This window comes from Chryseobacterium sp. MHB01 (assembly GCF_034651565.1).
GTDB lineage: Bacteria > Bacteroidota > Bacteroidia > Flavobacteriales > Weeksellaceae > Chryseobacterium > Chryseobacterium nepalense.
This window is the reverse complement of sequence record NZ_JAYEDA010000009.1, coordinates 115,343-173,013: the sequence shown is the minus strand read 5'-3', so window position 1 is coordinate 173,013 and position 57,671 is coordinate 115,343. Positions and strand designations below refer to the sequence as shown.

49 protein-coding genes (2 of these 49 running past the window's edge) are annotated in these 57,671 nt (G+C 37.1%); 12 read left to right on the top strand and 37 right to left on the bottom strand.

Annotated features, from left to right (window positions below):
• Nucleotides 1-723, bottom strand: partial view of a DUF3667 domain-containing protein gene (locus tag U9K52_RS15460; RefSeq protein ID WP_322927277.1) — the 5' portion only. 378 nt of this gene lie to the left of the window's left edge; 723 of the gene's 1,101 nt are visible here — the first part of the coding sequence; its start codon is at nt 721-723; the stop codon falls past the left edge of the window.
• Between the two features lie 162 nt (nt 724-885).
• On the bottom strand, nt 886-2,139 hold the full coding sequence (locus tag U9K52_RS15455; RefSeq protein ID WP_322927276.1) for a PKD domain-containing protein: 1,254 nt from the start codon (nt 2,137-2,139) through the stop codon (nt 886-888).
• A 213-nt stretch (nt 2,140-2,352) separates the two neighbouring features.
• Here U9K52_RS15455 and rplM point away from each other — a divergent pair, with 213 nt between their 5' ends.
• The 3 genes from rplM (at nt 2,353) to rpsB (ending at nt 4,170) form a co-directional block, all read left to right on the top strand.
• Nucleotides 2,353-2,808: a 50S ribosomal protein L13 gene (rplM, locus tag U9K52_RS15450; protein WP_027381190.1), complete on the top strand. Its 456-nt coding sequence runs from the start codon at nt 2,353-2,355 to the stop codon at nt 2,806-2,808.
• A gap of 5 nt (nt 2,809-2,813) precedes the next feature.
• Nucleotides 2,814-3,200 carry a 30S ribosomal protein S9 gene (gene rpsI / locus U9K52_RS15445; RefSeq protein WP_072883409.1) on the top strand — a complete coding sequence of 129 codons (387 nt, stop codon included), beginning with the start codon at nt 2,814-2,816 and terminating at the stop codon, nt 3,198-3,200.
• Nucleotides 3,201-3,408: 208 nt separating this feature from the next.
• Complete coding sequence (gene rpsB, locus U9K52_RS15440) at nt 3,409-4,170, top strand: 30S ribosomal protein S2 (RefSeq protein ID WP_029295347.1); 762 nt, start codon at nt 3,409-3,411, stop codon at nt 4,168-4,170.
• A gap of 79 nt (nt 4,171-4,249) precedes the next feature.
• On the opposite strand, the gene U9K52_RS15435 is transcribed toward rpsB, so the two are convergent.
• The 11 genes from U9K52_RS15435 to tsf all read right to left on the bottom strand — a co-directional run bounded on the left by U9K52_RS15435 (nt 4,250) and on the right by tsf (nt 25,396).
• A complete protein-coding gene (locus U9K52_RS15435; RefSeq protein ID WP_322927274.1) occupies nt 4,250-4,702 on the bottom strand; it encodes a DUF6759 domain-containing protein in 453 nt (150 codons plus the stop codon).
• A 33-nt stretch (nt 4,703-4,735) separates the two neighbouring features.
• The gene (locus tag U9K52_RS15430) at nt 4,736-5,374 is read right to left on the bottom strand and encodes a DUF6759 domain-containing protein (RefSeq protein ID WP_322927273.1); all 639 of its coding nucleotides are present in this window, start codon (nt 5,372-5,374) and stop codon (nt 4,736-4,738) included.
• A gap of 137 nt (nt 5,375-5,511) precedes the next feature.
• Complete coding sequence (gene trmB, locus U9K52_RS15425; protein ID WP_263602155.1) at nt 5,512-6,189, bottom strand: tRNA (guanosine(46)-N7)-methyltransferase TrmB; 678 nt, start codon at nt 6,187-6,189, stop codon at nt 5,512-5,514.
• 65 nt (nt 6,190-6,254) lie between these two features.
• Complete coding sequence (locus U9K52_RS15420) at nt 6,255-7,040, bottom strand: DUF6759 domain-containing protein (protein ID WP_248388665.1); 786 nt, start codon at nt 7,038-7,040, stop codon at nt 6,255-6,257.
• 158 nt (nt 7,041-7,198) lie between these two features.
• On the bottom strand, nt 7,199-7,987 hold the full coding sequence (locus U9K52_RS15415) for a hypothetical protein (RefSeq protein WP_248388664.1): 789 nt from the start codon (nt 7,985-7,987) through the stop codon (nt 7,199-7,201).
• Nucleotides 7,988-8,150: 163 nt separating this feature from the next.
• Entirely contained in the window at nt 8,151-11,555 is a 3,405-nt protein-coding gene (locus tag U9K52_RS15410) for a T9SS type B sorting domain-containing protein (protein ID WP_322927271.1), read from the bottom strand.
• A 164-nt stretch (nt 11,556-11,719) separates the two neighbouring features.
• Nucleotides 11,720-14,530, bottom strand: a complete 2,811-nt coding sequence (locus tag U9K52_RS15405; protein WP_322927270.1) for a T9SS type B sorting domain-containing protein — start codon at nt 14,528-14,530, stop codon at nt 11,720-11,722.
• Between the two features lie 171 nt (nt 14,531-14,701).
• Entirely contained in the window at nt 14,702-17,512 is a 2,811-nt protein-coding gene (locus tag U9K52_RS15400) for a T9SS type B sorting domain-containing protein (protein WP_322927269.1), read from the bottom strand.
• A gap of 283 nt (nt 17,513-17,795) precedes the next feature.
• Nucleotides 17,796-20,936, bottom strand: a complete 3,141-nt coding sequence (locus tag U9K52_RS15395) for a gliding motility-associated C-terminal domain-containing protein (RefSeq protein ID WP_263602158.1) — start codon at nt 20,934-20,936, stop codon at nt 17,796-17,798.
• Nucleotides 20,937-21,011: 75 nt separating this feature from the next.
• A complete protein-coding gene (locus U9K52_RS15390) occupies nt 21,012-24,380 on the bottom strand; it encodes a T9SS type B sorting domain-containing protein (protein WP_322927268.1) in 3,369 nt (1,122 codons plus the stop codon).
• 191 nt (nt 24,381-24,571) lie between these two features.
• Entirely contained in the window at nt 24,572-25,396 is an 825-nt protein-coding gene (gene tsf, locus U9K52_RS15385) for a translation elongation factor Ts (protein WP_248388651.1), read from the bottom strand.
• 143 nt (nt 25,397-25,539) lie between these two features.
• Here tsf and U9K52_RS15380 point away from each other — a divergent pair, with 143 nt between their 5' ends.
• A complete protein-coding gene (locus tag U9K52_RS15380) occupies nt 25,540-26,247 on the top strand; it encodes a DUF6759 domain-containing protein (protein WP_322927267.1) in 708 nt (235 codons plus the stop codon).
• A gap of 53 nt (nt 26,248-26,300) precedes the next feature.
• Here U9K52_RS15380 and U9K52_RS15375 read toward each other — a convergent pair whose 3' ends face one another.
• Both U9K52_RS15375 and gltX read right to left on the bottom strand, forming a co-directional pair.
• Nucleotides 26,301-27,257: an acetyl-CoA carboxylase carboxyltransferase subunit alpha gene (locus U9K52_RS15375; protein WP_248388647.1), complete on the bottom strand. Its 957-nt coding sequence runs from the start codon at nt 27,255-27,257 to the stop codon at nt 26,301-26,303.
• Nucleotides 27,258-27,305: 48 nt separating this feature from the next.
• Nucleotides 27,306-28,820 (bottom strand): glutamate--tRNA ligase, encoded by a 1,515-nt coding sequence (gene gltX / locus U9K52_RS15370; RefSeq protein ID WP_322927265.1) that lies wholly within the window; start codon nt 28,818-28,820, stop codon nt 27,306-27,308.
• A 122-nt stretch (nt 28,821-28,942) separates the two neighbouring features.
• Here gltX and U9K52_RS15365 point away from each other — a divergent pair, with 122 nt between their 5' ends.
• On the top strand, nt 28,943-29,287 hold the full coding sequence (locus U9K52_RS15365) for a phosphomannose isomerase type II C-terminal cupin domain (RefSeq protein WP_248388643.1): 345 nt from the start codon (nt 28,943-28,945) through the stop codon (nt 29,285-29,287).
• A 46-nt stretch (nt 29,288-29,333) separates the two neighbouring features.
• Here U9K52_RS15365 and U9K52_RS15360 read toward each other — a convergent pair whose 3' ends face one another.
• Nucleotides 29,334-30,218 (bottom strand): hypothetical protein, encoded by an 885-nt coding sequence (locus tag U9K52_RS15360; protein WP_263602163.1) that lies wholly within the window; start codon nt 30,216-30,218, stop codon nt 29,334-29,336.
• Nucleotides 30,219-30,273: 55 nt separating this feature from the next.
• On the opposite strand from U9K52_RS15360, the gene U9K52_RS15355 reads away from it, so the two are divergent.
• Nucleotides 30,274-32,337: a glycosyltransferase gene (locus U9K52_RS15355; RefSeq protein ID WP_322927263.1), complete on the top strand. Its 2,064-nt coding sequence runs from the start codon at nt 30,274-30,276 to the stop codon at nt 32,335-32,337.
• 8 nt (nt 32,338-32,345) lie between these two features.
• Here the strand turns inward: U9K52_RS15355 and U9K52_RS15350 are convergent, their stop codons facing one another.
• From U9K52_RS15350 to pdxA, 13 genes are all read right to left on the bottom strand, one after another.
• Nucleotides 32,346-33,296: a hypothetical protein gene (locus U9K52_RS15350; protein ID WP_322927262.1), complete on the bottom strand. Its 951-nt coding sequence runs from the start codon at nt 33,294-33,296 to the stop codon at nt 32,346-32,348.
• Between the two features lie 26 nt (nt 33,297-33,322).
• A complete protein-coding gene (locus U9K52_RS15345) occupies nt 33,323-34,363 on the bottom strand; it encodes a glycosyltransferase family 2 protein (protein WP_322927261.1) in 1,041 nt (346 codons plus the stop codon).
• 1 nt (nt 34,364) lies between these two features.
• Nucleotides 34,365-35,555, bottom strand: coding sequence for a glycosyltransferase (locus U9K52_RS15340; RefSeq protein ID WP_322927260.1), 1,191 nt, complete (start codon nt 35,553-35,555; stop codon nt 34,365-34,367).
• Nucleotides 35,556-35,557: 2 nt separating this feature from the next.
• A complete protein-coding gene (locus U9K52_RS15335) occupies nt 35,558-36,547 on the bottom strand; it encodes a hypothetical protein (RefSeq protein ID WP_322927259.1) in 990 nt (329 codons plus the stop codon).
• On the bottom strand, nt 36,548-37,315 hold the full coding sequence (locus tag U9K52_RS15330; RefSeq protein WP_322927258.1) for a glycosyltransferase family 2 protein: 768 nt from the start codon (nt 37,313-37,315) through the stop codon (nt 36,548-36,550).
• A 19-nt stretch (nt 37,316-37,334) separates the two neighbouring features.
• Nucleotides 37,335-38,102: a polysaccharide deacetylase family protein gene (locus U9K52_RS15325; RefSeq protein WP_322927257.1), complete on the bottom strand. Its 768-nt coding sequence runs from the start codon at nt 38,100-38,102 to the stop codon at nt 37,335-37,337.
• Nucleotides 38,099-38,881, bottom strand: a complete 783-nt coding sequence (locus tag U9K52_RS15320; RefSeq protein ID WP_248388625.1) for a glycosyltransferase family 2 protein — start codon at nt 38,879-38,881, stop codon at nt 38,099-38,101. The genes U9K52_RS15325 and U9K52_RS15320 overlap by 4 nt, the downstream gene beginning before the upstream one ends.
• Before the next feature lie 2 nt (nt 38,882-38,883).
• Nucleotides 38,884-40,131: an ornithine--oxo-acid transaminase gene (gene rocD, locus U9K52_RS15315; RefSeq protein ID WP_322927256.1), complete on the bottom strand. Its 1,248-nt coding sequence runs from the start codon at nt 40,129-40,131 to the stop codon at nt 38,884-38,886.
• A gap of 278 nt (nt 40,132-40,409) precedes the next feature.
• Nucleotides 40,410-41,765: an acetyl-CoA carboxylase biotin carboxylase subunit gene (accC, locus tag U9K52_RS15310; protein ID WP_066440746.1), complete on the bottom strand. Its 1,356-nt coding sequence runs from the start codon at nt 41,763-41,765 to the stop codon at nt 40,410-40,412.
• Between the two features lie 104 nt (nt 41,766-41,869).
• A complete protein-coding gene (gene accB, locus U9K52_RS15305; RefSeq protein ID WP_248388621.1) occupies nt 41,870-42,355 on the bottom strand; it encodes an acetyl-CoA carboxylase biotin carboxyl carrier protein in 486 nt (161 codons plus the stop codon).
• Between the two features lie 127 nt (nt 42,356-42,482).
• Nucleotides 42,483-42,686 carry a 50S ribosomal protein L32 gene (rpmF, locus tag U9K52_RS15300; protein ID WP_007843326.1) on the bottom strand — a complete coding sequence of 68 codons (204 nt, stop codon included), beginning with the start codon at nt 42,684-42,686 and terminating at the stop codon, nt 42,483-42,485.
• 59 nt (nt 42,687-42,745) lie between these two features.
• On the bottom strand, nt 42,746-43,267 hold the full coding sequence (locus U9K52_RS15295) for a YceD family protein (protein ID WP_248388619.1): 522 nt from the start codon (nt 43,265-43,267) through the stop codon (nt 42,746-42,748).
• Between the two features lie 84 nt (nt 43,268-43,351).
• Entirely contained in the window at nt 43,352-44,443 is a 1,092-nt protein-coding gene (pdxA, locus tag U9K52_RS15290) for a 4-hydroxythreonine-4-phosphate dehydrogenase PdxA (protein WP_248388618.1), read from the bottom strand.
• Between the two features lie 49 nt (nt 44,444-44,492).
• Here pdxA and U9K52_RS15285 point away from each other — a divergent pair, with 49 nt between their 5' ends.
• The 3 genes from U9K52_RS15285 to U9K52_RS15275 are packed head-to-tail and all read left to right on the top strand — an operon-like array spanning nt 44,493 to nt 47,231.
• Nucleotides 44,493-45,107, top strand: a complete 615-nt coding sequence (locus U9K52_RS15285; protein ID WP_322927254.1) for a riboflavin synthase — start codon at nt 44,493-44,495, stop codon at nt 45,105-45,107.
• The gene (locus tag U9K52_RS15280; RefSeq protein WP_263602174.1) at nt 45,079-46,533 is read left to right on the top strand and encodes a sensor histidine kinase; all 1,455 of its coding nucleotides are present in this window, start codon (nt 45,079-45,081) and stop codon (nt 46,531-46,533) included. The genes U9K52_RS15285 and U9K52_RS15280 overlap by 29 nt, the downstream gene beginning before the upstream one ends.
• Nucleotides 46,533-47,231, top strand: a complete 699-nt coding sequence (locus U9K52_RS15275; protein WP_322927250.1) for a tRNA1(Val) (adenine(37)-N6)-methyltransferase — start codon at nt 46,533-46,535, stop codon at nt 47,229-47,231. The genes U9K52_RS15280 and U9K52_RS15275 overlap by 1 nt, the downstream gene beginning before the upstream one ends.
• Before the next feature lie 35 nt (nt 47,232-47,266).
• Here the strand turns inward: U9K52_RS15275 and U9K52_RS15270 are convergent, their stop codons facing one another.
• On the bottom strand, nt 47,267-47,977 hold the full coding sequence (locus tag U9K52_RS15270) for a cell division ATP-binding protein FtsE (protein ID WP_089998417.1): 711 nt from the start codon (nt 47,975-47,977) through the stop codon (nt 47,267-47,269).
• A gap of 153 nt (nt 47,978-48,130) precedes the next feature.
• Complete coding sequence (rpmH, locus tag U9K52_RS15265) at nt 48,131-48,289, bottom strand: 50S ribosomal protein L34 (protein WP_007843334.1); 159 nt, start codon at nt 48,287-48,289, stop codon at nt 48,131-48,133.
• 236 nt (nt 48,290-48,525) lie between these two features.
• Here rpmH and U9K52_RS15260 point away from each other — a divergent pair, with 236 nt between their 5' ends.
• Nucleotides 48,526-49,533, top strand: a complete 1,008-nt coding sequence (locus tag U9K52_RS15260) for a DHH family phosphoesterase (RefSeq protein WP_263602176.1) — start codon at nt 48,526-48,528, stop codon at nt 49,531-49,533.
• A gap of 151 nt (nt 49,534-49,684) precedes the next feature.
• On the opposite strand, the gene U9K52_RS15255 is transcribed toward U9K52_RS15260, so the two are convergent.
• The 6 genes from U9K52_RS15255 to tilS form a co-directional block, all read right to left on the bottom strand.
• The gene (locus U9K52_RS15255) at nt 49,685-50,482 is read right to left on the bottom strand and encodes a patatin-like phospholipase family protein (protein ID WP_312173805.1); all 798 of its coding nucleotides are present in this window, start codon (nt 50,480-50,482) and stop codon (nt 49,685-49,687) included.
• 1 nt (nt 50,483) lies between these two features.
• Complete coding sequence (locus tag U9K52_RS15250) at nt 50,484-51,266, bottom strand: alpha/beta hydrolase (protein WP_323673806.1); 783 nt, start codon at nt 51,264-51,266, stop codon at nt 50,484-50,486.
• 11 nt (nt 51,267-51,277) lie between these two features.
• Nucleotides 51,278-51,787 carry a hypothetical protein gene (locus U9K52_RS15245; RefSeq protein ID WP_322927247.1) on the bottom strand — a complete coding sequence of 170 codons (510 nt, stop codon included), beginning with the start codon at nt 51,785-51,787 and terminating at the stop codon, nt 51,278-51,280.
• A gap of 61 nt (nt 51,788-51,848) precedes the next feature.
• On the bottom strand, nt 51,849-52,376 hold the full coding sequence (locus U9K52_RS15240) for an ExbD/TolR family protein (protein WP_322927246.1): 528 nt from the start codon (nt 52,374-52,376) through the stop codon (nt 51,849-51,851).
• 212 nt (nt 52,377-52,588) lie between these two features.
• Nucleotides 52,589-54,652, bottom strand: a complete 2,064-nt coding sequence (locus U9K52_RS15235; RefSeq protein WP_322927245.1) for a protein-disulfide reductase DsbD family protein — start codon at nt 54,650-54,652, stop codon at nt 52,589-52,591.
• 1 nt (nt 54,653) lies between these two features.
• A complete protein-coding gene (gene tilS / locus U9K52_RS15230; protein WP_322927244.1) occupies nt 54,654-56,015 on the bottom strand; it encodes a tRNA lysidine(34) synthetase TilS in 1,362 nt (453 codons plus the stop codon).
• A 49-nt stretch (nt 56,016-56,064) separates the two neighbouring features.
• On the opposite strand from tilS, the gene U9K52_RS15225 reads away from it, so the two are divergent.
• The gene (locus U9K52_RS15225) at nt 56,065-56,898 is read left to right on the top strand and encodes an OmpA family protein (protein ID WP_072883444.1); all 834 of its coding nucleotides are present in this window, start codon (nt 56,065-56,067) and stop codon (nt 56,896-56,898) included.
• Nucleotides 56,899-57,282: 384 nt separating this feature from the next.
• Nucleotides 57,283-57,671: the 5' portion of an O-methyltransferase gene (locus U9K52_RS15220; RefSeq protein WP_322927243.1), read on the top strand. Its footprint extends 259 nt past the window's final position; only the first 389 of its 648 coding nucleotides appear in the window; the start codon lies at nt 57,283-57,285; its stop codon lies off the right edge, out of view.

Genomic DNA, 57,671 nt, shown 5'->3' with positions numbered 1-57,671 from the left:
CGCTTTAGGTAATGTATGCACCACTGTTTCACTAAACTTATCAAAAATCTGTTCTTTATTAAGTCCCTGTTCCTGTAAATGAAAGACTTTTTTTGCAAAAGGCCTCATGAAATCAAAAACAGATCGATTGTTGGTGTCTTTTGCGTATAACGAATCAAACTGCTTCATATTTGCAGCACCCAAAATACTTAATTTGCCGTCTTTAGTTTCTCCCAAAGCATCTGTTTCAATATTATTTCCGTTGACTTCTGTTACTTTAAGATCATTAATTGCTCCCTGTGGGATCAACATGTTTTTATTTTCTTTGTTGACGCTGTCCAATATTTTTGCAATTCTTTCCTTATTTGCTTTTTGCCTTTGAATTGTATTTATATTGTATACATTTTTTTCTTCCTGTTGCTCACCTGAAGAAGAAAATAGCGATGGCACAAAAAAAGTAATAAAACTTACAAAAATATACAGTTTTACAGGGGCAACATAGGCCTGTCTTTTTCCGGCAAGATATTCTTTGGTAAGTTTTCCGGGACGAAACAGCAGGTACTTAATTGTTTTCCAGAACTGCCCGTCGTAATGCGTAAAATCTTCAATAAAATGGGTGAAAAGATAATGAAACGGTTGTTTTGTCTCCGTATTTTCCTGTCCGCAGTGAGGGCAGAATCTTTCCTCAACAATGTGTCCGCAGTTCAGGCAGGTTTTATCTTCCCGGATTTTTCCGTGGCTCATAGTTTATTATGTTTATCGCAAATATAAATATTTCGGTAATATTATTTTATATTGATAAGTTTTAAAGCAAATGTTTAAATAAAATTTAATAAATACAAATCAAATAAATAAGCAATTTATTCGGTTGTGTTCTGTTTTATATCTCAATAAAAATTATAATCATTATTCTTTGATGAACTTTTCTGACAACAGCCGATCATCATCTTGATAAGTAATAATATAGTTTCCCTGGCTTAAATTCTGTACAAAAACTTTATATTCATCACCGGTTGATAATATTTTGCAGCTCATTTTTCTTCCACTGGCATCTTTAATTTCCAGGTTTGATATTTTTTTAAATGTTTTAATGACCAGGATGTCTTTTACAGGATTAGGATAAATTTTAAGAACGGATTTTTGAGTTTCTAAGGTGGCCAGCGTAGTAATGCTGATTTTTTCTGTTTTTGTAGTCAGTCTTCCACATGCGTCGGTGGTAAGTTTTACATTGTAATCACCGGTATTTCCATATGTATGGGAAGGGTTTTCCATATTGGAAGTGCTGCCGTCTCCAAAATCCCATTGAAACATGGTAGCGTTACCGGATTGGTTATTAAACTGTACTGTATTTGAATTTAATAACTGGTAATCGAACCTTGAATTTGTGTCATGGAGATTAATATACCAGGTATCCATATGGTCAAAAACAATAGTCTTTACAGCATTTCTTACAATATTTGCCTCTGTTTGCAACAGATTACCGTCATAAGTTGATAAAGTAGGATCTTTTTTAAATATTGTTGTATAAAAAGTGTACGCAGCAATCATAGAACCGAGATAATTGGGATGAGACCCGTCGGCTTCATATAATTCTAGCGTAGGATGTTGCGTGCGGATATATCTCCAAACGCGGCCTACCGGTGATACAAGGCTCTCGGTTTCCAGCGCAGCCTGCATGTAGCGCTCGTAAATCTTGTCATCCATGCCTTCGTAAGTGCAAAGGTAAGAGATTGCGGTACAGTTTGGTGTATCTCCGTTTTTTCGTCCCCATGTCATATAAAAGATGGGATTGCCACAGGCATTTCTGCTCTTTATATTATTGGCAAGCTGAGTAGCAAACGGGAAAAATTCTGTCTGGACAAATGAAGTGGAAAATGCAGGTATCTGACTTTGTTCCTGTAATACCACGTAGTCCCAGTTTCCCTGGTTTATGGTATTTAAAACAGCATTGTTATTGGCGTGATCCTGTAAAGTAGATCCACCCGGAGTATAGCTTTGGTAATTAAGATGATCACCAGTGCTTCCTGCAATTTCGCTAATGAGCTGGGGTAAATTATTTTGGGCAGTGTAACTGTTGCCGATAAAAAAAACATTTTTATTTATTTGGGCACAATAGGGTATAGTAATAAACAGAAAAAGGCATAATAATTTTTTCATCATGTAATCATTTGTTCTGTAAATATATTAAGTTTCATTTAATTTCAAAAAAAATAACTTTAAGAATTTCCACAGTTAACAATCTAATTCGTTAAGAGCCTATAATTTATGGTTAAATGTTAAGTAATTTGGTTATATGTTTTTTGGATAAAAAAATAATTTGTACCTTTGCACACCCTTTTAGGGGAAATTATGTTTAATCTTTAACTAAAACGTGTGAATACATTAAGTTACAAAACTGTTTCAGCGAACAAAGCTACTGCTAATAAAGAATGGGTTGTGGTAGACGCTGAAGGACAGCCGTTAGGAAGACTAGCTTCTACGGTTGCAAAGATTTTGAGAGGTAAGCACAAAACAAATTATACACCTCACGTAGATTGTGGTGATAACGTAATTGTTTTGAACGCTGGGAAAGTAACTCTTTCCGGAAACAAGTGGAACGACAAGACTTATATCTGGCATACAGGTTATCCTGGAGGTCAAAAGTCTATGACTGCGGCTGAACTTCAAAAGAAAGATTCTTTAAAAGTATTGGAAAAATCAGTAAAAGGGATGTTGCCTAAAAACAGACTTGGAGCTGCAATTCTTAAGAACCTTTACTTATATGAAGGAACTGAGCACAAGCATGAAGCTCAACAGCCTAAAACAATTAATGTTAACGAATTTAAATAATTAATATGTCTACAGTTCACAAAATCGGAAGAAGAAAAACTTCTGTAGCAAGAGTTTACGTAAAGCCAGGAACTGGTAACATTACGGTAAACGGTAAAGATGCTAAAGAATACTTCTCTACAGATGTAATGGTTTACAAATTAAACCAACCATTTATCCTTTCTGAAACTGTTGGTCAGTACGACGTTACCGTAAACGTATTCGGTGGTGGAAATACAGGACAGGCAGAGGCTATCAGATTAGGTATTTCAAGAGCTTTATGCGAAATCAATGCTGAGTTCAGATTAGCTTTGAAACCAGCTGGTTTACTTACAAGAGACGCAAGAATGGTGGAAAGAAAGAAGCCAGGTCAGAAAAAAGCAAGAAAGAGATTCCAATTCTCAAAACGTTAAAAAAGCGTATGGCTATTGGCTTATGGCGGATAGCTTTAGAAAAATTTTTAAAAAATTATTTTTTAACCCAAAGCTGGGAAGCCAGTTGCCACAAGCAATAAGCCAACAGCAACTTTGCCCGTTACGTTTAGCATCCAAACGCTTCTCCCATCTAAAGAAGTTGTTGATTGTTTAAAAGACGGAAAGTAAACTAACAAAAACAGAAAACATGGCAAAAGCAAATGTAAAAGACCTTCTAGAGGCTGGCGTACACTTTGGTCACATGACCAGAAAGTGGAACCCAAATATGGCTCCATACATTTTTATGGAGAAAAATGGTATTCACATTGTAGACTTACATAAAACAGCAGTTAAATTGGATGAAGCTTGTAGCGCTTTGGAAAAATTAACTTCTGCAGGTAAAAAAGTTCTTTTCGTAGCTACTAAAAAGCAAGCGAAAGAAGTTGTTGCAAAACACGCTTCTGAACTTAATATGCCTTATATTACAGAAAGATGGCCGGGAGGTATGTTAACGAACTTCGTTACGATCAGAAAGGCTGTTAAAAAAATGAACTCCATCGACAAAATGAAAAAAGATGGTACGTTCGAAACTTTATCTAAAAAAGAAAGATTACAGGTAGACAGACAAAGAGCTAACCTTGAGAAGAACTTAGGTTCTATCGCTGACATGGTGAGACTTCCATCTGCTGTATTTGTAGTTGATATCTTGAGAGAGCATATCGCTGTAACTGAAGCTAAAAAATTAGGTATCCCAGTTTTCGGTATCGTTGATACCAACTCTGATCCTAGAAAAGTAGACTTCGTAATCCCAGGAAACGATGATGCTTCTAAATCTATCGACATGATCCTTAGCGTAGTTTCTGAAGCTATCAAAGAAGGTCAGTCTCAGAGAAAAGCTGATAAAGAAAAATCTAAAGAAGAAGGAGAAGTGGTATCTGCTGATAAAGATGCTGACTTTGACGGAGAATAATTAAGATTTTCTTACCATACAAAACCGCTGAATTCAAAGAATTCAGCGGTTTTTATTTTCAGCCTTAACGTTTTTATTATTAGTTTGAAAGCTTCACTTCATAAGGGCCTGTAATAAATTTTGTTTTCTGGTAAACGGCATCACAGATCATCCCTGAAAGATTGTAATTCTGATTTTTAGGAACCATTACGGCTCCAATTTTATTTGCAGCTATAGGAACTTTTTTAAAGTAATTGTTTCCGCTTATCGTAAGAACCATATTGCATCGGGAGTTATTTTCTACGGTAATAGCTGTTCTGGGATCATTGGAGGAATCATTAAGTAAATGAGTGAGTACTTCCGAGGTTTCAGATTTGTATGTTTTAATCAGAGCCTGATATTCTCTTTCTACCTGTGCCGCAGAAGTTGTGCTGCTTCCGGTAACGGATGGCTTTAAAACAGGTTTTCTTACTGGATAATTTGTATTTCCGCTACTTCCACAACTGTTCACCAGTAAAATGACCGCCGCTGAAACTGAAATGTACTTCTTCATAAAAATAAGGTTTGTAAGTACAAATGTAATCTTTTACTTTTTTTTATTATTTCCTCCGGCAGGTTCAGGGTTACTGATGGTTAAAAATATACTCTTGTTCAGGTCTTTTTGAGAGGAATAGACTACGTCACAGACATTTCCTTTTAATGTATAAAACCCTTTGTTGATTACAATAAAATTTTCACCTTTTGCGGGAACAGCCAGGTTATAAAAATCTTTTCCCTGAATTTTCAGAACCAGGTTACAATCTGATAGATTTTTAAACAATAGAATCACTTCTTTGCTGTTCACGTCTTCATTGAACATTGCATCAAGCAGCTTTACCGTCTTTTCTTTATGTTCTTTTGAAGTGGCGGAAATAAGGCGTTTAAACTCTTCAGCTTCTTCGGAATTAGGATTCTTGAGTGCAGCACTCGGTATTTCGCTGATAACAGGCCTTGCTTCCATGGGTTTGGCGTCCTTTTTTCCTTTAGTCCATTCAGCGTTTTTCAGTGCAATAAGTTTGGGTTTCAGAACACTTTTCTTAGGATCGTCCGGATGTGTTGTGGCCAGATAATTTTCAATTTCTTTGATATCGTTACTTTCTAAAATATTTTGTGAAGGTTTTGCGATACCGGTACTCTTACAGGATAGCAGGATACATAGCACAATGTAAATAATATTTTTTTTCATAACAGTTTTTGTGTTTTAAATACAAGTAAATATAAGGATATAAAATATATATCCTTAAAGCAGACCGTAAAAAATTTCAGCTATAGTCTTAGATTTCGATTGTTTTGTATGTCATTCTTTTCATCATCCTTTTGCTTTTAATTAATTTTAAATTTAATATATGTAATGGTTTTTCCTTTAGCAGAAAAAAGCTCTTCATAATAGGTTCTGATGTCTCTAAGGTGTAGAGTGCCAGGATCATACTCGGGAGCTCCATAAATATCATGATGAGCCGTAATGATTTCATATCCTGCCCCCTGCAAAAAGCCGAGTGTGTAGCCGTGAAGAAATTCGGAGTCTGTTTTTAAATGGATAATGCCACCGGGCTTCAGGAACTTTTTATATCTGTTTAAAAAATCCGGGTGGGTAAGCCTGTGCTTGGTACGCTTGTATTTAATCTGTGGATCCGGGAACGTAATCCATATTTCATCTACTTCATTTTCAGCGAAAAAATAATCTACAAGTTCAATCTGAGTTCTCAGAAATGCAACATTCTGCATGCCGTTTTCGTATGCTTCTTTAGCACCAAACCAGAATCTTGCTCCTTTCACATCAATACCGATGAAGTTTTTTTCAGGAAATGCTTTTGCCAGTCCTACGGTATATTCTCCTTTACCACAGCCTAATTCAAGAACAATGGGATTTTCATTCTTGAAAAATTCTGTTCTCCACTTTCCTTTAAGGTTAAAGCCGTTCAGCGCTTCTTCTCTTGTCGGCTGAACGACATTCGGTAATATTTTGTTTTCCGCGAATCTTGCTAATTTATTCTTACCCATGAAATATTTATAAAATCCTGCAAAAATAGCAAAATTTATAAAAGCTTTCTTTAAATCCCATGAAATTATTTCTTGGCAGAACTTCCAAGAGCCACCATTAAAGGCTTCTGTATGGTTTTTTGTGATGCATACTGCGCTCCGCAGACGATACTTGTAAAAAGATAATCTCCTTTCTGTACAACAATGGAATTGTCTCCATGAGCGGGAACCGGAAGCCTGTATTTGGTAATACCTACTCCTTCCATTCTTACAATGATATTACAGTCGGATTTATTTTCAATCATAACAATGCATTCTTTAGCATTAGGATCATTATCAAAAAGTGAATTTAGGATTTTCACGGTTTTATTTTTATGTTCCACGGGATTTTCTCCCATCAGCATATTAAATTCCGAAGCTTCTGTATCGGGGATTGCAGCGGCAGATGGTGCAGAAGTAACGGAAGGCGCAATATAAACATTTTGAGGATTGCTAGGAGTATATACAACCGCAGCCTGGCCTACCTGCAATTCTTTCTGGTATTTTGCAATCTGTTTTTTCTTTATATTGGCATTCATCTCTTCAAAAGATATTTTGGTAGAAGGCCGTCTTTTCAGCATTGCCAGCCAGTCCTGCATTTGCTTTACTTTAGTATCTCCGGGTTTTGCATTCTTAATGTAATCTTTCATCATTTCCATGACCCGCGGCTTGAGTACTGATCTTCTGGGATCATCAGGATGGGCATCTCGCAGAAAAGCATTGATTTCATAAATATTTTTGCTCTTTAAAATTTCACTGTAATCTTTTCCTTTCTTCTGAGCAGAAAAATTCACAAAAAAAATAGCGGCGAAAATTAAAAAAATCTTTTTCATTCATTAATATTAAAATTATTATTTGATATAGTGTCAGTCCATATAACGTAAAAAATTGTATTTTATATATAGCACTTACAGGTGATAAAATTAGAAAATAATCTGGCTAACACAAAAAAATGCATACTGAATCACAATATGCATTAGAATGTTGTATGTTATTTTACAATTTCCTGGAGATGCGAATTTCTGAGTCTTCGCTGGTAAATTGGCAGGTATTTTTCAATAGGGATTTTTATAGCCTCAAAATTTCCGGCCATAATATACGGTTCGATATTTTCTGAAGTATAGACGAACTGAAGGAAATTATCAATCAGATTTTCAGGAATCTTGAACTTTACAAAATAATCTTTCCCAAGGTAATTTTTAATTTGTGTTACAGAATTATTCATTCTTTCATATGCCAGATAGCGTTGCTTTTTCTTTCGCTCTCCGGAAAGGATATCGTATATACTTTCCAGGCTGAAGGTAAGTCCGCCATCTCTCAGCCCGGCAACCGGAAGCTGTGGAGGCGTACCGTCTCCTTTAGGTTCCGGAAGTCCGATTACTTTCTTTATAGCAAGCGCTTTGTCCTCTTTTCTTAAAGCATTTACATCATATCTGAGATTACCGGTTGGTTTGAATCTGTTGATTACCACTTCCTGAATGTCATAATAAGCAATTCGTAACTCGATCAGGTTTTTCTGGGCAATCATTTGTGGTGTTAATCTGATGTCTTTTCTTTCCGTAACAATGGATGTAAAACGAATAACATCTCCTGCATTTGCTGAAATGATGAAATCCCCGTTATAATTACTGAGGACGGTTTTCTGAGTAGTAAGGTTGGTTACATATACCTGGTTGAGATATAGAACGGAGTTGTCTCTAAGAAAAACTTCGCCTGAAAACGACTGGGCGTTAATTTTTACCAGAAAAACCAACAGCAATAAGGTAAATAAATTCTTCATATAACTGAAGCAAAATTACGCAGAATTGTATCAATTTATACCTATTTTAGTAGTGAAACTGGTTAAAATTATATTAAACTTTAATCTGAAACTGTTAATAAATGTTATAAATAATTCTTATTTAGCTAAAATCAAATGAAAGTATTCTTTATTACTTCTAAAATTAATAATTTTTGACCAATAGCCAGCTTGTGTATTTTACCGTGGTTGCACCTTTAGATTCGGTCCAGCTTAACAGATACCAGTAAGTTGCAGTGTTTATAGGTCTTCCGCCCTGAATTTTGCCATCCCAAATGAATCTGTTGGATTTGTCTCCCCTGAAAATTTCAGCACCATACCGGTCGAATATTCTGAATACAATGTTTTCTTTATCCATTAATGCTGAATAATCAATAGAGTCATTATAACCATCCAGGTTTGGCGTAATGGTATTGATAAGATTAATCATGACAAAGGATTTTATCACGTCATCGCATCGGTTGGAATCACGAACATGGACAATCTGATTTCCACGCGGTACATTGGTAAAAACATTAGAGCTCTGCCAGTTTATTCCGTCTAAGGAATATTCATAAGGGGGAGTTCCTCCGCTCACACCGATGGTGACGGTGCTTCCATTTATCTCAATGCTGCCGATTACCGGAAGAACAGATTCTGTTACGGTTACATTCTGTCTGTAAGTACAGCCGTCAAAAGTAAGATCCACCCAATAATTACCCGGTCCTACATTGCTGATAGAAGGTGTTGTAGCGCCGGTACTCCATACATAACTGGTAAAGCCCGGTCCGGCATCCAAGATGGTTTTTGTTTGCGGACAAATCTCTTTACTCACTAAAACATCGGAATGCTTCGGTGTTTTTAGATTAATAGTAATTGAGGCTATGTTAGGACATATCCCAGGTTTTTCAAAACGTATATAGATGGTTTGTACTCCGGTAATATTAACCGGATTTGCAAGCGGCGAAGTATTATTCTGTGCATTCAATTGTGTTGCAAAAAAAGTAGGCGTTACTGCAGGATCTGGGGTAAATTGGCTAATGTAAGGCAATAAATCAATTAATTTGGAACCATCCAGATTATCATCACATATAGTTTCCAATAGGGTTGCATTTGTCAACGGGATTTTAGGTCCGATAATAAAATTAAGGGGTTTTACTACGGGTGCGCATCCGTCTGGTGAGTCTACTCTTATGTAAATCGTTGTTGGAGCTGTGTAAGACCAGTTATTCGGGAGGGTATTATTATTTCCGATATTGGCATCTGTTATATTTGCATAATATCTTACTAATGGAAAATAGGTAGGATTTGATAAAACAATAGGAGTGATGTTGGATAAAATAACCTCAACCGCACCATCAAGATTGCCATCACAGAATGTTCCTGTATAATTGTTAATGATGGTGGCATAAGTATATAGATTAAGGGTAATCTGCGCAATGTTTTTACATCCGAGATTATTTTTTACTACAGCATATATAACGGTTCCGTTTGTAGCAGTATAATTGGTTGGTGCTGTTATCTGAGCTGCCGGTGTTTCATTTTGGGCATCCGTCAGTGATGGATAGTATGTAATTGTTACCGGCGAATTGCTGGTGACATTGGCAGATGTTAAATTAAATATTCCCTGTCCCGAGCCATTATTACAGGCAGTGATCGTAGCATTATTTACAATCACGGACTGAATATTCATCGTAACGGTTACGGTTTCACAGTCGGTGAATACCGGATCATTTCCGCAGAAAGTATAGGTAAAAGTATCTGTTGCTGCGGTTCCGGGATTTGTTGCCGTGTAGGTTATGACTCCGGTCGTCGGGTTTACGGTTGCTGTTCCCAGCGTTGGTGCGGTAAGGATAGATACGGTGGAAGCAACAGGTGCTTGGGATGAACTTGTAAAGGCGGGAGTAATTGTTTTGGAAGTACAAAGATCATAGGCTGCTGATGAAAGTTTTGTACAGTTTAATACCTTGAATTGTTCTGTTATCAGCGGAGCACAGCTTCCCATTGTAACGGAGCAGGTATAGTATCCCGATTGGGTGGGAGATATTGACGGGCCAGTAGCGCCGGGGATTATATTTCCGTTGTTATACCATTGGTATGTATCATAAATAACAGGGTCCACCGTAAGAACAATACCGGGCGCACAGTCTCCTCCTGTTTTTAGGATAACCGGCTGTGTAGGGAATCCTGCAAAGAAACCACCGTACCCTACGGCATCACTCCCGGCGGTAATTCCTGCCGTAATCGCTTTGGAAGATACAATTGTTATAGTTCCTGTGGTGTTGGGAATTCCGTACGTAACCCAGTTATTGGTTCCCGTCATATTAAAAGGGCCTGTTGTAGCAGGCGGCGTAGCACCATTTACAGTAACTACGGCACCGCGTTCCGTGATAAGATTCAGCTTTGTGGGAACATTCAGAATTCCGGCTGGATTTCCATTTGAAAACACAAAGTTTTCATCAATAAGACCAAGCTCGTTGATTTGTTTAGGTAAGTAGCAGTTGAGCGCGGGAATAAAGTTGAATCCCCCTGTTGCAACTTCATTCCCTGCATTGCTTGCACCTGCAAGAACCTGGTAGATATAGGCATTCTTCGAAGTCCTGATGTACAGATTATAGTGCCCGTTCCCCTGCAGCTGATATTTTGAGCCGGGAATCATGAAATACTGTCCGGTATTCAATGTAGCAATTGGCGCTGTTTCATCATTAACGCGTACTTCAGTATTATTTTCAGTTGCAATTACAAGAGCCCCTTCCATATTCGAAGTAAGGCTTCCGTTACCCTTTACCAAGGCAAATTCGTTTCCGAGCCTTTCGACGGGGACAGCCTGATCCATAAGGATATCAGAGCTGGTGTCAAAATTTCCGGCATACTGCCCGTTGAAGTTACCATTTGTAACATTTACCGGTTTGTTTGAAACAATTTTAGCTCCAATAAAGCCGTCAGAATTTCCGGGAATATTTCCTATTCCGTCGATGATATAGGATTGCCCTTTATTTAGGGTGAAAGTTATTGCAGGATTGGTGGCGCCGGTTGTACCATTAGAAAACTGTACGCCGGGTTTATACCCCGAAACCGTAACGGTTGTATTATCTTCCGTTGCCAGAACGCTTGCCATGAAATTCAGGATATTGTTACTTACCGTAATCGGGGCATTCGCTGCATAAAAAAGTTTTCCGGTAGAAGGGATTCCCTTGGAGGTTATAATTTCGGCATGGTTATAGACTGAAAATCTGAAATTGGCATAAAAAGGAAATTCTGCTTTTACATACAGACCTTTTGTAGTTGTTGTAAAAAGGTCGGTCTGTTGTGTCGTAATAATCATATCCCTCGGAATGTCAATTTTCTGGGGATTCCCTTTGCTGATTGTTACAGTGGCAATTATTGTATTGTTATTATATATATTTACGGGGAAAGGTGTGGTGCGGTTAGTGGAAAGATAAAGCCTTTGGAAAGGATTAGGATTTGCAGTTCTATCTACCATAGGGGCAAACCAGTGCTCTCTGTCCAATTGACCAAACAAAGAGCTTAAGAAATAAAATATAAATAAAATAGATAAAACTTTTTTCATTAAGTTGTTGCTTTTATTACAAATTTAATAATAAATTATAATTGTTTTATTTAAAATAGCAAAATAAACTGCTCAGGATCATGTTTTTTTAGTTATACATATATATTAAACAAAAGAGACCATCTCGAAAGACAGCCTCTTATTGAATTGTAATTGATAAATATCTATTCTCTGTTTTTTACCATAATCCATCCGGAATACTTGATTGGCGTATTCTTGCTATTAGGTTCATTCCAGCTTATATCAAACCAATAATTGCCTGTTGATACTTTTTTGCCTCCGATTGCACCATCCCATTGATAGCTGTTTGCTTTATTTCCTTCATGGATTTTACTTCCGTAACGGTCAAAAATATTAAACTTAAAATTCGGTTTGTAAGCCAGTGCCGAATAATCAAGAATATCATTTATCCCGTCTCCGTTAGGCGTGATGACATTAATTAAATTCGGAACGGTAACTTCCACTGTAATGGGATCACAGCCATAATCATCCTTTACATAAAATATGGTATTACCTCGCGGAACATTTGTAAATACATTAGAATCCTGCCAGTTGATATTGTCTGATGAATAGCTGTAAGGTGCCGTTCCACCAATTGTGTTTACAGTAACAGTATTATTTGAAATTTCAATATTCGAAATAACCGGCTGTTCAGAAGGATATATTTTTACCTGTTGTCTTGTTACGCAGTCTCCGGTCTTCAGATCTACCCAATAGGTACCTACTGTCATATTATTGATTGACTGTGTTGTCGCTCCGTTGCTCCATTGATATCCGTCAAAGCCTGCTCCTGCATCTAATGTTGTCGTATCTTCCATACAAATGATTTTATCTTCAAGTACAGTTGAGTAGACAGGCGGAAGTACAACCAAGGTAACTTTCGCGATTCTGAAACATCCGTTAACATTGCTGACTTTTATGAAAACAACTCCGTTTGGCGCAATATAGTTATCTGGGTTGAGGATTTCATTGGTTCCGTTCTGTGCATCGGTAGGGGATGGATAGTATTGTTTTACAACCCCGGTAGTTCCTGTTACGGGAGCGGTTGTAAGGTTGAATAAGGCTGTTGCAGGATTTGATTCTATAAAGCACGATCTTAAAGTAGCATCGTTTACCGTCGGACTTTCAGAAACTGTTAAAGTTAAAGTAACTTGCTCGCAGTCTGTAAATTCGGGATCATTCCCACAGAATTTATAAACAATGGTATCTGTACCTGCAAATCCGAAATTCGGAGTATAGATAATCACTCCGTTCGGATCAATAACAGCTGTTCCGTTTGCCGGAGGTGTTACAATTGTTACCGTGCTGGCGACATATGTCTGTGCCGAGCTTGTGAATTCAGGAATAATAGCCTGGAATCCTTCACAAACAGTAATACTTTTATTAGTTTCCTGAAGGCAGGTAAATACTTTATATATCGGTGTAGTAGCAGGCGCACAAGATCCTACCGTAATTCTTACGGTATAGTTTCCGGCGACTGTTGGTGTATAGCTGTTAGAGTTAGCACCTGGAATAGGGTTTCCGTTTAAAAACCACTGGTATGTTTCGTAGCTGTCATCAACTTCAAGTACAAGCCCTGGAATACAGTCTCCCGTTTGTTTTGCAATTAAAGGAATGGAAGAGAAGCCTGCAAAATAGCCCCCATATCCTGCTGTGCTGTATCCTCCGTTTACTCCTGCAGTTACTGCTTTTGTTGAGGTAACGGTTACGTTTCCTGTAATCCCGGTAATGGCGTAGGTAACCCATTGAGAGTTTCCAGTAAGGGAATAAGGTCCCTGCGCAGCAGTAGGAGTTACACCATTCACTGTTACCGCAGCTCCTGCTTCTGTTAAAATATTAAGTTTTAAATTGATGGCAGAAGTAATACCCGGCATCAGATTGATATTTCCGATTTCATCAATTTTTCTTGGCAGGAAACAGTTTAACGGCGGAATATAATTATATCCTCCGGTATTATTGGCAGAACCTGCCCCCACCAACTGATACAGGTATACATTTTTTGTTGTTCTTACATACAGGTTAGAATGGCCTCCTCCCTGATCTTTATATTGATTGGCAAGAATCCTGTAATATTCTCCTTCATCAATCGTGGCAACAGGTGTTGTGGAATCATTCAAATAGATATCTGTGTCATTTTCGGTACCTATTATAATTCCGCCTTCCATATTGTTTGGGCTGGTAGAAATACTTTTTACCATCGCAAATTCATTGCCGAGACGATCTGTTGGAACAGATTGGTCCATAATAAGATCGGAGCCATCATTGCTGCCTGTTGCATAGAAGCCATTCGAATTTCCGTTTGTTACGGAAATAGGTTTTGTTGCTTCTATTTTTGCTCCGATAAATCCTTCTCTGTTGGCTACTACGCCGCCGTTTCCGGTAAGAATATAAGACTGCCCTTTATTTAATGTAACGGTGAGTGTAAGTGGTGTAGGCGTCGGAATGTTGGCAAACTGTACATTCGGATCGTATCCGGATATGGTAACGGTTGTGTTGTCTTCTGTTGCCATGATCCCTGTGGTAAAATTATACTGCGAACCGGTAGTTGTAATAGGAGTGGCGGCAGCATAAAATTTTGTTCCGATTCCGGCCTTCCCTTTAGAGGTAATGATTTCTCCATGCGAACTTACTGCAGCCCTCAGGGAAACAAAATACGGACGGTCTCCCTTTGTATATACTCCCATATTATTAGGAACGCCTGCAGCAGAAATACTGGTGGTTCTTATGGTATTGGTATTGAGATTAAAAACCTGAGGTGCACCTTTACTGATGGTAACAGTCCCGATAACAGCATTGTTATTGTAAATTTTAACTTCAAATGGAGTCGTGGAATCTGTTGACAAATATAACCCGTGGTTATAGGTGGAACTTGATACATCAAAATAAGGGGCAAACCAATGGTCTGTGTCTCTTTGCGCAAAAATTGTATTAATGCCAAAAAACATTAATACGAAAGATAATAGAAATCTTTTCATAGATAGGAATTAGGATTATTGCAAAAATAACAGAATATTTTAAAAATTGATTATATTATATTGAAAAACACTTTCAAAATGAATTTTATAAGCTATAATAAAAAGCAGCTGGTATTTAAATAAAAAAGGACTGTCTTAAGACGGTCCCTTTTTTAATTATAATCATTTATATTAATCAATGTTTTTTACAAGTATCCAACCTGTATATTTTATCGGAGTTTTTTCTTTATTAGGTTCATTCCAGCTGATGTCAAACCAATAACTTCCAGTAGGTACTTTTCGGCCTACCATGGTTCCGTCCCATTTGTAGCTGTTTGTTTTATTTCCTTCATGGATCTTACTTCCGTAACGGTCAAAAATACTGAATTTAAAATCCGGTTTGTAAGCCAGTGCCGAATAATCAAGAATATCATTTATCCCATCTCCGTTAGGCGTGATGACATTCACTAAATTCGGAATGGTAACTTCTGTGGAAATAGGCGTGCATCCGTAATTGTCTTTTACATAAAAAACCAGACCTCCCCTCGGTATATTTGTGAACACATTAGAATCCTGCCAGTTGATGTTGTCGGTTGAGTATTGGTATGGTTCCGTTCCTCCGATGGCGTGTATGGTAACGGTATTATTTGATACCTCGATATTTGAGATAACCGGCTGTTCGGACGGGTATACTTTTACGTTTTGTCTTGTGACGCATTCTCCGGTCTTCAAGTCTACCCAATACGTACCCACTGTCACATTATTGATCGATTGCGTTGTCGCCCCGGTGCTCCATTGATACCCGTCAAATCCTGGTCCTGCGTCGAGTGTTGTAGTCTTTTCCATGCAAATAATTTTGTCTTTTAAAATATCAGAATGCGCAGGAGGAAGTACAACCAGCGTTATTTTCGCAATTCTGAAACATAAACTTGTTATACTTACTTTTACAAAGACAACTCCGTTTGGAGCAATGTATGCAGCGGGATTAAGAATTTCATTCGTTCCGTTTTGTGCATCGGTAATAGATGGGTAATATTTTTTTGTAACTCCCTGGCTTGAAGTTACAGGAGCGGTCGCCAGGTTGAATGAAGCCGTCGAAGGATTGGAGATTAATGAACATGATCTTAAAATAACATCGTTTGCCGTTGGACTTGCTGAAACTGTTAAGTTCAGAGTTACCTGTTCACAATCTGGAAATTCCGGATCATTTCCGCAGAATTTATAAACAATGGTGTCGTTTCCTAAAAATCCTGGGTTTGGTGTATAAATAATTGCTCCGTTAGGATTAATCACTGCCGTTCCGTTTACAGGCGGTGTTATAATGATTACCGTATTGGGAACATAAGTCTGTGTAGAATTGGTAAATTCAGGGATTATGGTGTGGAAGGCCTCACACAGGATCATGCTTTTTGTTGTTTGCTGTAAGCACTTATACGCCTTATATACCGGTGTTATTGCCGGAGTACAAGAGCCCATCGTAACTTTTACGGTATAGTTTCCGGAAACTGTAGGTGTATAGCTGTAGGAATTGGCTCCCGAAACAGGAACTCCGTTTCGGTACCACTGATAGGTGTCATAGCTGTCCGCAACTTCCAGTATTAGTCCGGGAATACAGTCTCCCGTTTTTTTTGTAATTAACGGAATAGAAGAGAAGCCTGCAAAATATCCTCCATATCCTGCGGTACTATATCCCCCGTTTACTCCTGCAGTTACGGCTTTTGTTGAGGTAACGGTTACGTTTCCTGTAATTCCTGGAATGGCGTAGGTGACCCATTGAGAATTTCCGGTAAGGGGATAAGGTCCCTGTGCGGCAGTAGGTGTCACACCGTTTACAGTAACAGCAGCTCCTGCTTCTGTCAAAATATTAAGTTTCAGATTGATGGCAGATGTGATATATGGCATCTGATTGATATTTCCAATTTCATCAATTTTTCTTGGAAGAAAACAGTTCAACGGTGGTATATAATTATATCCGCCGGTATTATTAGCTGCTCCTGCTCCCACCAACTGATACAGATACACATTCTTTGTCGTTCTTACATACAGATTAAAATGTCCTCCTCCCTGATTTTTATATTGATTGGCAAGAATCCTGTAATAGTCTCCTTCATTAATGGTAGCAACAGGTGTCGTAGAATCATTCAGATAGATATCGGTGCCATTTTCGGTGCCAATTATAATTCCTCCTTCCATGTTTGCAGTGCTGGTAGAAATACTTTTTACCATGGCAAATTCATTGCCGAGGCGTTCTGTAGGAACGGACTGATCCATAATAAGATCAGAGCCGTCGACGGTTCCCGTGGCATAGAAACCATTCGCATTTCCATTTGTTACACATACTGGTTTGGTTGATTCTATCTTCGCTCCGATAAATCCTTCTTTATTAGCGGGCACATCGGTATTCCCGGTAAGAATATAAGATTGTCCTTTATTTAATGTAACAGTGAGTGTAGAGGGTGTGGGAGTAGGGATGTTTGTAAATTGTACGTTAGGATCGTACCCGGATACGGTAACAACCGTGTTGTTCTCTGTAGCCATGATCCCTGTGGTAAAATTATATAAGGTACCGGTTGCTGTAAGAGGAGCGGCTGCTGCATAGAATTTAGTGCCAATCCCTGCTTTGCCCTTAGAGGTAATGATTTCGCCATGCGAAATTATAGCGACTCTTAATGATACAAAATAGGGTTTGTCGCCTTTTGTGTAAAGTCCCACATTAATAGGAACTCCGGCATTGGATGTTCCTACGACTCTTATTTTACTAAAATGTAAATTGAAAACCTGTGGCGACCCTTTGCTGATCGTTACTGTGCCGATAATGTCATTATGACTATAAATCTTTACTTCGAATGGAACTACGGAGTCTGTAGAGAAATATAATGCATGTTTATAGCTCGAGCCTGTTTTATCAAAATACGGTGCAAACCAATGCTCAGTATCTTTTTGAGCAAAGGTAATATTAATGCCAAAGAGCAATAATAAAAAGGCAAATAAATTTTTTTTCATAACAAGTAAATTAAGACTAATGCAAAAATAAAACATTATTTTAATACAATCCTTATAAAAAATAGAAAAAAACTATATAATTAATACCACAATATTCATATAATTGTTAAATTCGTTATTTCGTTTGATTGATAATAAATAGTACTACATCAAAGTCATTAATATTTTTGTATATTGCGAGATTTTTTTAGAAATAAATGAGGTCGTTCAGTGTTAATTAGCAGTTATTTTAAATAAAAAAGGCTGTCTCAAGGACAGCCAAAATATATGTATTTGGTATTTATCAGTCTATATTTTTCACTAATATCCAACCTGTATATTTAACTGGAGTTTTTTCTTTATTAGGTTCATTCCAATTAATATGATACCAGTATGTTCCGGTTATCAATTTTTTATCATAATGCTTCCCGTCCCATTTGTAATTATTGAATTTATCTCCTGTGAATATCTTATTTCCATATCTGTCGTAAACAACAAATGAAAGATTGTCTTTGTAAGAAAGTTCGCTATAATCGATAAAGTCATTTTTATTATCGCCGTTAGGGGTAATTGCATTAATAAGGTTTGGTACGGTTATCTCAACAGAAACCGGTGTACAGTTGTATGCATCTTTTACATAGAACACGTGCTGTCCTCTTGTAAGCCCGGTGAATACATTGGAATCCTGCCAGTTGGTTGGCGAATCTACAGCATATTGATAAGGCCCTTTACCTCCTGTTACATGAACAGTTACCGTATTATTTGATATTTCAATTTCACTAATAACCGGAGTATCTGCTTTTTTCACGTATACCATCTGTTTTACAAAGCATCCGTTATCTTCAAGGATTACCCAGTATTCACCTACGGAAACACCTTCCAGTACCTGTGTGGTTGCTCCGGTATTCCATTCATAAGAAGCATATCCCGGTCCGGCGTCAAGATTGGTTCTTCCGTCGATACAGATGATTTTATCAGTAAGAATCGCAGATCTTTTCGGAGGAATAACTTTCAGATTAACCTTAGCAATAGAATAACACTGATTACTATTGTAAACTCTCACATAGGCAGTCCCGTTTCCGGAGATATAAGTGTCTGCGTTCAGGATTTCGTTGGTTCCGTTACTTGCATCCACAAATGTAGGATAATACTTTTTCGTAACCGGACTTTCTGTTGTTACGCTGGCAATAGTAAGATCAAATTTTGCCTTACCTTCATCAGTTTCAAGGAAACACTCACTTAAAGTTGCTTCTGTTACTACAGGCGAAGGGAAGAATGCTAGTGTTATTTTGGCATTTCCAACACAACCTTCATTAGTAGTTACTTGTACGTATACAAATCCTTCCGCCGAAAAATAATTGGTTGGATTAGTGATCAGGTTGGTTCCTGCATTAAGATCTGCCAGCGTAGGGTAGAATTTCTTGGTGACAGGATTGTATAATGTTACAATAGCTGTTGTCAGATCAAAGAATCCTTTTCCGTTATATTGGCATGCTTTAATGGTGGTATCGGTTAAAATGAAAGGAACAACATTTAGATTTAAAGTTACATGTTCACAATCAATAAACTCAGTAGCGTTACCGCAGAACTGATAAACAATAGTGTCCGCACCTAAATAGCCTGGATTCGGAATGTAGGTGATTTGCCCTGTTGAAGGGTTCAGTGTTGCTGTTCCATGTGCAGGATAAGTAAGAATAGTTACAGTGCTTGCCACAGGAGTCTGTGTTGTGTTGAATGAAAATGCAGGTGTAATTACTTTAGTAGCACATACATTGAGGCTGGTTGTCGTATTGGTTACACATGAGAACACCTTGTAGATAGGAGTGGTTACAGGAGGACAAGTTCCCATTGTCACTTTTACCGTATAATTTCCTGCCTGAGTCGGAGTATATACATTTTGCGTAGCACCCGGAATTGCGACATCATTTAAAAACCACTGATAGGTCTCAAAACTATCATCAACTTCAAGAACAATTCCCGGAACACAGTCTCCGGTTTGTTTGGCAATTACCGGAACAGATGAAAATCCTGCAAAATATCCTCCATATCCAACAACTCCGCTTCCTCCTGCAATACCTGCTGTTACTGCTTTTGTAGAGTTTACCGTAATATTACCGGATAGTCCTGCAATGGAGTAGGATACCCATGCTGAAGTTCCCTGCACAGGATATGGACCCTGTGCTGCAGTTGGTGTAACCGGAGCTCCTGCTCCGACGGTATAGGTAACAGTAGCTCCAGCTTCTGTAAGTATATTTAATTTAATATCATTTGAAACGCCATTCAGGTCATTGATTAAAGCAATCTCATCAATCTTTCGCGGTAAGAAGCAGTTCAAAGGCGGAATATAATTATATCCTAAAGTTGCAATACTGGTTGCTAGACCTGCAAGAAGCTGGTAAACATATACATTTTTAGAAGTTTTAATGTACATGTTATAATGTTCGTTACCCTGATTGATATAATTAACGTTATTGGCGGGAGCTCCGGCATTGGGACCGTTTACTCTGTAAAATTGTCCCTCATTAAGGGTTGCTACTACCGGGCCGCCGTTGATGCGTACTTCTGTGTTGTTTTCAGTAGCAATGATCAGGGCGTCTTCCATCTGGGCGGAAACGTTACCATTTCCCTTTACCAAAACAAATTCATTTCCTAATCGTTCTACCGGAACGGATTGGTCCATAATGATATCCGAGCTTCCTCCTACAGCTCCCCATGCAAACTGGCCGTTAAAGTTACCGTTGGTTACGGATACAGGCTTGTCGGCTTCAATTTTTGCCCCAATGAATCCGGTGGCATTTCCGGACTGGTTTCCTACTCCTTCGATAATATAAGATTGTCCTTTATTAAGGGTAAAAGACATAGATGGAGTGGTAGCTCCCGTAGTGCCGTTTGAAAATACAACACTTGGAGAATATCCTGAAACGGTAACAACCGTATTGTTTTCTGTTGCAAGGATTCCCGTCGTGAAGTTGTAAATGCCCCCTCCGCTGATATCCGTGATCGGTGCAGCTGCTGCATAAAACTTTTTACCGATTCCGGCTTTTCCTTTAGAGGTTATAACTTCGCCGTGACTTGGAACCGAAATTCTAAAATTGGCATAATAAGGTTTGGAGCCTTTTGTGTAAATGCCCTTAGTGATCGGTGTGAAGGCATCAGCCTGGAGTGATGTAACGATATTCGAGTTTCCGGCGGTTATAGGAAGATTGTATATTACAGGACTTCCTTTAACAATATTCACGGTAGCAATTACGGTGTTATTATTGTAAATATCCACATCAAAAGGAACCGTGGAATCGGTAGAGAAATAGATGGACTGGCTGTTTGCGCCACCGGTTAAACCTGTTTTGTTTTTCATCGGTGCAAACCAATGTTCCGTATCTCTCTGTGCAAAAAAAGTATTAACTGCAAAAAGCATTAATACGAAAGATAATAGAAATCTTTTCATATGGTATGGATTATGATTTCTACAAAAATAAACTATTATTCAATATATTGTTAAAAAAACATTAAAAAGTTGTTTTTATTCACGATTTTTAATTAAAAGCCATCCGGAATAGGAAACCGGTAATTTCGTGTCAGGCTCCGTCCATTTCAGCACGTACCAATAAGTTCCCGTAGACAATGGTCTCCCGTTCACCTTTCCATCCCAGATATAATTTTTATCAGAAGACTTGTAGACAGGAGCTCCATAGCGGTCTACAACTTCTATGGAAACATTTTGTTTAATTTTAAGATCTGAATAATTCAGAACATCATTAATCCCGTCTCCATTTGGGGTAATTGCATTGATCAGGTTTAAAACTAAAAACTCTTTTATCACGGGAGAGCATTGGTCTGCACCCAGAACATAAGCGGTGTGTAAGCCTCTTGATAAGCCTGTAAATATATTAGAAGTCTGATAATCAATTCCGTTTAAAGAATATTGATAGGGAGGTGTTCCGCCGGAAACGGAAACTGTTGCATTGTAACCTGATACTTCAATTTTAGTAATTGTTGGAGAGGCTGAAGTGGTCACATTTACCGTCTGACGGTATATACACCCGTTGAATTCGAGATCTACATAGTAGCTTCCCGTGCCCACATTTACGGTTTGTGTTGTTACACCTGTACTCCATTTGTAAGAGGTAAAGCCGGGACCCGCATCTAAGATAACTTTTTCTCCATCACAGACAATTTGATCTTTCAAAACATCAGATTTTTTCGGAGCTTTTAAAAGTATTGTTAAAACACCTGTGATTGGGCACTCTGTTGCGCTCGTAAATCTTATATAAAAGATAGTTGAAGATGCGGTAATAACCTGTGCTGGAGATATAGAATTAGTTCCGGCCTGTGCATTGGCTAACGTAGTGTGGAATGTTAGGGTTACACCTGCATTATTGGTAAACAGGTTTTTATAATCATTTAAATTTACACTTTCGGAGCCATTAATGTCATTATCACAGATATCTGTGGTTGCTGAAGTAGCCAGTAATGGAATTCTGTTGCCTATTTTAAAATTTATCTGTCCGAAAGCAGGCGGGCAGTTTCCTGTAACTGCATCTACACGAACATATACTGTTGTATTGGCCGTATAACTCCAGTTGGCTGGCAGGTTATTGGTATTTCCTGCATTGGCATCTGTCTGCTGAAGATAATATCTTACGTTAACGACAGCAGGATTGGTTACAATTGCGGAGGTAACTGTTGTAAAATTTACATTCACAATTCCGTCAAAATTATCATCACATAATGTTGCATTGAAATTTCCAGTATTTACAGAAGGTGAAGGATTAGTTATTAACGTGATTTGTGCAGTCTTTATGCATCCGTACTGAGAGGTAACGTTGGCATAAACTGTTCCTGCGGGGCTGTTATAATTTGCAGGATTAGCTATCGGGGTGCCGGTTAATGCTGCATTGGTAAAATACTGAACTGTAGTTCCGGAATCCGGAGTAACGTTTACTGAGGTAAGATCAAATATTCCGTTTCCGTTTGAATCGGTACACGATGTTAATGATCCGTTTGACGTTTGTAAAACATCTATATTGATAATAATTTTAAAATATTCAAAATCAGTAGGATTTCCGTTGCCTTCAGCATAGTAAATAAAGCTATCTGTGGTGTCTGCCGTAAGACCTGGATTAGGTGTATAGGTGATTTGCCCTGTTACAGGATTTACGGTTGCTGTTCCTGAAGTTGGTGCCAGAATAATACTTGTATTGGCAGGCACTATCGTCTGAGTCGATGTTGTAAAAGCAGGAGAAATAACTTTGGTATTGCATGAACCGATATTATAGGTTGTTGTCGTAATGGGTGGACACAGCGTGTAATTGTAGCCGGTAGTTAATTTTGACTCACAGTTATTTTTAGTAACGAGGCAGGTGTATGTTCCTGCTCCGTATAATTCAGGGTTAATAGAATATGAGGTTGCACCCGGAATAGGATTTCCGTTGAGGTACCATTGATAAGCATCATAGGTGTTGTCCACCTGCAAAAGAATTCCCAGGTAGCAGTCGCCGGTTTTTGAAATAACGGGCACTGATGAAAATCCGGCAAAATAACCACCGTATCCTACGGCGCCACTACCGGCAGCAATTCCTGCTGTAACAGATTTATTGGAGTTTACCGTAATGGTTCCTGAAACGCTTGGAATAGAATAGGTTACCCAATTTGGGTTGCCGTTCACAGGAACCGGACCGTATATCGCATTAATGGCGTTTCCGTTTAAAGTGACATTGGCGCCGGTTTGGGTAATGATGTTGAGCCTTGTGCTGTATGCCTGGTTTCCGATTTTATTAATAAAACCGATCTCATCAATTTTATTGGGAAGGAAACAACTTAAAGGCGGAATAAAATTCATTCCTCCGGTAGGAAACTCGTTTCCGCCGGAAACTCCTGCCAAAAATTGATATACATAAGCATTTTTACTGGTGGAAATTCCCATATTATATATTCCGTTTCCCTGATTGATGTAATTGCTGCTCGGGATCATGTAATATTGTCCTTCATTTAGAGTGATCCCTAAATTGACTCCATTAACCGTAATTTGGGTGTTGTTTTCTGTGGCAATTACCATTGCCGACTCCATTGGTGAGTTTCCGGAGCCGTTACCTTTTACTACTACGAAATCTTTTCCAAGCCTGTCTACCGGCACTGCCTGGTCCATCAGGATGTCATTATTGGTAAGGCCATTCGCGGGATAATGCATTCCGTTAAAATTTCCATTCGTCACGGAAATTGGTTTTGTGGCTACTATTTTGGCACCAATCAGTCCGTCAAGATTAAACGGGCTGTCTGCGGCACGTACATCCATAATATAGGATTGTCCCTTATTTAGCGTGAAAGTCTTTGTGGGGGTGGAGGAACCATCGGAAAAAATAACGTTTGGATTATATCCGGAAACGATTACTGCTGTATTGTCTTCGGTGGCTGTAATACCTATTGTCGAACTGATGATGGGCACGCTTATATTCGGAGAATCACTGTTATTCGGAGCCATCCCTGCATAAAAAGTAGTTCCCAGTCCAGCCAATCCTTTGGATGTGATAATTTCTGCGTGATTCTGAAGAGAAAATCTGTAATTCGCAAAAAACTTTTTAGGTCCTTTTACATACATTCCCATAGAGTTAGGGATGAAAAGGTCCTGCTGATCAGTGGTGATGAGAAAAGAATCCGGAATTGTTACTTCCACAGGGTTGCCTTTGCTTACCTGTACTGTTGTATATAATGTATTGTCATTAAAAATCTGAACATTAAAGGGACTTGTCTCGTTTGTAGAAAGATATAGGTAACCTTGCAGTGCGCTGTTTCCGACTTTTGATGCCATAGGAGCAAACCAGTGGTCCGTATCAAGCTGCGCATTGCATAATAAACAAAAAAAAGTACAAATAGTTAGTAGAAGTTTTTTCATTTTTGTCAATAAGGGATGCAAATGTAAGTATTAAAAATCAATTATTTATATAAATTTAACGGGTGTGATGTATAAAATGCAAGATTGCTGAATATTTAATATATTTTTAATGTATCAAAAGATCTTATAATTGGGAAATGAAAAATCCCGGTGACCAGCACCGGGATTATATGTTCTAAATCTGGATAGAATTATAAGCTTACTCTTACGAATCCTGTTACTTTAAGATCTGCATTTACAGATTTTACATAATCAGCAACAGTGATGCTTCCATCTTTAATGAAAGCCTGGTGTACCAATGTGTTGTCTTTGTAAAATCTCTGCATTTTACCTTTAAGGATGTTTTCGATAATGTTTTCCGGTTTCCCTTCTTTAATAAGAAGTTCTCTTTCGATTTCCAATTCCTTATCGATAGTTGCCTGAGAAACAGAAGTTTCGTCAAGAGCGATTGGGTTCATAGCAGCTACCTGCATAGAAACAGCTTTAGCCGCTTCGGAAGCTCCTTCTACATTAGCAGAAAGAGAAGTGATAGCAGCGATTTTGTTTCCAGCGTGGATGTAAGCTCCTAAGAAAGGCCCTTCAATTCTTTCGAATGCACCGATTTCGATTTTTTCACCGATTACACCTGTCTGCTCAACTAATTTTTCAGCAACAGTAATTCCGTGGAAATCTGTAGCCAAAAGTTCTTCTTTTGTAGCAGCAAAGATCGCCATTTCAGCAAGTTCGTAAGCCAGTTCAATAAAAGCTTCGTTTTTACCAACGAAGTCAGTTTCGCAGTTTAAAGAAATAACAGCACCTAGCGTGTTGTCTTCGTTCACTCTTGCGATCACTGCCCCTTCAGTAGATTCTCTGTCTGCTCTGTTTGCAGCTACTTTCTGTCCTTTTTTTCTAAGGATATCTACTGCTTTTTCGAAATCTCCTTCAGCTTCTACTAAAGCTTTTTTGCAGTCCATCATACCTGCACCTGTTTGGTTTCTCAATTTTGCTACGTCTGCAGCAGCTGGTGTATAAGACATAATATCTATTTTTTTTTATTTAAGATTCGTATTAATTTTTAGCTTACTTTTAAAGCTGCGCAAAGATAATGATTTTAATGATAAACTAAAAAATGACTTTTTGCGTTATTTATATTATTTAATAATTTTTAAATGTCTCTTTAATGAAAAAAATATTTCTCCTCATATTTTTATGCATATTTACCCTTGGTTTTTCACAGAAAAAGAAAAAGGCAAAATCGAAAGCCATTGTTGAAAAGGAAACGGTTATCATTTATACTGAAAGTGATGCGGAAAGTACTGCTGAAGCCAGAGTTGTTGCAGGATTCCTTAAGCAGAATCCCGGACACGCCAAAACGGATTATTTCAAAAGAAAACTTATGCAGATCGTCATGGCAAATAATTCTCCGGAGGCTAAGCCAACGATAAAAACGTTAAGTGAAGATAAGATCAAACAGATGGTGATTGATAACAATAATCTTAACAAAGGGAAAGCCATAGCTGCTAATACGGGTGCGGCAACGCCTGAAAGAACTGTGAATTACGCCAGTGTTACGGGAACTACCAGTAAAAAATCGGGGGCAAGTGAGCAGCACAAAAAAACGGCAGCAATGCTTACCCATATGTTTAATAATGATCCCATGGATAAGGAAGCATACATCAATATCAAAAATAAATCGAAGTGCAATCTTATCGTAAAAATCAACGGAAAAAAATATTATAATCTTGATGTTCCGGCAAACGGGCAGAATTTTCTGCTGGTTGAAAAAGGAGAATACATTCTTACAACAATGGTTTGCGATGCAAAGTACTCATCCTTAAAAAAGATCAATAAAGATATTGAAATCGAGTTGAACCTCAGAGAAGATTAAAAGCATATCATAAAAAAAGCCGGTTAAGAAATTTCTTAGCCGGCTTTTTTATGTTATCCTTTAAATTGCCCCATGGCAATGAATTTATCCTGTCTTTGGGTTTCAAGTTCCTGTCCTGTGAATTTTGAGAAGGCTTTGATGTTCTGTAAAATCGAAGTCTTCAGATTCTGGAAAGTGCCTGCCGGATCATAATGTGCTCCTCCAAGAGGTTCTTCAATAATACCGTCAATGAATTTTTCTCTTAAAGCATCTTTCGGGGTAAGATTCAAAGCATTGGCTGCATCTTCCTTGTGGTCCCAGTTTCTCCAAAGGATGGATGAACAGCTTTCCGGTGCAATTACCGTATACCAGGTGTTTTCCAGCATGTATACTTTATTTCCTACACCAATTCCTAGTGCTCCGCCACTGGCACCTTCGCCGATGATATAAGTAAAGATCGGCGTTTTAAGCTGAACCATTTCAAAAATGTTTCTTGCAATGGCTTCACCCTGGCCTCTTTCTTCAGCTTCCAGTCCGGGATAAGCTCCCGGTGTGTCTACCAAAGTTACCACCGGAATCTGAAACTTTTCAGCAAGTTTCATCAGTCGAAGCGCTTTTCTGTATCCTTCAGGATTCGGCATTCCGAACCTTCTGTGTTGTCTTTCTTTTGTAGTTCTTCCTTTCTGAGTACCGATTACCATCACTTTCTGTCCGTCCAGTGTAAGTAAGCCACCTACCATTGCCGGGTCATCAGCGAAATTTCTGTCTCCGTGAAGTTCAAGGAAGCTGCCTTTATCCGCCATTCCGTTGATATAATCTAATGCGTAAGGACGATCCGGGTGACGGGACAGTTGTACTCTCTGCCAAGGCGTAAGATTACTGTAGATTTCTTTTTTCTTTTCTAAAATCTTATCCTCGATTTGGCTACATGCTAATTTTACATCAACACCACTTTCTTCTCCTACTAAAGAACAGGTCTGAAGTTGATCCATTAGCTCTTTTATAGGAAGTTCGAAACTTAAATATTCCATTTCTTGAAGTAAATTAAATCTTTCAAATTTATGAAAAATTATATGAATCTATTTAAAATTATTAATTGCATTGTTTATTCTGGAGATAGTTTCCTCTTTTCCAAGAAGTTCCATGATATCCGGAACGTCCGGACCTTTTAGTTCTCCTACTAAAGACAGACGCAGAGGCATCATCACTTTACCCATTCCCAGACCTTTGTTTTCCGCGAAATCATGCATAGCCTGCTTCAGGTTTTCAGCATTAAATTCCGTGCTTTCCAAATGAGAAGCCAATTCCCCTAAAATAGCAGAAGTTTGATCGTTCCATGCTTTTTTTGAGGCTTTTTCATCATAAGAAACAGGTGCTTCAAAGAAAAATTTTCCTTTTTCGTTATCAAGGGTAAGATCTTCTACAAACGTTAACCTTTCTTTCATTAAGGAAATTATTTTAAGTAATTTTTCATCTGAAAGCGTTGTGCTAAAACCTGATTTTTTTAAAATTTCAAGCAATTCCTGATCAGATTTTTGCTGGATATACTGATGGTTGAACCATTCTGCTTTTTCTTTGCTGAATCTCGCACCGGCTTTATGAACTTTATTTAAATCAAATTCTTTTGCCATTTCGTCCAGGGATAAAATTTCTTTATCATCTGCAGGCGACCACCCTAAAAGAGCCACCATATTGATAAATGCTTCCGGAAGATATCCGCTTTCCCGGTATCCTTTAGAAATATGCCCTGTAACAGGATCCGTAAAATTTAACGGAAATACGGGAAACCCGAATTTATCGCCGTCTCTTTTGCTCAGTTTACCCTTGCCTTCAGGTTTTAATATCAAAGAAAGGTGTGCGAACTGTGGAGCTTCCCAACCCATTGCTTCATATAATAAAGTATGCAGACCTAAAGATGGCAGCCATTCTTCACCACGGATCACATGGGAAATTTCCATTTCGTGGTCATCGATGATGTTGGCAAAATGATAGGTTGGCATTCCGTCATTTTTTACCAGAACTTTATCATCTAAAGTATTGGTATTAACAGAGAACTTTCCACGGATAATGTCTTCAAGGTTCAGCGTTCTGTCTACCGGCATTTTGAATCTTACCACATACGGTGTTTTTTCGTCGAGCAGCCTCTTTACTTCTTCTTCAGAAAGAGCCAGGCTGTTTCTTAGCTGGTTTCTTGTTCTGTTGTCATAAGAGAAGACATCACCTCTGGTTTCGTATTCTGCACGGATGGCATCCAGTTCTTCCGCAGTGTCGAAAGCGATATAGGCATAATCCGTTTTTAGGATCTGTTCCGTATGCCGGTCATAAATATCTCTTCTTTCAGACTGTCGGTACGGAGCAAATTTTCCTCCTTTTTTAGGGCTTTCATCGGCTATAATCCCGCACCATTCTAAAGCTTCTTCGATATATTCTTCTGCACCTTCAACATATCTGGCGGTGTCGGTATCTTCAATTCTCAATACAAATTCGCCACCTTGGTTTTTAGCAAAAAGATAATCATATAATGCGGTTCTTACGCCCCCCAAATGTAATGGTCCCGTAGGACTTGGAGCAAAACGTACTCTTACTTTCTCCATTTTCAATTTAATTTTATGCAAATTTACTTAAAAATATACGGTTTTAAGAATGTTTAATAGATGGTTTGCTTGCTTTTTTGATCCGAATATTTACTTTTGTATAATAAAAAAAGCCTTAAATTATGTTAGAAATAGGGGAGAGACCTTGGGGAAAATATTATGTATTGGCAGATGAACCGAATTACAAACTGAAAAGAATTGAAGTGAATCCGGGGCAGAAGCTTTCTTACCAGTACCATCATAAAAGACAGGAGCAGTGGACCATTATCGAAGGTGATGCTACGGTGGTTCTGGATGATAAAGAGATCAGTTTAAAATATGGAGAAAGTATTTTCATCCCTCTTGGTGCAAAGCACAGAATGATGAATCTGTCCGATAAGCCTGTTGTATTTATTGAAGTGCAGACCGGGACTTATTTCGGGGAAGATGATATTGTGAGGATTGAGGATGAATATGACAGAAATTAATCTTTAGTAAATAAAAAACGGCTGTCCGGAATTGTGACAGCCTTTTTTAAAACAGACTTTTCAGCCAAAGTTTCATTTTCTTGGTAGCTGAAAGGTTAAGCTTAAGTTCCGGTTGCGGAAACTTCTTTTCAAATGCTTTTATAAAATCATCAATATTTTCTGCAGGAAAAAAGGAAAGCTGATGCCAGTCTGAAGGAGAAAGCGGATGGAAATCAATGAATTCAGTATGGTTTTCGGAACGGATGCTTTTCCAGAATTCAAAAAATTTCATAGTGTCAAAATCATTTTTGTGTCCCCAGTTCATTATTTTTTCAAGGATTTCATTTTCATCTCTTGCCCATGACTGATGAATGAGACGATATTCGAGTGACAATGTTCGTCCGGTATTGGTTCTTCTGGCATAATTGTATTTTGGATAGTTGGTGATAAGAAAGCATTTTTCTTCAAATGGTTCAATAATATAAAAACCACTTTCATCATGCCGGAATAAGGTTACCCAATCTACCTGAAAATTGATAGGATTTTTTTCCGGATGTGCTAAAAGATATTGGTGTTTTCTTAAAAATTGAGAGAGCTTTTTAAAGTCATAAGCATATTCATCACCGTCAATTTGCATATGCCATCCGCCATTACCCATTTTTTCGGCCATCATATTTCTTTGCCTTGTTTCGAGATCCATCGGAGCAGTACCTTCAATGTAGAATTTATCTTTGTACAATATGATTTTATGCTGCGTATCGAGACTTTTTATTTCTGAAAAAAAGCTTTCCGGAATATATATATCATTGCCTGCCCATGTTTTATTGTTTTCGTCATAGCTGATAACAATACGGTCTACGTGATCATAAATTTGTTTTACAGAAGTAAAAATATAAGAGTAATCATAAGATAGGAGATAGCCTGCTTTGATAATGTTTTTTTTGTCTCTCATAATAAATGCTTATTTTCGTTAGCCGGAAAAGGCGGGACAAAATAATAAATTAAAAATGGGAATTAAAAGATTTTTTAAAAATAAAATCAAGGATCGTAATTTTATTAAGCATAAGAGAAAACTTAAGATTAATCATTATGATTTAGATTTTTTTGAGAACTATGTTTTTAATTTTACCAAATGCGAAAATCCTGAAGTTTCCATTATTATCCCCGTTTACAACCAGATAAGATACACCTTAAACTGCCTTTACACCATCGATCAGTTTGACCGTGATATTCAAAAGGAAATTATCATCATCAATGATAAAAGTACAGATCATACTTTAGAATATTTAAAAAAGATTAACGGAATAACCGTTATTGATAACCCGGAAAACCTTGGTTTCCTCAGAAATGTTAATAAGGGCATTCATGCGGCAAAAGGAGAATATGTCTACCTGCTGAACAACGACGTTGAAGTTCAGGAAAATTATTTGTCCAGCCTTCTGAATGTTTTCAGTAATAAAGATAACGTTGGAGCCGTAGGTTCTAAAATGATTTTCGCGGATAATACGCTGCAGGAAGCAGGCTGTCTTATTTTTGAAAATACAGAAATTGTAAACCTGGGAAGATGTGAGGCGATTGATACTCCAAAATATAATTTTTTAAGAAAGGTAGATTATTGTTCCGGATGCAGTTTATTGTTTAAAAGAGTAGACGGTAGCGGAAATCTTAATCTTCTGGATGAGGCTTTTCTGCCTGCTTATTATGAAGAAACCGATCTTTGCCAGCGTTTGAAGTATGAGCAGGGTCTGGATATTTATTATCAGCCGGGTTCCGAAATTATTCATTTTGAAAATATATCTTACACAGGCAAAGACAATGGTAAAGAACTGCTGCTTCAGAAGAACAGGGAAATCTTTATGAGCAGATGGAATCAATATTTTACCAATACAAGATTTCTTGATAAAGGAAATACCAATAATCTCAATGCTTTTTATAAAAAGCCAAACGTTCTGATTCTTGAAGAACTTATTCCGAAGCCGGATAAAGATTCCGGTTCCAGGAGATTTTTGGAAATCATAAAAATTCTTCAGAAAAATCAACACAGAATAATTTTAGCGGTAAAACAGCTTAACGACGAAGATGATGTATATGTGAATTTTTTCAGAGGCATCGGTGTTGAAGTCTGTAAAGATTTTGTCAATGCACAGGATAAGATAATAAAAGTTAAAGATCAGGTGCAGGAAGCGCTTCAATTTGTAGATATTGTATGGATCTTCAGACCGACGGGTTTTGACTTTTGGTATAAAATGATTCAGGAAAAACTTGCCGGACAGAAAATAATTTATGATATGGTAGACCTTCATTATCTGAGAATGGAGAGGGAAAATGAATATATCGCCATCACAAAAGACCGTAAAAAAGAAATGAAATTCTTTCGGGAAACTGAATATGCTGCCATGAAGACAGCAGATGTTGTCGTTTCCATCAGTGATGAGGAAAAGAGAATTGTTTCCGGCCAGGGTATTCAGAATGAGAAAATATTTACTGTAAGTAATATTCATGAGCCGGTGAAGACTCAGGAAGTAGCATATTCTCAAAGAGAAGGCCTTTTATTTATAGGCGGTTTTTACCATATGCCTAATATGGATGCCGTAAAATTCTTATATGAAAACATAATGCCTTTAGTTTGGGCTAAAGATGCTTCAATTAAAATTAATATACTCGGACCGGATTTTCCTGAGGAAATAAAACAACAATATAATTCAGACCGCTTCTGTATTCTGGGATATCAGAAAAGTGTTGATTACTGGTTTGAAAACTCAAGAATTTTTGTAGCACCGCTGAGGTACGGAGCCGGTGTTAAAGGTAAAATAGGCCAGGCTCTGGAATTTTCCCTGCCCGTAGTAACAACGGAGATCGGTGCAGAAGGAATGGGTCTTGTGGATGGAGTGACCGCTTTGGTATCGGGAAATAATGCAGAACATTTTGCAGATAAAATCCTGGAACTTTACCACAATGAAAAACTCTGGAATGCGCTTCACCAAAACAGCACCCAGCCTCTCGAAAAATTTTCTGTAAAACAGCAGGATCAAAATATTAAAAGTATGTTCGAATATTTAGGATTCAAATAAAGCTGTGATTATTTTATAATTTCCCTGATCCAATTGCTAAAGCCATACTTTTCCACAATTTCCTCAGGGAGTTTATGATAAGGTTTTTTCAAAAACAGCTCAATGTTTTTATAATTGTCGTTTTCAACGATAAAGATATTATCAGGATGATAAAAGTCGTAGTTTTTTACCATAACATTATCGGTAATTACCTTTTTTTGATAATAAAGCCCTTCGAAAAACCTTATGGAAAGCCCGTTATGTAAAGGATCAACAAAATCCAGGAGAATGTCTGAATTTTTTACATGCTCCAGGTTTTTCTCAAAAGTGATCCTGTCTTTAATGTAGGTGATTTTGCTGTTTTTACGTTCAGGTTCTTTAAAATACTGAATGAATATTGAAAGATGTACGTTAGAACCGGAAACCTCATTAATAAATCTGTCGATTTTTTCTTCCCTGCTTTTCCAATACAGTCCAACGAAATAAAGATTGGGATTTTCAGTATTGTATGGTTTGTAAAACGGAGGAAGATGATCAAAGTAAAAATTAGTGATCTGCTTGATATTGTGCTGGTTTCTTACTTCTTCAAAACAGAAGAAAGTATCAAATAAATTGAAATATTTTTTAACCTCAGGAAACTTTTCAATCCCGTCCCACTGGTAGGCGATCAGTTTCGACGTTCTTTCTTTCAGTTTTTTTATGAATGAAACCGGAAAATTATCAGGACGTATCACCAGAATATAATCCAGTTTTCCTTCTATTGCGGAAAGCTGGTGACCCAGTTCTTCCTTAAAATGACGATTGATGAGGTTTTGCTTATAGCTCTTATTCCTGAAAATATTTTTGATAAAAAAGTTTTTAATACTTTCGAGTCCTCTGTATTTAAATTCCGAAACCTTATCTGTAATAAGAAAAGGTTCAAAGCCTGCTTTTTTAAGATTATCAACAAAAAGCTGTGGAAAATCTGAATAATCAGGCATTATCAAAAGAAATTTTTCCTTTTTTATCATTTTAAATTTGAATTGAAAAGACGGAACATGATGATTCTGAAATGTTTTCTAAGGCTGTTGACCGGACTGTTGAAATATTCTTTTTTTATCGTGTCAGGATCTTTTAAACTGATTGTATTCAGATATTTAAAGTAAACTTTCTCAATGTTTTTCAGGTTAATTGCATCATTGAACTCGGGATTTACTTCCTTAAATGTCTTTTCCATTTCCCGCACTGCAGCATCGGAATAGTTGGAATCATTTTTAAAGTTTCCGATAATTATTTTTTTCAGATAAGCAATATAATAGGCACTGATATTATTATTCGGATATTTAATATAGTAATTATTATAAATGGTCTTAATAACACTCAGATAGCCCAGGAGGTTTTTATCGCTTTTCTTTTTGGTGATCGACTGCGCATTGTCAACGGTATACAGATAAGTGATTTCAGGAATGAATGTTATGTTTTTTGCCCTGAACATGGTTTCGAAAAACCACAATTCATCTTCATGATAGATCCCGCTCAAAAACTTCAGATGATTTTCCCGGATAAATGATTTTCTGTATAGCTTGTTCTGTGCGATAGGGCTTAAACCTTCGGTCATATTTTTGATAAGAACTTCAGAGTGCTCATTGGCAATCAATTGCTTTTCGGATGGATGGGGCAACGATGAGATGTTTTCTTTTCTGTCCCATGAATAGGTTGCTGTTTTTCCAACAATAATATCTTCTTTACCGGTATAAACCGAAACGAGGGTTTCAATAGCTTTTGGAGGAAGGAGATCGTCACTGTCACAGAAAAAAATAAAATCTCCTTTAGCTTTTTCCAGCCCGAAATTCCTTGTATCAGAAAGCCCTTTATTCTGCTGGTCATATATTTCAAATCTTTCATCAGGAAAATTTTTAATAATTTCCAGCGTATTGTCCGTGCTTCCGTCATTGATCAGAATGCACTGAATGTTTTTATAAGTCTGATTCTTAATGCTTAAAAGCACTTCATGCATGTAATGCGAGGCATTGTAACAAGGAACAATAATGCTTACTGAAAGGTTCATGTTAAATAATTTTTTTCAGGGTTTCGTTTACCGCTTCGGTTGAAAAAGGACGAAGGCTGTCCACCGAGTTTTCACTAAGGGTATTCCACAGGGTTTCATCATTATTCAGTTGGATGATGGCTTCTGCAAATGATTTTTCATCATTGGCTATCAGAACATTTTTTTTGTTGACCAGCTGCATGCCTTCAGCACCGATATCAGTAGTTACAACAGGTAAAAAATATTCAAAGGCCTGGCCTATTTTGCCCTTAACACCTGCCCCGAATCTTAGTGGTGCTACCATCAATTTAGATGTCATGAAATGCTGCTCAATACTTTCCACAAATCCTAAGAATTTGAATTTCGGGTATAGCTTCAGATCAAGCTTATCTGCCACATTTCCGATAACGTTTACTTCAAGCTCCGGATTTTCTTTCCAGACCAGTGGCATTATTTTTTCATATAAAAATTTTACCGAATCAATATTGGGTTCGTGAATCGAACCGATGAATACAATCCCTCTGCTTGACGCAAAATTATTCCTTTCCGAAATATCAATTTTAGGATAATGTATATTGGAAATGGTAAGGATTTTTCTTTCATCAGCATACTTTCGCATGATCTCTTTTTCTTTATCGGAAATAGCAATTATGTAATCCAGCTGCGGCGCAACAACCGTTTCCAGACGATAAAAGTGCTTGTAATTTTTCTTTAATGAAATACGGTTCGGTTCAATCTCGATCGCTCTCTTATATCGTAAAAAATGAATATCCACCATATCATAGATGAATTTTGCAGCAGGCAGGATATTTTTTATTTTCCGGTAAAACAGATTCAGTGCCAATGGCCCGTTGAACCATACAAAGTCTACTTTTTTAAAGTCATTAAGAAATTCATAGAGGCTTTTGTACTTGTTGTTTTCCGTGAATACAATCACACCATGCTCCTTATAAAATTTAACATAAGGATCGTCTTCAAAAATGTGAGGTGAGAAAAGAATACAATTGAAACCGAGCTTTTTATAAATCAGGATAATTTCTTTGAGCCTGTTGGATCCGGAATCCTTATCATGGGAAGGAATATCTCTGGATGCAAATAAAATGGTTTTTTTTGAGGGGTCAAAAGAGGTTATGTTAATAATCTCCTGTGTATTTAGAATTTTGAGTTTTTCTTTTCTTTTAAAGTGTTTTTTAATTCTCTTTATAATTCCCATGATTAAGTTTTTTTGTTGAGCCCGAACACTTTATCCGTCCAATGTTCCAGGGTGTAGCTGTAATAAATTTCTTCCGGAACTTTTTCGTAAGGTGTCTCAAAAAAAGATTTTTCCAGATTACTGCATGTTTCGTTTAAAACCAGAATATTCTGAGGGTTATAAAAATCATACCTTTTGATCAGTTCATTATCCGTAATGATTTTCTTTTCTAAAGCCAATGCTTCAAACACCCTGAAACTCAGTCCATATTGATTTTCACGGGTAAGATCAAGCAAAGCTCGCGAATTTTTATAATATTCGGGAAGTTTTTTATGACTTATTTTTTTAATGCTGAATAGGATGTGCAGATTTTCCGGTATTTTAATGAATGCGTTTTTCAGCTGATGTTTCCAGCCCTTTTTCCCGATAACAATAATCTGAAATTTAGATCGCAGCTGAAACAGCCTTTTGGTGAGCTGTTTAATGAATTCTACTCTTTTATTATCGTAAGAAGTGATGTAAAAAAGATCCATCTCAGGATGCTGGTTTTCACAGGGACAAAATGGAAGGTATATATAATTGGTGAGTTTTTCAAAGCCATATTTTTCCACATCGGCAATATCAAATGAAAAAATTTTATCGAAAAGATCCAGTTTTTCCTTATCAACGACTACGCGGTCCAGGCTGTCATAAAGATAGGTAATAAGGCGGCTGGTATATTTTCTGATTTCCTGAAGAGTAGACAGATCAAAAGTATCCGGATTCATTACAAGGATCTGGTCCTGATGCCCCAGCTGCTGAAGAGAATCGGTGACAAACCGTTGTCTTTTTTCCGTTTTCAGATTTTTGTTGAGAAAAATTTTGCTTACGGCATTCTTCGCCCGCTCACTAAAATTAGAATGGGTTACATCGGCAATTTTAATGTGATGGGCATCTATATTTTTAGAACGTAAAGCATCAACTATATAGTGGTCATATCCCCAGAAATCGAAACTAATTACACAGATTTTCATTCAGTCAGTTTGCTCCTTTTTTAATGATTCATAAGTTTCAAAAACACTTAAGGACTGTAGATAGGAAAGCTGGTAGCCTTCTTTTCCGTCAAGAATACCTAAACGCAAAATGTATGCCTTAAAAAATTTAAAAGCTGTTTTTGAATACTGTGCTGCGAGACTGTATTTTCTTCCCTTTGCTGCCAGTTCCTGTCCTTTCAGAATTCCGTAATGAATCATTTTTGATTTATAGGATTCATAATCACTAACGGAAAAGTGGAGAAGTTTATTCTTCATTGTTCCTGTCGTTCCGTTAACGTGCAGTGTTTCATGAACTTTTTTTCCGCTGATATATCGGGCTTTTGACTTTCTGAAAAGCCTGAAATTCTTATCGGTTTGTGTTCCTGAATAATGGATGGGTTTGCCTGCAAAATAGAATTTTCTGTAAAAATAATAGGCATCCTTCTGCACCGGTTTTTTTAATTCCTTCAAAATTTCTTTTTTTAAAGGCGCAGTGATTCTCTCATCTCCGTCCAGAAACAATACCCAATCATTTTTTGCGGCATCCAAAGCAATATTTCTTTGCTTTGTAAAATCCTCAAACGCATTTTGAATTATTTTTACTTTAGAAAATTGCTGTGCGATTTCTATCGTTTTGTCTGTGCTGAAAGAATCTACTACAATAATTTCATCACAGAAATCAAAGCACTCCAGCACTTCCTGAATGTTTTTTTCTTCGTTATACGTTATGATTAAACCGCTTACATTCATCATAACCTGTTCTACCATTCCAATTAATTTATCTTTCCTAAAACATTTTTAATCTTCCAAAGATAAGTTTTAATTTGAAATGTATCAGTGTGTCTGTTCCCTTTATGTCTATTCTGCACAATTCATAAGGTTTCTGGGTGGGGAAGTAATTGATTTTGTTACCGATTCTTACGGCATAAAGAATATTCAGATGTTTCAAAACTGAAAATAGAGCCTGTTTTCCGGGATTTTTCTTAGGATATTTTCCGTACGGGTACGCCAGAACTTTTGAATATTCTATTTTTTCTTCGTCGAGAATCTGCATATTTTTTTCAAGATCGTTTTCTATGAAACCGGCAGAAATATTTCTGAAGTTTTGATGAGAATGGCTGTGAAGAGCTATATCAAAATACTTCCTGTTCAGTTGGCGGATCTCTTCAAAAGTCATCATCACATTATTTTTATACCCTTTCTGAATAAATTCTGTAGGAATAAATATGGTTGCTTTCAGCTTATATTTTTCTAACAAAAAAGGAAGATATATTTCATTGTTTTTGTAACCGTCATCAAAAGTAATAATGATGCTTTTTGGCGAAGGGATGTTCAGCTCACTGAAAAATTTTGAGGTATATTTTTTCCTGTTTAGATATTCAAATTGTTTCTCAAGGTTTTTCAGGCTTACTATCAGATCTTCAGTGCTTTCTTCCGCGATCTGGTGATACATCAGAATGATCAGGCGGTTTTTAGGAAAAAGAAAAAGATACAACCGAAAATAAAATACAACAAAAAGAAGTACTGGAAAAATCAAATACAGAATCTTCATCATTCGCCATATTTTTTTCTGATTTCAATGAGCCTGATTTTCTCGCGCAGTTTTATGTATTTTAAAAATGTATAATATGACATTGTTTTGGCTACATAGAAACCTGCAAAGCCGTCCAAAAAACCAAATTTAAATAGATAAACTTTTATAAATTCGTAAACAGGACTGACGATAATTTTAAAGTTCTGATACTTTTTACCACGTTCAAACATCTTTTCTGCCATCATATCAGAGTAGATATTGATTTTAGAAATGTGATGATGAATACTTTTGTAAGTGTAATGATTTAATTTTCCTTCTAAAATTCCCGCTTTTTTAGCGGTAATCAGAAATTCATGTACTTTATCGTCAGAATATTTTGCACAATCTCTTTTGAATAATCTTTCCTTACATACATTTCCCCAGCCTCCGAATCTGATCAGATTAATGCTTATATAATTTAAAAATTTAGCCTTATAAACACAATATTCCGTATTTCCGGAAGAGACAATGTTTCGTATAGATTGGAGCATCTTTTCATCAGGAACTTCATCTGCATCCAGAAAAAGGACCCATGGTTTAGAGCAAAGACTGAGGGCATAATTTTTCTGTTCCCCATATCCGCTAAATTTTCTTTCATGAAATTTGATATCCGGATAATCATGAAGACAAATTTCTTTTGTTCTGTCCGTTGAATAGCTGTCTACGATAACAATTTCGTCAACTGTATCTTTAACGGCATTAAGCAATCTTACAATATTATCTTCTTCATTGTAAGTAATGACTGCAAGGGTAAGTGCCATTTCTACTGAAATGAAAGGATGGTTTTTTCAATGATTTTCACACAGTCTAAAAGTTGTTCTTCAGTAATGACTAAAGGTGGCGCAAGCCTGATGATATTTCCGTGGGTCGGCTTGGCGAGTAATCCGTTTTCTTTTAATTGTAAACAGATATTCCAGGCTGTAGAACTTTCCGGAGTATCGTTGATTAAAATAGCATTCAGAAGACCTTTTCCTCTTACTTTGGTAATGAGACCGGTTTTTTCTATTAGTTTTTCAATTTCAGAACGGAATAATTTACCAAGCTCTTCCGCTCTCTCGGAGAGTTTTTCTTCCTGTACAACGTCCAGTGCCGCGACTGCTACTGCACAGGCAATAGGATTTCCGCCAAATGTAGAACCGTGCTGGCCGGGTTTGATGACGTTCATAATTTCATTATTAGCCAATACCGCTGAAACGGGGTACATTCCGCCGGAAAGAGCCTTGCCTAAAATAAGAATGTCCGGCTGAACATCTTCATGATGGCATGCAATTAATTTCCCTGTTCTTGCAATTCCCGTCTGAACTTCATCTGCAATAAAGAGAACATTGTATTTTTTACACAATTCAGAGGCGTCTTTCAGAAAACCGCTATCCGGAACATAAACCCCCGCTTCCCCCTGAATAGGCTCTACAAGAAATGCCGCAATCGTATCTGATTCTCGGCTGAGAACCTCTTCTAATGCAAAAAGATCATTATATGGAATTTTAATGAAGCCAGGCGTAAAAGGACCATAATTCTGATTGGCATCCGGATCATTTGAAAAAGAAACAATGGTAGTGGTTCTTCCGTGGAAATTATTTTCGCAAACAATAATTTTTGCAGCGTTTTCAGCAATGCCTTTTATTTCATAACTCCATTTTCTGGCTAATTTTACTGCCGTTTCCACAGCTTCTGCCCCGGAGTTCATGGGTAATACTTTATCAAAACCAAAAAGATCAGTAATCTTCTGTTCGTATTCTCCCAATCTGGAATTATAAAATGCTCTTGATGTTAGAGCCAGTTTTTTAGCCTGTTCTACTAAAGCTTCTACAATTTTTGGATGAGAATGTCCCTGATTGACAGCAGAATAAGCGGATAAGAAATCATAATACTTTTTACCGTCCACATCCCAGACAAAAACACCTTCTCCTTTTTCCAGTACCACGGGAAGAGGGTGGTAGTTGTGAGCACCGTGTTTGTCTTCAAGGTCGATAAAATATTGGGAATCTTTTACAATTTCTGCTGTTGACATATATTTGATTTTGCGCAAATGTAAACATTATTAATGAGATGACTAAACAGAAATCTCATGCTGAAAAAGAAAGGATTTTAAGAACTTTTAATCCTCTAAGAAAACCGAATCAGAAAATATTGCTACTGCAAATAATCCGTTACAGTTATTCTATCTTTAAAAATATGAATTTTAATATTTGTTAATTTAAAAGATTGTGGTGTCAATTTTGTCAAAGTTTTTTAATGCTAAAAAAAAACCGCCTTCATGAGGCGGTTACAAATTATATACAAATCAGATTAATGATTGTCGTATTTTTTATCCATTACAAAATCTTCCATGAATTTTGTAGTGTAATTTCCTGAAAGATAATCTTCATTATCCATCAGCTGTCTGTGGAAAGGAATCGTTGTTTTCACTCCTTCAATATAAAATTCTTCCAGAGCTCTTCTCATTTTGGCAATAGCTTCCTCACGGGTCTGTGCTGTAGTGATCAGTTTCGCGATCATGGAATCATAATTGGAAGGAATGGTATATCCCGAATATACATGCGTGTCTACTCTTACCCCGTGTCCGCCAGGAATATTTAATCCTGTAATTTTCCCCGGAGAAGGTCTGAAATCAGCATAAGGATCTTCCGCATTGATTCTGCATTCGATGGAATGTAATTTGGGATAATAATTAATTCCTGAAATCGGAGTTCCCGCAGCCAGAAGAATCTGTTCTCTGATCAGGTCATAATCAATAACCTGTTCAGTGATCGGGTGTTCTACCTGGATTCTTGTGTTCATTTCCATGAAATAGAAATTTCTGTGTTTGTCCACAAGGAATTCAATAGTTCCCACTCCTTCATAGCCGATGAATTCCGCAGCCTTTACAGCAGCTTCACCCATTTTCTCACGAAGTTCGTCTGTCATAAAAGGAGAAGGTGTTTCTTCAGTAAGTTTTTGGTTTCTTCTCTGAACAGAACAGTCTCTCTCAGAAAGATGACAGGCTTTACCAAATTGGTCACCAGCAACCTGGATTTCAATATGTCTGGGCTCTTCGATCAGCTTTTCCATGTACATGCCTCCGTTTCCGAATGCTGCTACAGCTTCCTGAATCGCAGATTCCCAGTGGTCTTTCAGATCTTCAGCTTTCCATACCGCTCTCATTCCTTTTCCACCACCACCGGCAGTTGCTTTGATCATTACAGGATAACCTGTTTCTTCAGCAATCTTTACAGCATGTTCATAAGATTCGATCAAGCCGTCAGAACCTGGTACACATGGTACACCGGCAGCTTTCATGGTTGCCTTAGCATTTGCTTTATCTCCCATTTTCTCAATCTGTTCAGGAGTGGCACCAATAAATTTAATACCGTTTTTCTGGCAGATTCTGGAGAAGTTGGCGTTTTCGGATAAGAAACCGTAACCCGGGTGAATGGCGTCTGCATTGGTAATTTCAGCAGCAGCAATAATATTAGGAATTTTAAGGTATGAGTCTTTGCTCATTGCGGGGCCGATACAAACCGCTTCGTCTGCAAATCTTACGTGAAGACTGTCTTTGTCTGCAGTTGAATAAACCGCTACCGTTTTAATCCCCATTTCTTTACAAGTACGTAAAATACGCATTGCAATTTCGCCACGATTGGCTATTAATATTTTTTTGAACATCTTCTTTAATTTGAAAATTAGATAATTTGAAAATTAGACATGAGTACGAAACTTAAAAGTTAGTTATCTAACTTCTATCTTCTAACTTCTAACTTCTAACTAAATTATGATGGATCTACTAAGAATAAAGGTTGATCATATTCTACAGGAGAAGAATCATCTACCAAAATCTTAACGATTTTTCCGCTTACTTCAGATTCAATCTGGTTGAATAATTTCATTGCTTCGATTACACAAACCGTTTTACCAATAGAAACTTCGTCGCCAACGTTCACAAATACATCTTTATCCGGAGATGGTTTTCTGTAGAAAGTTCCGATCATTGGAGACTTGATAGTCACATATTTACTTTCATCAGATGATGCTTCGGCTTTTTCGGCCGGTGCAGCTGCAGGAGTAGCAGCCGGTGCAGGTGCAGCAGCTACCTGTTGAGGAGCAGTGTGATACACTGCAGGTTGAGCATAAGCAACTTCGCTACCCGCTAATGGAGTTTTAATAGTGATTTCGAAATCTTTGGTTTTGTATTTTACTTCAGAAACTTCTGCTTTAGACACAAACTTAATAAGATTTTGTATGTCTTTAATGTCCATAAAATTGATATTTGATTTTGAGCCAAAGATACCAAAAAATAGTAAAAAACAACAAAAAACCGCCAAATTTTATAAAAATCGGGCGGTTTTTGTATTAAATCGAGTGTTTTCCGGAGGAAAGCGACTCTTAGTTTTCTTCAGTAGTTGCTACTTCTTTTTCCAATACTACTTTACCTCTGTAGTATAATTTTCCTTCATGCCAGTGAGCTCTGTGGTATAAATGAAGCTCTCCTGTTGTTGCATCTTTAGCTAATTGAGGAACTACAGCTTTGTAGTGAGTTCTTCTCTTATCTCTTCTTGTAGACGATTGTCTTCTCTTTGGATGTGCCATTTTCTAATAACTTTTTTAATTGATGAGCGATGAGATTCATCATCTCATCATTAAACTATTTAATTTTTATTCTTCAAATTTTTTAATGCGTCCCATCTCGGGTCGCTTTCATGTTCTTCTTCTTCACTTTCTTTGGGACTGAACTTCTCAAGGATTGCGAGATCTTCATCACTTACATTCGGTGATATTTTTTTCATAGGAATGGAAAGCGCAACGTTTTCATAAATTAATTGTGCCACGTTAAACGCATGATCACTGGAAGGAATTGTAATAACATCTTCCTCGCTGTCATCATATTCTTCCCCGAATTTTACCAATACCTTGATCTCATTTTCAATAGGATGATCGAAATTCTCGTTTGTAATGTCGCAAACAAGCTCTACCGTACCATTTACTTTGATCTCAAACTCCAGAAACGTAGAATGTTTGTCGAGTAGAACATCTACTGAAATCCTGGGATTTGTAAATTCCTGTTCAGTATCAAATAATTGAAAGAACTCTTTATTTATCTCAAACCTGAACTCGTGCTTGCCGGTTTTTAGTCCGGAAAAGCTTACGTCATAGTTTCTTAACTTGTCCATAAAATGAGTGTGCAAAAATATGCAATTTTTTTATAATAACAAATAAATTCTAAAACAAATTAACTTAAAATTCCAATTGAAGATTTACGCTTCGGTTTCATCAGGTAAATCTTCATCTATTCCGTTATCTACAACCATTTTTCTCGGCTGCAGTCGGTTACTCATCAGATCATTGTATTCGCTTCTGTTCCTGAAAATTTTAATAGCAGTAAAGATGGCTTCGCTAAAACTACGCTCATCCGCAATGTTTTTTCCTGCAATATCGTAGGCTGTGCCATGGTCCGGTGATGTTCTGATAAAAGGAAGCCCGGCAGTATAATTTACACCTTCTTCGTAAGCTAAGGTTTTAAATGGAGCTAAACCCTGATCGTGATACATCGCTAAAACCGCGTCAAAACTTTTATATTTTTCCGGTTGAAAAAAGCTGTCGGCAGGGAAGGGTCCAAATGCAAGAACTCCATTATCTGAAAGCTCTTTGATAGCCGGAGCAATGATTTCAATTTCTTCTTTTCCAATCACACCGCCGTCACCAGCATGTGGATTTAAGCCTAAAACAGCAATTTTTGGTTTTGAAATATTAAAATCTTCAATTAAAGTCTGGTTTAAAACCCGGATCTGTTTTTTAATTTTTTCCTTGGAAATATTTTCAGCCACCTGTGCAATTGGAATATGGTGTGTCAGTACAGCTACCTTTAAGTCTTCCGTTACCAGGAACATTAAGCCTTTCTTATTGAATTTCTCTTCAAAATATCCGGTATGTCCGGCATGTTTAAAGCCCATTTTTACCATTTCATCCTTGTTGATCGGTGCGGTTACCAGAACATCAATCTCTCCTTTTAGTAAGGCTTCAGTTGCTGCCTCAAGAGAATCAATAGCCATTTTGGTGGATTCTTCTGTTGGTGTGCCTAGTTCTACCACAGAGTTTTCCTTCACAAGATTCACCATATTCAGTTTTCCTGCCTGAGCCTGCGATGCTTCATTGATATAGTTGAAATTCAGATTCAGTTTGAAAATGTTTTTCTGAAAAGTGAATAATTTTCCCGAGCCAAAAATCACAGGGGTGAAAAAATCCGTAATGGTTTTGTCTGCTAGGGACTTCATGATGATTTCCGGACCGATGCCATTGAAATCTCCTATTGAAATTCCTACTCGTACTTTATGGTTTTTTGGGCTCATTTTGATTATCTTTGAAGATTAATAAACTACAAATTTAGCAAAAAATAATATGTTTACAGGAATAATTGAAGCGGTAGGGATAATTGAGAAGATAGAAGAAAACGGAAGCAATATTGATTTTACATTAACCTGTCCTTTTACGAGTGAACTGAAAATCGATCAGAGCTTAGCGCATAACGGTTGTTGTCTTACGGTTGTAAAGATCGAAGGAGATCAATATGTGGTAACGGCAATCCATGAAACCTTAGAAAAAACAAATCTGGGGAAATGGGAGCAAGGCACTGTAGTAAATCTTGAACGCTGCATGAAAATGGACGGACGTCTGGACGGTCACATCGTACAAGGCCACGTTGATAAAACCGGAGAAGTGGTAAATATTGAAAATAAAGACGGAAGTTATTTTATTACCATTTCGTATGATAATAACGACGGTTTTGTAACGGTTCCTCAGGGTTCCATTACGGTAAACGGAATCAGTCTTACCGTTGCTAAAAGTGAAGATCATCAATTTTCCGTTGCTATTATTCCTTATACCTGGGAATTTACCAATATGCAGTATTTAAGAAAAGGAGATAAAGTTAATTTAGAATTCGACATAATTGGTAAGTATATTGCTAGGTTAATTAATAAACAGAATGTCAATGAGTATGTACAAAGGATATAGCCTTAGGAACCGTGTCTTTTTCGGATTCTTATTGGTGTGTCTTTTAAGTGTAGTTGCTTCTTCGCTGGTCCCTTATTTCGTTTTAAGGGAAAATTCAATTACGAAAAGCAGAATTGACATGCAGGAAAAAACGGGAGCGGTGATCCGGTATCTGGATTATGCCGTAAGCATGAAACATACGGAGACACAAGATCTTCCAAGCCTTCTCGAAAACAAAATCTTCGAGATTGCAGACATCAATCAGCACGACATTATTTTATACGACTTAAAGGGAAATTATTTACTTTCAAATAAAGAAGAGAGCCTGGTAGAACAGAAAAAGATTCCGATCAATATTGTTAACAGGATTCTTTCAACAAAAACCAGGGTGGATATCAAAGGATATGATGCCTCTAAAGATGCTGTGCTTACTTCATCTTATCTTTTGTTGAAAAATAATGATCTTGAACCGATCGCTATTGTGTATATTCCTCTGTATCACAATGAATCAGCTTATCTTGATGTTCTTAATATCTACGTAAAATACATTATTCTTGTTGATGTCTTTTTAATCCTTTTCAGTGTATGGTTCAGCTGGGTGATGTCTAACAATTTAGCTAAAAATATCACCAAATTTTCAGATATGATTACAAGGATCACCCTGTTTGAAAATGAAATGCGGCCGATCCGATATTATAAAAACGATGAGCTAAATGCTTTGGCGAGAGCTTATAACAGGATGATTCTTCAGATTCAGGATCAGAAAGAAAGACTTCGTTTTAAAGCATCTGAAGAAGCCTGGAGGGAAATGGCAAAACAAGTAGCGCACGAAGTGAAAAATCCACTGACGCCAATGAAACTGACCATTCAGAATTTTGAAAGAAAATTTGACCCGGAAGATCCGAATATCAGGGAAAAGGTAAAACAAATGAGCAAGACCATGGTTGATCAGATTGATCTTATTGCTACCGTTGCCTCTGCGTTTTCCGAATTTGCCAAACTTCCGGAGAAAAACAATGAAATCATCAACCTGAATAATGAAGTAGAAGATATTCTCCGGGTTTTTAATGATGACAGCATATTTATGCATTCCAATAAAAGTAATATTATGATCAATATGGACAGGATTTATCTGTCCAGAATTATTACCAATCTTGTTACCAATGCAAAGCAGGCAGAAAGCGATGAGAGAAAATTAATTATCAATGTTGATGTAGAACAGCATCAGAGGAGAGTCATGATTTCTGTTCAGGATAACGGAATCGGAATTCCCGAAAATATTTACGAAAGAATCTTTGAACCGAATTTTACTTCTAAAAATAGCGGGATGGGCTTAGGTTTGTCAATGGTCAGAAAAATGGTTGAAGATTATAAAGGGGAAATTATCGTAAAATCTGAAGTAGGAAAAGGTTCTACGTTCACCATTACTTTGCCTACGAATTTATAGTGAAATCATTTACGTTTAAACAATTTGTTATTCAGCAGTCAAAAGAGGTCTTCCGGGTAGGAACAGACGGTGTTTTGCTTGGCGCTTTAGCAAATAGTAACCATGCGCTTAATGTTCTCGAAATCGGAACAGGAACAGGTCTGATTTCCTTAATGCTAGCCCAGAAGAATCCTGAATCCAAGTTCTTTGGGATTGATATTAATAAACAAGCGGCAGATCTTACTAAAATTAATTTTGAAAACTCACCATTTTCTTCCAGATTGGAAAATGTGCATCAAGATTTTAAAGAATTTGAAACGCATGAAAGGTTTGATTTAATTGTTTCTAATCCGCCTTATTTTGAAGCATCAGATTCTGAAAAAGATAAAATCGCAAGACAAACTGTAGAATTAAACTTTCGTCAGCTAATTTCAAAATCTTCAACGCTTCTTTCAAAAAATGGAATTTTTTCAGTCATTATCCCTGCTGAAGCGGGGCGCGACTTTGTGGCTATAGCTGAAGAAAATCATTTGTTTTTAGTGCGTAAAATTAATATTTTAGGTATTGTAAATTCAAATGTGAAAAGGATTATTCTCGAGTTTTCTTTAACGGAAAAATCACTGGAAGAATCAGAGTTTATTATAGAAAAAAGTCCGAGACAATACTCGGACCAATATCTTGAACTCACCCAAGAGTTTCATGTTTTTAAAGAAGGTTAAAAAGTGAAAATAATAACTTATTCGCTAAATTATCTTTATTCAAACAATTCCGCTGTATCCAGTACGGAAACTTTCCCATCTTCACATCTAATCGCTTCTCCGGGGAAATTCTGAATCATGTGATAATCATGGGTTGCCATTACCACGGCAGCTCCGTTTTCCAAAGCTACTTGCTTTAAAAGCGTCATGATTTCGTTGGATGTTTCGGGATCCAGGTTTCCTGTAGGCTCATCTGCAAGAATGAGATCAGGATGGTTAAGAAGGGCTCTCGCAATGGCAACACGCTGCTGTTCTCCACCGGAAAGCTCATGAGGCATTTTGTGTTTTTTACTCTTCATGTTTACACTTCCCAAAACCTCATTGATGCGGTCTTCCATTTTTACTTTGTCGCTCCATCCTGTTGCTTCCAGTACAAATTTCAGGTTTTTTTCGACCGTTCTGTCAGAAAGCAGCTGAAAATCCTGGAAAACAATTCCCAGTTTTCTTCTCAGATTCGGAACATCGGAAGCTCTCAGCTTCGCCAGGTCAAAGCCTACTACGGCTCCATGCCCTGAAGCTAAAGGAATATGCCCGTACAATGTTTTCAGCAGTGAACTTTTTCCTGAGCCTGTCTTTCCGATAAGATAGCAGAAACGTCCTTTCTTAATGTTCAGATTCACATCAGAAAGCACTGTGAAATTTTTCTGTGCAATCTTGGCGTGCTGCAGGCTGATGATGTTGTCTCCGGCAATATGTGTATGTGGCATAATTCAGTTTTAAAAATACTTTTTCTAAAATTTTTTCAGATTTTAAAAATAGGAAAAAGAAGGGTAAAAAACCTAAATTTTAGGAAATTTTAACAACAAAAAATGCCTGAAAAACTTCTTTTCAAGCATGATTTGTATATGATAATAAAAAGATTATCTCTTAGCGCGTGATGCACTTACAGTTAAACTCTTTCTGCCTTTAGCTCTTCTCGCAGCCAAAACTCTTCTTCCATTTGGCGTAGACATTCTTTCTCTGAAACCGTGTTTGTTTCTTCTTTTTCTTTCTGATGGCTGGAATGTTCTTTTACTCATTACTATATGTTTAAATCGTAATTATCTATTAATTTTCAGGTTGCAAAGATATGTAATTTTTTAAAAGTTACAAACTTTACCAATCTTTTTTTTAAAATTTTGCATTCATTTTTTATTGAATTATTTTGAAGCCTTGCCATGTGCGAATTTGTGGAAGAAAAAATAATCCTTATGATTTATTTAAAAGCTCTATCTTTGGAAACTTAAATTTAAAGAAAAAAAATAAAAAACATCTCATGTTTACACCCGCGGAACTTTTAGAAATCAATACGTTACTCACTCCGGAAAATAAAATCGTAATTCTTACCCATTATAATCCTGATGGAGATGCTATTGGTTCCAGCCTGGGTTTAAAACATTATCTTAAAGCTAAAGGGATTTTCGCGGAAGTAATTGTTCCCAACGATTTTCCTAAGTTCCTGAAGTGGATGCCGGAAGCCAAAAAAGTTCTGATAGGGGAATATAAAAGGAAGGTAGCATCTGATCTTATCAGTGAAGCAGATGTTATTTTTTGTCTTGATTTCAATGCGCCTTCCAGAATTGGGATTCTGGGAGACTGGCTTACCAATTCCAGGGCAAAAAAAATTCTTATCGATCATCATCAGCAGCCTGAAAAATTTGATTTTGTTTATTCGGATACGGTCATTCCTGCAACCTGCCAGATGGTTTATCATTTTATTGAAGCACTTGATGACGAAAATCTGGTTAACAAAGATATTGCTGAATGCCTATATACGGGAATCATGACGGATACTGGAGGTTTTCGTTTCCGCTCTACCAGCGCAACAACGCACAGAATCATCGCAAATCTTATTGAGCATGGCGCAGATCCTGCTTTAATTACATCAAATACCTGGGATACCAATACCGTTTCGCGTCTTCATTTATTGGCTTTAATTTTAGGACGAATAGAAGTGGTAAAAGACGGAAAAGTTGCCGTTCTTAATTTAACAAGGGAAGAATTAAAGACGTATGGCTTCCAGAAAGGCGATACGGAAGGTTTTGTTAATTACGGGCTAAGTATCATGGGGGTAAAAATGGCGGCTTTCTTCATGGAAGATTTATATGAAGATTTTATAAAGATTTCTTTCAGAAGTAAGGATGATATGGATGTTAATCAGTTTTCCCGAAAATATTTCAACGGAGGAGGCCATATCAACGCTGCCGGAGGAAAATCTTACGAATCTCTTCATGATACCATTGAAACGTTCAAAAGTAAAATTGAGGCTGAGAAAAGTTTGTAATTGAGATTTAGGTTAAAATTTAATCTAAGGAAATTTTGTTTAATGATTATTCGAATCTGAATAATCATTAGATTTTAGAGATTGCTTTGTCATTCACTTCTCGCAATGACACGCTTGAACTTTAATACACTAAAACGCTCAAACGTTTAGTTTAACTCTGAAACCGTGAATATCCTTTTTCCTCAAGCTCTTTACAGGTGTATTCATATACTTCCTTAAACATAATATCGAGGAATTTCTTGTTAAACAGACTGAATTTTGTCATCTTAGGCGGATCCAGAAAAATATCACAGGATTTTGCTTTTGAGTAAACTGATTTTGCAATGGCTAAATGTAAAATTCTGTCGAATTCCTTCATCAGACTCATTTTTTCAAGGCTGTCATAACTGATGGAATTAACATGCGAAGCAATCAGAAAATCACATTTGTCAATAATAGGTTCAATGGGAAGGTTGTCCAGAACACCGCCGTCTACATAGATTTTTTCACCGATTTTAACTGGCGGCAAAATAAATGGTACACTCGATGAAGCAAGAAGAGGCCCGAAAAGCTCGCCTTCAGAAAAAAAATCTACAATTCCATGAGTCATTTCGGTTGCAGCAACATACACCGGAATTTTTAAAATTTTGAAATCATCTTCCGGAAAATGATCCATGAATAATTTAAGGATAAACTTTGAGCTGAAAATCCCATTCTTGGAAAGCTTTAAATAAGACCTCGAAAAAAAAGTAGTCTGTTTTACAATCTCCATCATTTCATCCGGTGATTTTCCGAGAGCATAAAAGGCTCCTACAATAGATCCGGCACTGGTTCCTGAGATAATATCCGGCTTAAGATTATATTCTTCCAGTGCTTTCAGCACAGCAATGTGTGCAATGCCGCGCATTCCTCCTCCGGAAAGAGTAAGTCCGATGACCGGTTTCTTTTTTTTGAATAAGAAATCCAGCATATTAAAAAACTAAATGTTTCGGTAAATGATGGAGAAGTTCCGTATTGATGATTGCTGCACATATTTCAGGTTTCTCCCAATGTCCGTTGTGGCCACAGTCAAGGACATACGATTTGATATTCGTTCTGTCGGGAAGGTTTTTAATCATAGCTTCCGTTTTTACCGCATTGTCATGTTTTCCGGCCAAAACTAAAATTTTACAGTCGAGATTTTCAAGAACATGAGTTTTATCGGTTCTTTCTACCATTCCTTTTACGGATGCCAAGGCACCCAGATTGTTTGTGGAAAGAGCAACTTCCAGGGCCATTTCTATTTTGCCCTCGAGGACATCTCTTTCATTAGGGTTGAAAAGATTGGGAACTCCGGCTCTGGCGTAGTGCGCAAAAGCATCTTCTATGATCCGGTAGCTCTTCATACGCTGTTCTTTTTTTTCGGGATCATCCGGAAGATAAGATGAAAAGAACAAGGTTAAACTTTTTAGATATTCAGGGTATTTTTCGGCAAAGCCTAACGAGATATAGCCACCCATGGAATGCCCCAGCAAGTGAACTTTTTCCAGGTTTTGATCATCCAGTACTTTTTTTACTTCTTCGGCCATAAACTCCATCGTCTGAACTTCAGCAATGATTTCGGATTGCCCATGTCCCGGAAGATCGATTTTCAATAATGAAAAATTTTCGGAGAGATGAGGTTCCATATCGCTCCATATAGAAATATTCTCCATAAACCCATGAAGCAAAACCAACATTTCTTTTCCGTTTCCTTTTCTTTCAAAGTTCAGCATAATTTCAGGCATTAAAAATGGATATCAATATAATCAACAAATCCCGAACCATTTACCATATTCTGAAGACGATATGTTTTCCCGCCGTCTTTGGACATAAAAGTTTTAGTACCTTTTCTAAGGTCGGTCTTTCCATTTTCGTTTCCGGAAATGCTTTGTGAAATCGTTCCTGTAAAATTCATATGTTTATCTGAAACAACGGCCATAAAACCTTTAATTTCAAGAAAATTTTTCCCGGACTTCAGCTCGCCGGAGATATTATAATGGTCTCTTTCGTCATCAATTTTTTCGAATGAAATGGTTCCGGAGCCTTTTATGGAATTGTGGGTAAGTTTGTGAGGTCCGCTGAAATCTTTAAAATGGTTGGTAGATCTGATGCTGTCATTGATCTTCGTTCTCGCAGCATTAATGGAATCCATGATTTTTGTACTGTCGCTTGCTCCTGAAACAGAAGTTGCTTCTTTTTTAGAGCAGGAAATAATTAAAGTGGTTACAGCAAAAGCGGTTAAAAAGTTTTTCATTAAATAAAATTAGATCCAAAAATAAACAAAAAAGAGCATCCTGAAAATGCCCTTTAGTTTTTTATTTGGTTAATTCGTCATAAACTTTCTTTTCCCAAGGTTTAATATCGGTAACGCCGTAACGTTCTTTTTTGGAGATCGCGATATTGTCCAGAATATCTACAAAGTTTTTGTAATTGGCATCATCGGTAGGTTCAATGATAATGGTAAAATTTTCTTTTTTAGGAGCGTTATTATAAGCTTTGGAAATGATTTTAGTGATATTGATTCCGCTGAAATCGGTTTCCTTTAAATTGCTCATATTTAATTCTTCTTTAAAACTTTGATGATAAAACACTCTATTGTCTTTCCCTAAAATAAAGGTAATTTGATTTAAGGGTTTTATTACAGGTGGGTGTGTTAGATCTGGGTTCGGATCTTTTGCCGGAAGTCCCAGATCCATCACATTAGGTTTTGTAAAATTAGTGGTAAACATAAAAAAGGTAATTAAGAGAAATCCTAAATCTACCATTGGAGTCATATCCACGCGGATCATTTTTTTTCTTTGTTTGCTGCCTCCCTGCTTTTCTTGTGCGATTACTTCAGCCATAGTTAATAGTTTTTAAATGTTAAACGGTTTTCAAATAAGCGTGTCGATTTTATACTTATTTTTAAATTTTAATACAAATTATGTACCTAAAAAACAGGTTTAATAATAATTTTATATTCTACAAATAGGATGTTTTTTATTTCTCTAAAAATCAATACAATAAAAAAGCCTTTCCGGATGAAGGAAAGGCTTTACTTATGTAATCGTAGTGATTATTTATTATTTTTATAATAATTAACTCCGCATTCCAGGAACTTTTTAAAATCCTCTTTAGGCATATATCCGGAAACAGGTGTATTGATAACTTTTCCGTCCGGAGTGAGTAAAACATAGTGCGGCTGCGAATTATTATTAAAATTCACTTGTTGAAACAGGCTCCATCGGTCACCGATTGTCTTTACTTTTTTTACCTGTCCGTCACCCAGATCAATTTTTGTTTTCTGATCTTCCGGCAATTCTTCTTTATCGTCCACATACAGCGAAGCCAGCACAACATCGTTCTGAAGGATCGGTAAAATATCACTTTCGCTCCACACAAATTCTTCCATTTTCCGGCAGTTCTCACAGCCATACCCGGTAAAGTCAATGAGAATCGGTTTGCCTTCTTTCTTCGCTAATTCTACGGCGTTGAAGAAATCGTGTTCAGGATGCATTCCTAAAATTCCGTCTTTTTCATCATGGAAGTAACTTACATTTAACGGGGGTAAAATTCCACTTAATAATTGAAGCTTAGGGCGTTCCGAAGGAATTAATCCCTGAACCAGATAAATCACAAATCCCAGTCCAAGAACCCCAAGGATTTTTCGGGTAATGGAGATTTTCGGTTTTTTATCATCATGCGGAAATCTTATCAGCCCAAATAAATAGAGTGCTAATCCAAGTGCCACAAGAATCCAGATCACAATGAAAAGTTCTCTTTTTAATAAGAAGGTCTTGGAAACCAAATCAGCTTTTGATAAAAATTTCAATGCTAAAGCCAATTCTACGAAACCTAAAACAACTTTTACGGTATTCATCCACCCTCCGGATTTAGGCAAGCTTTGCAATGCCTGTGGGAATAAGGCCAGTAATCCGAAAATAATTGCCCAGGCCAGCCCGAAGCCTGCCAGAGCAAATGTCAACAGCATAGGTACGTTTGCAGAGCCGGTTACTGCACTTCCTAATAAGCTTCCTAAAATAGGACCGGTACAAGAAAAAGAAACGATCACTAAAGTTAATGCCATAAAGAAAATTCCTACAATTCCGCCTGCTTCTTCCGCTTTTGAGGATTTGTTGGCAATAGCACTTGGTAAAGTGATGTCATAATATCCGAAGAAACTTCCTGCAAAGAAAATGAATATGATAAAAAATGCGATATTCAGCCATACGCTGGTAGATATTTCATTGAAAATATTTCCCGCAATTCCGTCGATAATATGAAAAGGAACACTGAGCAGGACAAAAATCAGGAAAATGAAAAATCCATAAATGAAAGCATCTCTTTTTCCTTTGGCTTTATTCAGGCTTCCTTTGGTAAAGAATGAAACCGTAAGCGGAATCATCGGGAAGACACATGGAGTAAGCAATGCTATAAGTCCACCGATAAATCCGAGAAGAAGGTACGTCCAGTAATTTTCGGCCACTTTTTCAGATGCGACTCCACAATCAGTAAGCGGTTTCTCAAAATTGATTGATTCTATTTTTAACTGCTTAGGATCCAGTTTTGATGTTTCTGTATTGGCAACAGGACCTTTCGCCGGATTTACTACTGCAGTTTCTGTTTTCGCAGAATCTTTTGAAGGTTCGGCAGTTGCAGGTTCCGTTTCTTCTACAGAGCCTTTTGGTGTTACCTGTTTGTTGAATTCCAAGGTATTCGGTGCGAGACAAACTCTGTCGTCACAGGTCTGATACGTGATTTCAGCAACAACATCTCCCGGTTTTGTACCGTCTTTAAGCCTGAACTTTTGTTTAAAGCCCGCAGAATTGGAATAGTAGACAATGTTCCCCCCGAAAGCTTCTGAAAATTCTTCATGTTTTTTTCCGACTTCGGTAAATTTGCCGATCAGTTCAATGTTTTTTCCCGAAACTTTATATTCAGTCGGGATTCCCGTATCTTCCGGAATGTCTTTGGAATAAATATGCCAGCCGCTTTCCATTGTGGCGTTCAGCACAGCTTCATATTGATTGTCTCCTAATTCGTTGATTGTAAATTTAAATTTTACAGGATTTTTGATTTGTGCATTAATTCCTGTTACCAAAAACAGCAGAACTAATAAAAACCAGCTTTTAAATTTCATTTTACTTCGTATTAAAAATTCTGAGAATGTATCCGGACTTCTCACTCCCTGCATATCTCCGGTCCTGTCTGTAGGGGATGACCCCGAGTACAGTATTTTCACTGTCCGTCAGAATCCAGATTTTTTGCCTCGCTAAATTAGATATTTTTTCGTCCCTAAAAAACTTAGAAACTTTCTTTTTCCCTGAAAATCCCGAAGGATAAAATTCGTCTCCGGTTTTTTGCCTTCTCAATTGCAGTGGAAACCGGATTTTTTCGGCATCGAAGTGCCAGTTGAACTCAATATCGATTTCTTCAATGCTTTCCATTACATTTTCGAGATTAATTGCTTTTTGGTTTTCGGAAAAGTCAAATTTTTCAAGTAAAACAATTTCTTCTTCAGTACTGTTTAAATGAAACTTTTCATCAAGCTTTTGTAAAACCAATTCTCCATAGTTAACGAGCAACTGATAATCTTTTGAAAAAAATATACTTCCGTTTTCCGCCGTAAAAATTTTTGCAATTTCTCCTTCCTGATTAAAACCGTATTTTTTTAAAATCTCAAATTTTACAAAAGTACTTTCTCTGGCAAGCTGTTCTTTTGATAAGACTTTGTAGTGCTTGTTAAAAATACTTATGCGGTTTTCGATTTCCTGAATCTGTTGCTGGACAAAATCTTTTGTCCGGTTGAGGTATAACGAACTTTTTTTAAAATTTTCCAGAAAATGTGAATTGGTTTCCCGTAACTTCGGCACAATCTCATGGCGTATCTTGTTTCTCAGGTAATCATTTTTCTGATTGGAAAGATCTTCACGGTATTCAATATGATGTTCTTTTGCGAAAGCATAAATTTCTTCTTTGCTAAAAGGTAAAAGCGGCCGTAAAATATTATTATCATTGGCTGGGATTCCTGCCAATCCGTTTATTCCTGCTGCTTTAGAAAGATTAATAATGAACGTTTCAAGCTGGTCATTAAGATGGTGGGCAGTCACTAGAAAATCAAGGTTTTCTTTTTCACGGATTTCTTTAAAGAAATCATACCTGAGTTCCCGTGCCCATAGCTGAATGGAGTTGACCGGTTTATTATCCTTCTCGGAAACCTCGTATACATTAAATTTAATATTCTTTTTTTTACAAAAATCCTGCACTACTTTTTGATCAAGATCAGAGTCTTCGCCGCGGAGTTTATAATTGATATGTGCTATCTGAAACTGTAATCCCAAATCATTAAAAATGTGTGCTAAAACCATAGAATCTGCACCACCGCTTACCGCCAGAAGATAGGTGCTTGTTTCGGGATTCGTGACAAGATTTTGCAATTGATTTTTAAGGTCTGGCGTTTTCAAGATGTATGCTGAGAATTTCTTTGTGCAAAGATAATCCATATTATTAAAATGAATTTTGTTACCTTTGATCGTCTAAAAATGATTATTTATGAAAATTTTTAAAATCTTAGCAGTATCTGCAATGGTGTTGGGGATGACATCTTGTATCAGCAAAAAACAGTATGATGCACTGAGCTCAAATTACAAACAATGTATTGAAAACGTGGGAGAAAGACAGAGAGAAATTCAGGATCTGAAGTCTCAAAACTCTGCTTTGACAAGCGAAAATAACCTGTTGAAAAGTCAGCATGATGCTTTGAAATCATCATTGGATGCGTGTCTTTCCAATACAGGAAAAAGCTCTGCCAATATCGACAAGCTGGTAGGAGAAATCAATTCTTCAAATTCTTACATCAAACAGCTGATCTCAAGCAATGCTAAAAATGACAGCTTAAATTTAGCATTATCAAACAAACTGAAAAGATCTTTGGATAATGTAGCTGACAGTGATGTTCAGGTAAAAGTATTAAAAGGAGTAGTAATGATCTCTCTTTCTGATAAAATGCTTTATAAAACAGGAGATTACAATGTATTGCCTGCAGCACAGGAAGTGTTAGGAAAAGTAGCCAAAGTAATCAATGATTATGACAAATATTCTGTATTAATCGAAGGGAACACGGATAATGCTCCGTTAAACTCTCCGAATTTACCGAGAGACAACTGGGATCTTTCTGCTTTGAGAGGTACTGCTGTAGCTAAAGTATTACAGACTCAGTTTGGAGTAGATCCAGCAAGAATCACTGCGGGTGGTAGATCAGAATACAATCCTAAGGCAACCAACATGAGCGTTTCCGGAAGAGCTGAAAACAGAAGAACGGAAATTATCATCATGCCGAAGCTTGATGAATTCATGAAACTAATGGACATAGCGCCGAAGAAATAACAAGAACAGACATTCAATCAATAACAAATAAATCCCGAAGCAATTCGGGATTTATTTTTTTAATCAAATTAATTCTTCTTTTTTCAATAATGAAATAATTCGCTGTAAAAATGAAGTGGATATTTCCGGCTTAGTTTTCTTCAGAGAATCAGTCCTGTTTTTTTGCAGTTGATTGCTCTTTTTCTCTTGGTTAATTTGTTTGATTCCCGCATCCATTTTGGTTAGTGTTTTTACCCTGAACCAAAGGTATGGCGATTATAAAAAATAGGGTATCCGTATTTTCACGGTAATTTTTATGTGCATTTACCCGCGATACTGAATATTCGGGCTTTTTTTGTGCTTTTGCTTATATTTAAGTAAATTTGAATCAACAAAATTTGTAGAATGAGCTTTTTTGAAGAAAAGAATCCGGAAATGGACAGGTATCTGGAAACCCATGCTTCGTCTGAACCTGAAATCCTGAAAAAGCTGAGGAGAGAAACTTACCAGAAAACAACTCAGCCCCACATGATCTCAGGATATCAGCAGGGAAGACTGCTGACAATCATTTCCCAAATGATGCAGCCGGAAAATATCCTTGAAATAGGAACTTTTACAGGATACGCAACACTCTGTCTTACAGCAGGACTTTCCGAAAACGGCCGGATTACTACACTGGATGTGAATGAAGACCTGGCCTATTTTCCTAAAAAGTATTTTGCAGAAAGCGAATATTCCTCCCAAATTGACTTCAGGCTTCAGGATGCAAAAGAATTTTTAAAACAGACTGACCA

Excerpts from the sequence above, each read along its gene's own strand:
- U9K52_RS15455 (WP_322927276.1), bottom strand. The coding sequence starts at position 2,139 with ATGATGAAAAAATTATTATGCCTTTTTCTGTTTATTACTATACCCTAT.
- rpsI (WP_072883409.1), top strand. The coding sequence starts at position 2,814 with ATGTCTACAGTTCACAAAATCGGAAGAAGAAAAACTTCTGTAGCAAGA.
- rpsB (WP_029295347.1), top strand. The coding sequence starts at position 3,409 with ATGGCAAAAGCAAATGTAAAAGACCTTCTAGAGGCTGGCGTACACTTT.
- U9K52_RS15435 (WP_322927274.1), bottom strand. The coding sequence starts at position 4,702 with ATGAAGAAGTACATTTCAGTTTCAGCGGCGGTCATTTTACTGGTGAAC.
- U9K52_RS15430 (WP_322927273.1), bottom strand. The coding sequence starts at position 5,374 with ATGAAAAAAAATATTATTTACATTGTGCTATGTATCCTGCTATCCTGT.
- trmB (WP_263602155.1), bottom strand. The coding sequence starts at position 6,189 with ATGGGTAAGAATAAATTAGCAAGATTCGCGGAAAACAAAATATTACCG.
- U9K52_RS15420 (WP_248388665.1), bottom strand. The coding sequence starts at position 7,040 with ATGAAAAAGATTTTTTTAATTTTCGCCGCTATTTTTTTTGTGAATTTT.
- U9K52_RS15415 (WP_248388664.1), bottom strand. The coding sequence starts at position 7,987 with ATGAAGAATTTATTTACCTTATTGCTGTTGGTTTTTCTGGTAAAAATT.
- U9K52_RS15410 (WP_322927271.1), bottom strand. The coding sequence starts at position 11,555 with ATGAAAAAAGTTTTATCTATTTTATTTATATTTTATTTCTTAAGCTCT.
- U9K52_RS15405 (WP_322927270.1), bottom strand. The coding sequence starts at position 14,530 with ATGAAAAGATTTCTATTATCTTTCGTATTAATGTTTTTTGGCATTAAT.
- U9K52_RS15400 (WP_322927269.1), bottom strand. The coding sequence starts at position 17,512 with ATGAAAAAAAATTTATTTGCCTTTTTATTATTGCTCTTTGGCATTAAT.
- U9K52_RS15395 (WP_263602158.1), bottom strand. The coding sequence starts at position 20,936 with ATGAAAAGATTTCTATTATCTTTCGTATTAATGCTTTTTGCAGTTAAT.
- U9K52_RS15390 (WP_322927268.1), bottom strand. The coding sequence starts at position 24,380 with ATGAAAAAACTTCTACTAACTATTTGTACTTTTTTTTGTTTATTATGC.
- tsf (WP_248388651.1), bottom strand. The coding sequence starts at position 25,396 with ATGTCTTATACACCAGCTGCTGCAGACGTAGCAAAATTGAGAAACCAA.
- U9K52_RS15380 (WP_322927267.1), top strand. The coding sequence starts at position 25,540 with ATGAAAAAAATATTTCTCCTCATATTTTTATGCATATTTACCCTTGGT.
- U9K52_RS15375 (WP_248388647.1), bottom strand. The coding sequence starts at position 27,257 with ATGGAATATTTAAGTTTCGAACTTCCTATAAAAGAGCTAATGGATCAA.
- gltX (WP_322927265.1), bottom strand. The coding sequence starts at position 28,820 with ATGGAGAAAGTAAGAGTACGTTTTGCTCCAAGTCCTACGGGACCATTA.
- U9K52_RS15365 (WP_248388643.1), top strand. The coding sequence starts at position 28,943 with ATGTTAGAAATAGGGGAGAGACCTTGGGGAAAATATTATGTATTGGCA.
- U9K52_RS15360 (WP_263602163.1), bottom strand. The coding sequence starts at position 30,218 with ATGAGAGACAAAAAAAACATTATCAAAGCAGGCTATCTCCTATCTTAT.
- U9K52_RS15355 (WP_322927263.1), top strand. The coding sequence starts at position 30,274 with ATGGGAATTAAAAGATTTTTTAAAAATAAAATCAAGGATCGTAATTTT.
- U9K52_RS15350 (WP_322927262.1), bottom strand. The coding sequence starts at position 33,296 with ATGCCTGATTATTCAGATTTTCCACAGCTTTTTGTTGATAATCTTAAA.
- U9K52_RS15345 (WP_322927261.1), bottom strand. The coding sequence starts at position 34,363 with ATGAACCTTTCAGTAAGCATTATTGTTCCTTGTTACAATGCCTCGCAT.
- U9K52_RS15340 (WP_322927260.1), bottom strand. The coding sequence starts at position 35,555 with ATGGGAATTATAAAGAGAATTAAAAAACACTTTAAAAGAAAAGAAAAA.
- U9K52_RS15335 (WP_322927259.1), bottom strand. The coding sequence starts at position 36,547 with ATGAAAATCTGTGTAATTAGTTTCGATTTCTGGGGATATGACCACTAT.
- U9K52_RS15330 (WP_322927258.1), bottom strand. The coding sequence starts at position 37,315 with ATGGTAGAACAGGTTATGATGAATGTAAGCGGTTTAATCATAACGTAT.
- U9K52_RS15325 (WP_322927257.1), bottom strand. The coding sequence starts at position 38,102 with ATGATGAAGATTCTGTATTTGATTTTTCCAGTACTTCTTTTTGTTGTA.
- U9K52_RS15320 (WP_248388625.1), bottom strand. The coding sequence starts at position 38,881 with ATGGCACTTACCCTTGCAGTCATTACTTACAATGAAGAAGATAATATT.
- rocD (WP_322927256.1), bottom strand. The coding sequence starts at position 40,131 with ATGTCAACAGCAGAAATTGTAAAAGATTCCCAATATTTTATCGACCTT.
- accC (WP_066440746.1), bottom strand. The coding sequence starts at position 41,765 with ATGTTCAAAAAAATATTAATAGCCAATCGTGGCGAAATTGCAATGCGT.
- accB (WP_248388621.1), bottom strand. The coding sequence starts at position 42,355 with ATGGACATTAAAGACATACAAAATCTTATTAAGTTTGTGTCTAAAGCA.
- rpmF (WP_007843326.1), bottom strand. The coding sequence starts at position 42,686 with ATGGCACATCCAAAGAGAAGACAATCGTCTACAAGAAGAGATAAGAGA.
- U9K52_RS15295 (WP_248388619.1), bottom strand. The coding sequence starts at position 43,267 with ATGGACAAGTTAAGAAACTATGACGTAAGCTTTTCCGGACTAAAAACC.
- pdxA (WP_248388618.1), bottom strand. The coding sequence starts at position 44,443 with ATGAGCCCAAAAAACCATAAAGTACGAGTAGGAATTTCAATAGGAGAT.
- U9K52_RS15285 (WP_322927254.1), top strand. The coding sequence starts at position 44,493 with ATGTTTACAGGAATAATTGAAGCGGTAGGGATAATTGAGAAGATAGAA.
- U9K52_RS15280 (WP_263602174.1), top strand. The coding sequence starts at position 45,079 with ATGTCAATGAGTATGTACAAAGGATATAGCCTTAGGAACCGTGTCTTT.
- U9K52_RS15270 (WP_089998417.1), bottom strand. The coding sequence starts at position 47,977 with ATGCCACATACACATATTGCCGGAGACAACATCATCAGCCTGCAGCAC.
- rpmH (WP_007843334.1), bottom strand. The coding sequence starts at position 48,289 with ATGAGTAAAAGAACATTCCAGCCATCAGAAAGAAAAAGAAGAAACAAA.
- U9K52_RS15260 (WP_263602176.1), top strand. The coding sequence starts at position 48,526 with ATGTTTACACCCGCGGAACTTTTAGAAATCAATACGTTACTCACTCCG.
- U9K52_RS15255 (WP_312173805.1), bottom strand. The coding sequence starts at position 50,482 with ATGCTGGATTTCTTATTCAAAAAAAAGAAACCGGTCATCGGACTTACT.
- U9K52_RS15250 (WP_323673806.1), bottom strand. The coding sequence starts at position 51,266 with ATGCTGAACTTTGAAAGAAAAGGAAACGGAAAAGAAATGTTGGTTTTG.
- U9K52_RS15245 (WP_322927247.1), bottom strand. The coding sequence starts at position 51,787 with ATGAAAAACTTTTTAACCGCTTTTGCTGTAACCACTTTAATTATTTCC.
- U9K52_RS15240 (WP_322927246.1), bottom strand. The coding sequence starts at position 52,376 with ATGGCTGAAGTAATCGCACAAGAAAAGCAGGGAGGCAGCAAACAAAGA.
- U9K52_RS15235 (WP_322927245.1), bottom strand. The coding sequence starts at position 54,652 with ATGAAATTTAAAAGCTGGTTTTTATTAGTTCTGCTGTTTTTGGTAACA.
- tilS (WP_322927244.1), bottom strand. The coding sequence starts at position 56,015 with ATGGATTATCTTTGCACAAAGAAATTCTCAGCATACATCTTGAAAACG.
- U9K52_RS15225 (WP_072883444.1), top strand. The coding sequence starts at position 56,065 with ATGAAAATTTTTAAAATCTTAGCAGTATCTGCAATGGTGTTGGGGATG.